This is a genomic window from Actinomadura litoris (assembly GCF_009733595.1).
Taxonomy (GTDB): domain Bacteria; phylum Actinomycetota; class Actinomycetes; order Streptosporangiales; family Streptosporangiaceae; genus Spirillospora; species Spirillospora litoris.
The window spans coordinates 394,890-451,122 of the sequence record NZ_WOFH01000002.1; the positions used below are offsets into that span (position 1 = coordinate 394,890).

Here is a 56,233-nt window from a genome sequence, read left to right on the forward strand (position 1 = left end):
CGTTTGTCGCGCTCTCGCGAGACTGGTGGTCTTCCATGACTCCCTCAGATCGGTGATGACGCCCGAGGCGGGATCATGCGTGTCCCCGTGCCATTGTGGACGCGCCCTCTAAAGCGGTTCTTGGGTGTTCGGAGTGGCGCTGCGGCCGGCGCGCCGCAGGGGTCCGCGGCCGCCATCAGGAGATCGGCGGCGCGTGCGGGGCGGGGTGGGCCGGATAGGGGGTATGCCCCTGACTTCGGGGAGGCGCGGATAAGGGTAAAAGTACGGGTACCAAACCGGTGCGGACCAACGCATTATCGAAGACGTTGCCGGGGAGGCCCGGAACGGTCCGATCTCAGATATTCGCTCGTCCCCATAGTTTGGTCGGCTCCCGAATTCGCGGCGTCCGCGCGACGCGGTCCACGACCACTTCATCCGGTTCACGAGCGTTCACATGGTGCACGAGCGCCGGTCCACCCGAGGGCGGGGTCCGGCGGGCAGCGGTAGGCGGGGGCGCCGGGACGGCTGTGCTCCCGCGACGGTCCACCAGGAGGGAGAACATCATGATGTACGAGGTCCTCGGCCCCTTGCGCGTGATCGACGGGGAGGACTCCTTCACCATCAGCGCCCGGAAGATCGAGACGGTGCTCGCCGCGCTGGTCGTCCGGTGCGACCGGGTGGTCGCCTCCGACCAGCTCATCACCGAGATCTGGGCCGACGCGCCGCCCAGGCGCGCGACGGCGGGGCTGCACGTGTACGTCTCCCAGGTGCGCAAGCTCCTCAACCGGCCGGGCCGGACGGCGAACCCGCTGCTCACCCGGATGTCGGGGTACGAGCTGAACACCGAGGACGACGAGATCGACTTCCGGCTGTTCCTGGAGGCGGTGGAGCGCGGCCGCGCCCTCATGCGGGAGCGGCGCGACGAGGAGGCCGTGGCCTGCCTGGAGGGCGCGCTGAACCTGTGGCGGGGGCCCGTCCTGGGCGACCTGCGCGGCGGCCCGATCATCGAGGGCTTCGTGACGTGGATGACCGAGCTGCGGCTGGAGTGCCTGGAGGCGCTCGCCGACACCTACCTGCGGCTCGGCCGGCACCGCGAGCTGATCGGGCGGCTGCACCTGCTGGTCAGCGAGAACCCCCTGCGCGAGGCGTACTACGCGCAGCTCATGCTGGCCCTCTACCGATCCGACCGGCAGGCGGAGGCGCTCTCGGTGTACCAGTCCGCGCGCAGCATGCTCATGGAGGAGCTGGGGCTGGAACCGTGCCAGGCACTCCAGGATCTGCAACGGGCGATCTTCACCGCCGACGCCGGACTCGATCTTCGCGCCGCGTCCTAGCGGCGCCGGGGCCGGGCCGAGGCGGCCGGTCCCGCGCCATAGGGAATCGGACGCGCCGTCAATTTGTTTTCCCGTGGAAGTGGGCGCCGCCGCGCGCCGTCCCGGGTAAATAAAGAATCACCGGCCGGCTATATCGCGGAGCCCGGTCGGGTGGTTCACCAGGTCGCGGGCGAGTTGATCACAGTCCGAAAGCATTTGCGGACAGGCCGCTCCTTGTCAGTGTGACGGTCAGGATGTCATTATTCGACGGGCGGTCGCTGCCGACTGTTTGGGGGATCGGTGTGGTTTTAGTGGAAAGGGAATGCGGGCTCGCGGCCATCGAAAATATGGTGAAGGGATCGCGCGGAACGGGCAGCCGGGGCCTGGTGATAACCGGCGGCATAGCCACCGGCAAGACCACCCTGCTGCGGGCCTACGTGGACCGCGCCAGGGAGGCCGGGGCCCTCTCCCTGTACGGGGTGGCCTCACGGGTCGAGCGCCACGTCCCGTTCGGCGTCCTGGAGCAGCTGTTCCACAGTCCGGACCTTCCCCCGGCCGGTGCGGCGGGCGCGGCGAACTGGCTGGACCAGGCCGCCGGCAGCCTCTCCGGAAGGGGGACGGCGCCCGCCGGGCAGGTCCCCGCGTCCGTCCTGCGCGGGCTCTGGCAGCTGCTGCGCGACCTGCTCGACCAGCGGCCCCTCGTGATCGCCGTGGGCGACATGCAGCACGCCGACGAGCCGTCGCTGCGGTGCCTGCTGTACCTGGTGCGCCGCCTGCGGTCCGAGCGCCTCCACGTCGTGTTCACCGAGGGCACCGGGCTGGACGCGGCGAACACCCTGCTGCGGAGCGAGTTCCTCCGCGAGCCGTCCTTCCGGCAGATCCGGCTCGCGCCGCTGTCCAAGGCGGGCGTCGTCCAGATGCTCGCCGCGCACCTGGACGAGCAGGCCGCGCACGACCTGGCCCCGGCCTTCCACGAGGCGAGCGCCGGGTACCCGATGCTGGTCCGGGCGCTCATCGACGACCTGTGCGGCGGCGGCCCGCAGGTGTTCCCCGAGGGGGGCGAGGCCGGGGAGTCGTTCCGCCGGGCGGTGCAGCGGCTGCTCCTCCAGTACGACCCGCCGGTCATCGAGTTCGCCCGCGCGATCGCCCTGCTGGGCAGGCCCGTGCCGCCCTCGGTGCTGGGCCGCCTGCTCGGCACGGACGTCGGGACGGCCCACCAGGCCGTCGCGGCGCTGACGCTGGCGGAGATCCTCGTCGACGGCCGGTTCCGGCACCGGATGTTCCAGAACGCCGTGCTCGGCGGGTCGCCCACGGCGCGCCGCGCCCTGCACCGGCGCATGGCCCAGCTGCTGCACAACGAGGGGGCGCCCGCCCGGGACGTGGCCGACCACATCGTGGCGGCCGAGCGCCTGGAGGAGCCCTGGGCCGTCCCGATCCTGCGCGAGGCCGCCGAGCACGCCCTGGCCCACGACGAGGTCGGCACCGGCATCGACTACCTGCGCGTCGCCTACGAGATCTGCGAGGAGCGGCAGCGCCCGCGGATCGTGTCCATGCTCGTGGACGCCGAATGGCGTGTCGACCCGGCCACCGTGCTGCGGCGGCTGCACGAGTTCGACACGTCCGGCGCGGGGGAGTCGTGCGGCGCCCGCCTCAACGCGGCCCTCAACACGACGACGCCCTACCTGCTCTGGCACGGGCGCCTGGAGGAGGCCGCCGACCTGACCGGCGGCCCGCCCGCGGGCGGCGAGACCGCCGAGAGCCTGGGCGGGCTCGCCACGTCACGGCTGTGGGCGGCCTACCTGTATCCGGGGGTGTTCCAGACCGGCCCGATGGAGTGCGGCGCGGTGGAGGGCGGTGCGGTAGGGGGCGGCGTGACAGGGGGCGGCGCGGTGGAGGGCGGCGCGTCCACGTGCCTCGAACCCGACTGCGTCCCCGTGCCGCTGAACCCGGACCTGCAGAGCGTAGGCCGCCTCGCGATGGAGCTGGCGCACGGGAACGAGCCGTCGGCGCTGGCCGACGCCGAGGGCATCCTGCAACGCTCCAGGCTCAACCCCCGGACGCTCGCCCCGCTCACGGCGGCGCTGGCCGTCCTCGTCTACAACGACCGGCTGGACACGGCGTCCTTCTGGTGCGACGCGCTGCTCGCCGAGGCGACGGAGCGGCGCAGCCCCACCTGGCACGCGCTGCTGTCGGCGCAGCGCGCCCTGATCTCGCTCAGGCAGGGGCGCCTGGCCGAGGCCGACGGGCACGCCGAGACCGCGCTGCGCCTGATCTCCGCGGAGGGCTGGGGCGTGGCGGTGGGGCTGCCGCTGGCCGTCCGGGTGCTGGCCGCGACCGCCATGGGCGATCCGGCGCGGGCGAGGGCCTCGCTCGACGTCCCCGTGCCCGAGGCGATGTTCCGGACCCGGATGGGCGTGCACTACCTGGCCGCGCGCGGCCGCTACCACCTGGCCACCGGCCGCTCCCACGCCGCGCTCTCCGACTTCTTCGCCTGCGGGAAGCTGATGCGGGACTGGGGGATCGACCTCCCGGCGGTGGAGCCGTGGCGCTCCGGGGCGGCCGAGGCGTACCGGTCGCTGGGCAAGCCCAGGAAGGCCAGGGCCCTGGCGGACGAGCAGGCGGCGCTGCTGCGGCCCGGGCACCGGCGGGCGCGGGCGCTGACGCTGCGCTCGCAGGCCGCGACGCGCGATCCGGAGACGCGCGCCGCGCGGCTCCGGGAGGCGGTGGACCTGTTCCAGGTCTGCGGCGACCGGCTCGGGCTGGCCTACGCCGTCATGGACCTGAGCCGTGCCGTGGAGGCGCTCGGCGACCCCGTGGAGGCCCGGTCGCTGGCCCGGCGCGCCACCGCGCTGGCCCGCGAGTGCCGGGCCCCCGTCCAGGCCGCCGACGCGTGGAGCGAGCGGCCGGCGGCGCGGCCCGCCTCCCAGGGGCTCCCGCCCGCCCGGATCATGGCCGCGCTCAGCGGCGCGGAGCGCAAGGTCGCCGCGCTGGCCGCCGCCGGGCACACCAACCGGGAGATCTCCGAGAAGCTCTCCATCACGATCAGCACGGTCGAGCAGCACCTGACCCGGATCTACCGCAAGCTCAAGGTCAAGCGCTTCGACCTCAAATCGGTTCTGCATCACACGGACCTCGAAGGGCTCTGGCTTGGTTAGAGCGTCGTACCCCGGGTGGGAGTCGAACCCACACTTGACGGATTTTAAGTCCGCTGCCTGGCTACCTGATTGGGCTACCGGGGCTCGGGTATCCCAATTTATTCGACGTCGGCGCAGTGCGGTATCCCCTAATTCGCGGCGCACCTTCCCCCTAGTTTCGTCGGGGTGGCGAAGTGGGGTTCCCCTGGGCGCCCCGAGGCCATTAGCGAGGCTTTAGGAATATCGGGAACAATCCAACGGGTGAAGGAGATTTTCGTTCCGCGAGCTTCGCTGGGCGGCTCAATTCCTCAGTCTCGCGCGGCGGCGCCGCCGCCGCGCCTCGCGGGCCGCCCGAAAGGAACGGAGATGACCGCTCAGATCGCGCTGACCCGGCCGCGGGACGACCAGGGTCTGCCCGCCCGGCTGGCCAGGTCGGCCGCCGCCCGGCACGGCGTGTCGGGGAGCCTGGAGGACTTCCACGCCTGGTTCGCCCGGCGCCGCGCCGCCACCCGCTTCGCGGTGGACCGCATCCCCTTCGGCGGCCTGGACGGCTGGTACTTCCGCGACGACACCGGCGACCTGGTGCACCGCAGCGGCCGGTTCTTCTCCGTCGGCGGCCTGCGGGTGGCGGTGGGCGACCCGCCCACCGCGACCTGGCACCAGCCGATCATCGGCCAGCCGGAGATCGGCATCCTCGGCATCATGGCCAAGGAGTTCGACGGCGTCCTGCACTTCCTGGTCCAGGCCAAGATGGAGCCCGGCAACCCGAACCTGTTACAGCTGTCCCCGAGCGTCCAGGCGACCCGCAGCAACTACACGGGGGTGCACCAGGGGGCGGCCGTCCGGTACCTGGAGTACTTCACCCAGGCGGAGGGCCACCGGGTGCTGTCGGACGTCCTCCAGTCCGAGCACGGGTCCTGGTTCTACCGCAAGCGCAACCGCAACATGGTCGTCGAGGTCTCCGGCGACGTCCCGCCGCACGAGGACTTCCGCTGGCTGACGCTCGGCCAGATCGCCGAGCTGCTGCGCTACGACAACCTCGTCAACATGGACTCGCGGTCCGTCCTCGCGAGCCTGCCCGCCGACGTGACGCCCCGCGCCCTGCACTCCGACACCGAGCTGCTGTCGTGGCTGGCCGCCATGCGGTCGGCGCACTTCGTGCGGACCGAGCGGATCCCGCTGCGGAGCGCCTCGGGCTGGACGCGCGGCGCGGCCTCGATCGACCACGAGCGCGGACGCTACTTCAGCGTCGTCGCGGTGGCGGTGCAGGCGGGCAACCGCGAGGTGGCGCAGTGGACGCAGCCGCTGTTCGAGCCGCGCGGCGAGGGGGTGGTGGCCTTCCTGACCCGCGAGATCGAGGGCGTGCCGCACATCCTCGTCCGGGCCCGCGCGGAGGCCGGGTTCCTGGACACGGTGGAGTTCGGCCCGACCGTCCAGACCATCCCGGAGAACCACGCGCACCTGCCCCCCGAGAAGCACCCGCCTTTCCTGGACGTCGTGTCCGGCGTCCGGCCGGACCGGGTCCGCTACTCGGTGCTCCAGTCGGAGGAGGGCGGCCGGTTCCTGAACGCGGTGAGCCGGTACATGGTGATCGACGCCGACGAGTCGATGGCGCCGCTCGCGCCGCCGTTCGGCTTCCGGTGGGTCTCGCACGGCCAGCTCGCCGAGATGGCGCGGCACGGCCACTACGTCAACGTCCACGCGCGCACGCTGCTCACGTGCCTGAACGCGCTGGCCGCGCGAGCCCGCTAGCGGCCGGCCCGCGCCGCCGCCCCGCGCCGCCTGAGCGGCTCCCACCAGTCGCGGTTGCGCCGGTACCACTCGACGGTCTCGGCCAGGCCGCGCTCCAGGCCGTGCCGGGGGCGGTACCCCAGCTCGGCGCGGGCCTTGTCGTCCCGGACGGCGTAGCGCAGGTCGTGGCCCTTGCGGTCCTCCACGTACCGGACGAGGTCCGCCGGGGCGCCGCAAGCGGCCAGCAGCAGGTCGGTGAGCCGCCGGTTCGTCAGCTCCGTCCCGCCGCCGAGGTTGTAGACCTCGCCCGGCCGCCCCTGCGCGCGCGCGAGGTCGACGCCGAGGCAGTGGTCCTCGACGTGCAGCCAGTCGCGCCGGTTCCGCCCGTCGCCGTACAGCGGGACCTCGCGGCCGTCGAGCAGGTTCGTGACGAACAGCGGGATGATCTTCTCGGGGAACTGCCGGGGCCCGTAGTTGTTGGTGCACCGGGTGACGCGGACGTCCAGGCCGTGGGTGCGGTGGTAGGCCAGGGCGACCAGGTCCGAGGACGCCTTGGAGGCGGCATAGGGGGAGCTGGGGGCGAGCGGGTCGGTCTCGGCGCGCGCGCCGGTCTCCACCGACCCGTACACCTCGTCGGTGGACACGTGCACGAAGCGGTCCACCCCGTGCCGCACCGCCGCGTCCAGCAGCGTCTGGGTGCCCAGCACGTTGGTGCGCACGAAGTCGGCCGCCGCCTCGATCGAGCGGTCCACGTGGGACTCGGCGGCGAAGTGCACGACCTGGTCGGCGCCGGCGGTCAGCGCGTCCACGAGGCCCGCGTCGCAGATGTCGCCGCGGACGAACCGCAGCCGCGCGTCGGCGAGGTCGAGGTTGTCCGGCGACCCGGCGTAGGTGAGCTTGTCCAGGACGGTGATCCGGGTGATCCCCGGGCCCGCGGCCGGGCCGTCGCCGAGCAGCATCCGCACGTAGGCGGAGCCGATGAAACCGGCCGCGCCGGTGACGAGGAGGTTCACGGCGTGCCCTCCCAGGGGGCCGGCGCGGGCGGCCCGCTGTAGGAACGGGCGCAGTCCATCAGGTACCGGCCGTACGGCGAGTTGGCCATCTCCTCCCCCATCCGGTGGCAGTGCTCGGCGTCGATGAAGCCCATGTACAGCGCGACCTCCTCGACGCACCCGATCCGGGTGTTCTGGCGCCGCTGCGCGTCGCGGACGAACAGCGCCGCCTCCAGCAGCGACTCGTGGGTCCCGGTGTCCAGCCAGGTGATCCCGCGGCCCAGCCGGACCAGGTCCGCGCGGCCCTCGGCCAGGTAGGCGCCGAGCACGTCGGTGATCTCCAGTTCGCTGCGCGCGGAGGGGACGAGCCGCTTGGCGACGTCCACGACCCCGCCGTCGAAGAAGTACAGGCCGGGGACGGCCAGGTTGGAGCGGGGGACCGCCGGCTTCTCCTCGATCGCGACGAGCCGCCCCCGCGCGTCCACCTCGGCGACCCCGAACTGCTCGGGATCGGCGACCCGGTGGCCGAACAGCACGCAGCCCCGCAGCCTCCGCGCGCTGTCGCGCAGGAGCGTCGGGAGGTTCGCGCCGTGGAAGAGGTTGTCGCCGAGGATGAGCGCGTTGTCCTCGCCGCCGATGTGGTCGGCGCCGATCCGGAAGGCGTCGGCGATCCCGCGCGGCTCGTCCTGGGCGGCGTACCCGATGGACATCCCGAGCCGCTCGCCGTCGCCGAACAGCCGGCGGAACAGCGGCACCTCGGCGGGCCGGGAAATGATCAGGACATCGGAGATCCCGGCCAGCATCAGCATGGACAGCGGATAGTAGACCATCGGTTTGTCGTAGACCGGGGCGAGCTGTTTCGACCCGACCAGCGACAGGGGGTGTAATCGCGTTCCGTTCCCGCCCGCGAGAATGATCCCCTTCATCATCCGGCACTCTCCTTGAGATCAACTGCTCCGATGATGGACGCTTTTCCCCGCTCGCGGCACCCGTACCCGCGCCCCTTATTTCCGGCGTGCCGCTAGGGGTGCCCGCGGATTTTAGTGGGGCTTTAGCGGAATCTGCGACCATGGGCGGCAGGCATACCGGGGCGGAGGCGAGTATGGACCACAAATTCCAGGCCAGCCGTCAGTGGGAACGGATTCAGGACCATTGGTTCACCGAGGACGTGGCCGTCGACCTGACGAATTTCAGGGCCGACCAGAGGAACTACAAGCTGTCCCTGTGGGATCCGGCGACGAACGGCGTCCGCTACCTGAAGGCCCTGATCTACCAGGTGGGCATGGGCCTGTCCCCGGAGGACTGGGCGCGGATCAGGCGTACGCCCAACCGGGAGCTCGGCGACCCGACCACGGTCCGCTGCGAGGGCGAGCCGCTGTGCATGGACTATCTGCAGGCGACGTTCGAGGTCGGCTTCATCGAGCGGGAGATCGACCTCGCCGGCGCCCGGATCATGGAGATCGGCGCGGGCTACGGGCGCACCTGCCACATGATCATGTCCAACCACGACGTCGCCGCCTACCGCGTGGTCGATCTGCGCAACACGCTCCGGCTGAGCCGCGCCTACCTGCGCAAGGTCCTGGACGACGAGCGGTTCGAGAAGATCGAGTTCGTCGAGGTCGACGAGTTGGACGGCCGGTGGCCCGAGCGCTTCGACCTGTGCCTCAACATCCACTCCATGACCGAGATGCGCCCGGAGACCGTGGGCGCCTACCTCGCGCTGATCGATGAGACCTGCGCGGCGTTCTACGTGAAGAACCCCGTGGGCAAGTACATCGACAAGTCCATGGACGGCTATGTGGCGGGGGAGGAGGCCGTCCGGATGGCGCTGGAGAACGGGCCGCTCAGGAATCTGCTGGACATCCACGACAGCGAGGCGGTGCGGGCGGCGGTGCCCGGCTTCATCGAGGGATACCGTCCCGGCGCCGACTGGGAATGCGTCGCCGACGGGCGCGCCCTGCCGTGGAGCTACCTCTGGGAGGCCGTTTACAAGAAGCGGGACCGCTGATTCTCAGGGGGCCCGGAGGAGGTCGGGCAGGAGCCGCTCGAAGAATTCGCGGTCGCCCTCGAAGACGGGCTCCATTCGCAGGAACTCATTCGGCGTGACCCAACGGACGTCGCTCACCTCGCCGGGATCCATGACCACATCCCCCGTCTCGGCGTCGGCGACCCACCAATGCAGCCGGAACCGCCCGTCGTCGGTCTCCGACTCCCACACCTTCGACAATGGCGTGACGCGGAGGCCCACCTCCTCGTGCACCTCGCGCGCCACCGCGTCCGCCTGGCTTTCCCCTGGCTCCATTTTGCCGCTGAGCGGAGCCCAGTACCCCGACCGCTGGGCCTCGGGCCCGCGCCGGATGACGAGCACCCGCCCGCCCCGCCGCAACACCGCCACGACCGCCTGCGCCTGCCCCACCGGCACCTCCTCTGAACACGCGTCCACCCCCAGTCGACCACAGCGGAGATCCGCAGGGTGCCGGGTGCGGTTTTCCGCAGGGAAGAAGGGCGGCCGACCCCATGGGCCGCGCCGGAAGGGCGTCCTAGCGTTCACCCATGATCAAATTCTTCCGCCGGACGGCGCTCGCGACCGCGGCCCTGGCGGCGTCCGCGGCGCTCACCCCACCCGCCGCGCACGCGGAACGAGCCCCGGCCGGCTACCAGGGGATGCTGGACGACCTGGTGAAGACCAAGGCGGCCACGGCCGTCCTGCTGCGCGTGCGGACCGCGAACGGCGAATGGTCGGGCGCCGCGGGCGTGTCCGACGTCCGCACGGGCCGCCCCGCCGACCCGTCCGGATACTTCCGGATCGGCAGCGTCACCAAGACCTTCGCCGCGACCGTCCTGCTCCAACTCGTCGACGAAGGACGACTCCGGCTGGACGACCCGGTAGCCGAGCACCTGCCCGGCGTCGTCCCCGGCGGCGAGCACATCACGGTGCGCCAGATCCTCCAGCACACCAGCCTGCTGCGCGACTTCATGAGCGACCCCGGCTGGTCCGCCAACCGCTGGCGCGGAGCGGAGCGCTTCCGCAGCTACAGGCCCGACCAACTCCTGGCCCAGGCATTCCGTATCCCCGCCGAGAACCCCCCGAACACCACCTGGAAGTACAGCAACACCAACTACATCGTCGTAGGCCGCCTGATAGAACGACTGACCGGCCGCACCTACGGGTCGGAGGTGCGGCGGCGCGTCCTGCGCCCCCTCCACCTGACCCAGACGAGCGTCCCCGGCAACGACCCCGGCCTCCCGCGCCCCCACGCCCACGGCTACGCCCGCCTGCCCGACGGCCGCACCGTGGACGCCACCTACATGAACCCCTCGATCGACTGGGCGGCAGGCGAGATGATCTCCACCACCCGGGACCTCGCCCGCTACTTCGACGCCCTTCTCACCGGCCGCCTGCTCTCTCCCGCGACCCTCACCGCGATGCGCACCGTCCACCCCACCGACGAAGGCTTCGCCTACGGCCTCGGGCTCCAGCGGTACACACTTCCCTGCGGCGCGACCATGACCGGCCACAGCGGCCAGCTCATCGGCTACACGACCTACGCCCTCCGCTCCGACGACGGCCGCCGGCTGACCCTCTCGATCAACCTGGGCACCGCACCCCCCACCATCGACAAGCTCCACACCCTGGCAACCAAGATCTTCTGCTGACACCGACATCACCCTGAAGAGGCGCCCGCTCCCCGCCCGGCCAAGCTCTCCAGCGCCCTACCTGCGCCGCAGCATCCAGCGGACGAAGGGCAACAGGACCAAGCTTCCGGTGACGGCGCCGGCGACAAGCGGCCAGTTCCGGTGCCGGGCGGAGGCCTCCGCCGGGTCGGGCGGGGGAACGGGAGCCTGCTGGAACTCCTCGTCCAGAATCTGGTGAAAGCGCCGCGCCCGTTTGTTCTCCGACGTGTTCGCGCGGACCTCGCGCGCCTCCCGCCAGAAGGCACGTCCGGGACGTCCGGTGAACATCTCACGAGATATTGCGCGCAGGCGCCTCTCGTTGAGCGCTCCGGTCTGGAACGAGGTCTGCCATTCGGAGACGATCATGTTGATGTACATGAGCTGCCGACGGGCCTTGCGGCTCTCACCCTCGGGCACCGGCCCCCAGGCTTCGTCGAGGTCCGGGTCGTCCATGGCCATCTTCAGCAGTTCGGCGATCGCGGCGCGGCGGGTCTCCTCGCGGGCGATCCTCGTATCGCGCGCCTGGAGGACGAGCGTCGCGACGATGCCGATCAGGGCGAGGACGGCCAGCAGCGCGGACGCGGCGCCGTAGGTCTGGCCGATGAAGCTCAGCCTCTCCCAGCTCGCGGCCGACCCGTCGAACGCGCGCAGTGCCCACGGCGACGCGCCGATCAGCCCGACGATGAGTAACACGCCGAACGAAACGCTGACCACCTTCGCCGTACGGCGCATCGGACGGGCTGAGGGCATTTACCGACGGTACGTCACACAGCGGGCGCCCGGAGGGGGGCGACCTCTCGCCTGAAGAAGTCGAGGAAAGGTTCGCCGCGTTCGTAAAGGGCCTTGATCTCGCCGGCCGCCGCGCTGATCACGTCCGCGTCGGTGATTCGGCGGGCCCCGCAGGGGGTCCAGTCGGGCTCGTACCGGACCTCGTAGAGGACCTCGCTCTCGAAGACGACGACCTCGGGCAGTTGGACGCTGGTTTCGAGGGGCGCGACCTGGTCGGCGGTGAGGACGGTCAGGCCGAAGCCCTCGTCCGCGAGGAGTTTCAGCGCGTGCAGCTCCCACTGGAGGTACGGGCCGATCGGGAGTTCGGCCACCCGGACGCGCCGGATCTCCAGGCCCTGGGCGGCGTTCTGCCGGGCCTCGGTTCTGACGGCCTCGCGGTCCTTCTCCAGCAGTTCCAGGGCGCCGTGCCAGTCACCCGCCATGAACGCCTGCCAACTGGTGTCGCGCGGCTCGCGAAAGACCTGGGAGCGTTCGAGCTTCCAGATCACACCTCGCAGGCCCTCGGCGTGTCGGGCGAAATCCCTGTGATAGGCGGCGCGGTCGAGTGTTTCGCCGTGCGAGGCCGGGATCCGATCAAGCATCGCGGATGTCCGGTTTCGCCGCCGAGAGCATGCGCCCGGAGATGATCACGAGTCGTTCGTCGGAGCCGATGCTCACGCCGGGCGGGAGCCGATCGCTGTAGGCGCCGGTGGCGTCGCGGCCGATAACGGCGATGTCCCCGTTGTCCAGTTCCCAGATCTCGGGGCAGTCCTGCGTGACGCGGCTGTCGCCGACCTCGGCGGCCGTCTTCCCTAATCTCCGATGAAAGCCAACCTCATGATCGGCGTCCCAAGGCCTGGTCACGGTGTCGCCCACTTTCGATCGCCATCCCTTGGAGAAATGCTCTCACTGGATACGCATGGCGACAAGCGTCGCCCCAAACGTCCATCATTGCGCTGGTTGTGGCTGTAAAGCATGAATTGGACGTCCGTAGACCGTACACAAGGGCTCCGTCTCGGCCGAGGGCTGGACGGAAGGGTCGTCGATGTCCGCTCCCATAATGGCACGTGCTAATTGATCTACCTCATTCCCGAGATGGGAGCCTCGCCTTGCATGCGAACATGGGGAGGCCCCGGCGCTGGGGGGCGCCGGGGCCGGGTGCGGGTCAGTGGCAGGAGTGGGTGGGGGAGTCCTCGTAGCGGTCGTGGTGGGCGAATTCGTTCACGTATTTCTGGCGGCCCAGGGGGGTGAAGTCCAGGAAGTGGTAGGTGCCCAGGAGGGCTTCGGGGCCCCGCCCGTAGGTGGAGTAGGTGTGGTAAACGGTCTCGCCGTCGCGGAGGAAGACGCTCAGGCCGTGCGCCTCGCCGCTGGCGAAGCCGGAGAGGCCCTCGTGCTCCAGGGTCTCGGCGTCCTTGTAGTTGTATTCGACCGGGGCGACGGACGCGTCGTTGGAGACGTGGAAGTCGTAGTTGAAGTCGCTCTTGTTGGAGGAGTACCAGGGGACCGTCCAGCCCATGCGCTCCTTGAACGCCTGGATCTTGTCCAGCGGCGCGCGGGAGACCAGGGCGAGGGAGGTGTTGGCGTTGTGCAGGTGCGCGAGGTGCCCGATGTTGTCGGTCACCAGGGAGCAGCTCTGGCAGCCCGCGTCCCAGCCGGGGTCGAACATGAAGTGGTAGACGATCAGCTGGCGGCGGCCCTCGAACAGGTCGGGCAGGCCGGACGGCCCGGTCGGGCCCTCCAGCTCGTACGCCTTGTCGAGCCGCACCATCGGCAGCTCGCGGCGCCGCGCGTGGACGGCGTCCTGCGCCCGGGTGGCCTCCTTCTCCTGCGCGAGCAGCTCCCTGCGCGCGGCCAGCCACTCCTCGCGCGACACGACCTGCGGTAGCGACATCAAGCCTCCCTCGTCGACCTGTCCTTGCCTATGTAGAGACCCCCCGGAGCGGGAAAACTCACCGGCGGAGGAGAGTCCCCGTCGCGGCCTCCGTGACCCCGTCCTCCTTGTAGTAGGTCACCTGGATACGTCCGTCCGTGCTCGGGGTGATGTGCACGTTGCCAACGTCGCAGAGGGACTGTTCATGGGGGAAGACGGTGCGCAGGGTCACCGCCTCCTGCGCATCGGCGACGATCGGTACGGCGGTTCCAGCGCATTCTCCGTGCACGTAGTGGACCTGGCCGTTGTGCTTCCCCTTGCGGAGGGTGAGTTCGATGTCCCAGGTCGAGTCGTCACCGAGGTGCTGGACTATGCCCGTCCAACTGCCCGCGAGCACGCCGGGGACGGGCGCCTCGGGCTCGGGCTCGTCCGAGTGGACGAGCCCCCTCAGGCCGCCGAGGACGACTCCGAAGCCCCAGAGGAAGAGCAGGACGCCGAAAAGGAGCACGCAGCCGAGTCCGAGCCTGGAACCCACCTGATGGCGTGGGGGCGGTCTGTATTGGGGCCACGGCGGCCGGATGTAAGGGGGCGGAACATGAAGGGGCGGGCGCGGCGGGATGTAGGTGGGGGGTGGCGGGGCTGCGCCCGGGGTGGCGTCGGCCCACGGGTCCTGCGGGGCTGAGGGGGGTGTGTCGAAATCCCAGGGGTCCGGTGGGGGCTCGTCTTCCCAGGGGTCGGGTGGGAGGTCGTCCCAGGGGTCGTCGAAGAGTTCCTCGTCCACGGCCGGGGCGTCGCGGAAGGCGTCGTAGGAGGCCCGCCGGTTCAGCAGGACGTCCCGTGCCAGGTTGATAAGGCGTAACTCCTGTTCCGCCTTGGTCCTGGCCGTGTTGTCGGTGAACCTGTCCGGGTGGTGGGTCCGCGCGAGTTTTCGCCAGGCCCTCTGGATCTCCTCGGACGAGGCGTCCGGGGAGACGTGGAGGAGTTCGTAGGCGTCGTGCCCGGAGAGGTCGCCGAACATGGCGCGCCTATCGGCCGATGCGGCGTGCCACCGACGCCCGGTAGCAGGTCAGCGACCAATGTGCCGTCGCGTCGGTGTGGCCGACCGGAATGGTCTTGGTCCCGGTCGCGACGGTCACGTCCTTGGCTCCGGCCAGGAAGAACATGAACATGTCGAGGTGATGGGCGTGGCCTTCGTAATGCCAGTCGTCGCGCAGGATCTTCTGGCCGTCGACGAAGGGCGTCTGGAGGAGTTCCTGGGCGCGCGGCGGAAGGTTGCCGAGAAGGCCCAGCGTGCTCCGTCCAAGGCCCAGGGTGGGGGCGTTCGCGGGGCCGCCGGCGGACGGGCCCGGCGCGTGCGGGTACGGCCTGTGATCCACCCTGACGTGCCGGAGGGAACCGGGCGCGAACTGGAACGAGGAGATCGCGTAGACCGGGCGGCGGTCGGTGCCGACGCGGGGTTCGGCGACGGACAGGCCCGCGTTCCCGAACGCCACGGCGTAAGGGCGCCGCTCGTCGGAGGAGTGGGTGGCCGCGTACCATTCGATGGCGGCTCCGGACAGTTCCGCGAGCCGCTGCCGGATGCGGACTCCGACCATTTCCCAGCATTCGTGGCGAAGGTTGCGGCCCGTGCTCAGGCCCATCTCGCCCGGCTGATGGACGCCCGGCGCGGGCGCGTATCCGACCAGCCCGCTTTCGCGTCGCGCCACTGGTCTACGGGAATGAGACGGAACCACCGGAAAGGATGAGTCCACGCGCAGCCCCCATGCCGTTTTCGAGTACCTGGCGGCCAGGTTAGTAAAAGAAATGCCGAAGGGCTCGGCCGCGCTATTTCGGCCCGCCCTCGCGCGGGTAAACGAACAAGGATGAAAATCGCCGGACTCAGGCGTCGATGGTCTCGGGGGCCAGGGCGCGGGTGAGGACCATCGCGGCGCAGCCGGTCAGGCCCGCGGACTCGCCGAGGCGGCTGGCCTCGATGCGCAGGCTGCGGGTGGCCCAGGACGTGGAGCGCTGGTAGACGACCTCGCGCAGGCCCGCGATGAGCGGGGCGTCGGCGGCGGCGAGGTCGCCGCCGAGGACGACGACGGCGGGGTTGAGGAGGTTGACGGCGGTGGCGACGACCTCGCCGATGCGGCGTCCGGCGGCGCGCAGGAGGGCGACGGTGGGGGCGTCGCCGGAGCGGGCGAGGGCGGCGAGGGCGGGCAGGTCGGCGGCGGGGGAGCGGGCGAGGAGGGCGGTGCCGCCCGCGACGGCCTCGACGCAGTCGAGGTTGCCGCAGCGGCAGGGGAGGCCGCCGCCGTCGGGGATGGGGACGTGCCCGATCTCGCCCGCCGCGCCGAGGGCGCCGCGCTGGATCGCGCCGCCGGCGATCACGCCGGCGCCGATGCCGGTGGAGACCTTGACGAACAGCAGGTCGTCGACGCCGGGGTGGGCGCGGTGCTCGCCGAGGGCGGCGGCGTTCACCTCGTTGTCGAGGTAGGCGGGGACGCCGAAGCGGGCGCGGACCGGGGGGCCGACGGCGACGCCGTCCCAGCGTCCGGCGGTGTGCTCGACGGCGTCGGGGACGCCGAGGCCCGCGCCGCGGACGGTGCCGGGGTCGATGCCCGCCGATTCCAGCAGGGCCGACCACCGGTCGAGCAGGCGGGGCAGCGTCTCGGCGGGGGAGGCGCCCGCCAGCGGGCCCTCGGCGCGGGCGAGGATCGCGCCGGCGAGGTCGCAGACGGCGATCTGGCCGCGCGACTGGCCGAGGTTGGCGACCAGGACGGTGCCTCCGGCGGCGTTGAACTCCAGCCGGGCCGGGGGGCGCCCGCCGGTGGACGGGCCGTCCGCGCGCTCGGTCACCAGGCCGCGGGCGATGAGGCCCGCGACGCGGGACGCGACGGCCGGACGCGAGAGGCCGGTGATGCGGCCCAGTTCGGCGCGGGTGGCGACGCCGTCCTCGCGGATGAGGCGGAGCATGTCCCCGGCCGTGGACGGACGGATGGCTCGCGGCATCCGCTCAGTCAAGCACGTGTCCGTTCTGTGCGTCTAGTTGGCACAATCGAGGGGGTTCTGTAATCCAAAATTCATAAGTCGGGTTGTCCGGGTGACGTATGTCTCGGTAACTTGTGGATCAGTGGTCCCCCTGCTCTGGAGCGTTCTCATGGCTGTGCACCCTGTGCTGGAACGAGTGACCCGACGTGTGGCCGAACGGAGCGCGGGACGGCGCGCCGCCTACCTCGCCCGGATCGAGGAGGCCCGCACCCGGGGCCCGGCCCGCGGCGGCATGGGCTGCGCGAACCTCGCGCACGGGTTCGCGGCCTGCGGCGTCCAGGACAAGCTGTGGCTGCGCGGGAACGTGACACCCAACATCGCGATCGTGTCGGCCTACAACGACATGCTGTCGGCGCACCAGCCGCTGAAGGACTACCCCGACCTGATCAAGGCGGCGATCCGCGCGGCGGGCGGCACCGCCCAGTTCGCCGGGGGCGTGCCCGCGATGTGCGACGGCATCACGCAGGGCCGCGCCGGCATGGAGCTGTCGCTGTTCAGCCGCGACGTGGTCGCGATGGCGACGGCGGTGGCGCTCTCGCACGACATGTTCGACGGCGCGCTGATGCTCGGGGTGTGCGACAAGATCGTCCCGGGGCTGGTGATCGGGGCGCTGTCGTTCGGGCACCTGCCGGTGATCCTCGTGCCCGCCGGGCCGATGGCCTCCGGGCTGCCGAACGCCGACAAGGCGCGGGTCCGCAAGCGGTACGCGGCCGGGGAGATCGGCCGCGACGAGCTGCTCGCGGCCGAGTCCGCGTCCTACCACTCGCCCGGCACCTGCACCTTCTACGGGACGGCGAACTCCAACCAGCTCCTCATGGAGGTCATGGGCCTGCACCTGCCGGGCGCGAGCTTCGTCCCGCCGGGCACCGGGCTGCGCGACGCGCTGACCGAGGCGGCGGCGCGCCGCGTGCTGAAGCTGACCGACCTCGCCGACGAGTACACCCCGATCGGGCAGCTGATGGACGAGCGGGCGCTGGTGAACGGCGTCGTCGCGCTGCTGGCCACCGGCGGGTCCACCAACCACACGCTGCACCTGGTCGCGATGGCCGCCGCCGCCGGGATCGAGTTGACCTGGGACGACTTCGACGAGCTGTCCAAGGTCACGCCGCTGCTGACCCGGCTGTACCCGAACGGCACGGCGGATGTGAACCACTTCCACGCGGCGGGCGGCACCGCGTTCCTCATCGGCGAGCTGATCGACGCCGGGCTCGTGCACGAGGACGCGCGGACGGTCGGCGGCGGCACCCTCGCCGCCTACCGCAGGACCCCGGAGCTGGGGGCGGACGGCAGGGCCGTGTGGCGGGACGCGGCGCCGGAGTCGGGCGACCTCGGCGTCCTGCGCCCGGTGGACGAGCCGTTCGACACCCACGGCGGCCTGCACACCGTGCGCGGGAACCTCGGCCGCGCGGTGGTGAAGGTGTCGGCGGTGCGTCCCGAGCACCGCACGATCGAGGCGCCCGCCCGCGTGTTCGAGACGCAGGAGGCGCTGCACGAGGCGTTCGGCGCGGGGGAGCTGGACCGGGACGTCGTCGCCGTCGTCCGCTACCAGGGCCCGCGCGCCAACGGCATGCCCGAGCTGCACCGGCTGACCCCGCCGCTCGCCGTCCTGCAGGACCGGGGGCACCGGGTCGCGCTGGTCACCGACGGGCGGATGTCGGGCGCGTCGGGCGCGGTCCCGGCCGCGATCCACGTGTCCCCGGAGGCGGCGGCGGGCGGCCCGCTGGCCCGCGTCCGCGACGGGGACGTCGTGCGCCTCGACGCCGACAAGGGCCTGCTGGAGATCCTCGTCCCCGACGAGGAGTTCGAGGCGCGCCCGCCCGAGGGGGCGCCGCCGGGCGACCGGTGGGGCACCGGCCGCGAGCTGTTCGAGTCGTTCCGCCGGGCCGTGGGCCCGGCCGAGCAGGGCGCGGGAGTGTTCGCGTGAGCGCCCCGAAGGGCGGGCCCTGGCTGGTCGCCGACGTGGGCGGCACCAACGCCCGCTTCGCCCTCGTGGACGGCCCGGACGGCGCCCCGGCCGGCGTCGAGTCGCTGCCCACGCGCGAGTTCGCCGGGCTCGCGGAGGCGGCGGCCGCCTACCTGGAGCGGTTCGCGCCGGGCGTGCGGCCGTCGGCGGCGTGCCTGGCGGTGGCCGGGCCGGTCGTCGCGGGCCCCACCGGCGGCGGGACCTACCGGCTGACCAACGCGGGCTGGCCCGCGGGCACCCCCGAGGACGTCCGGCGGCATCTCGGCATCCCGCATCTGGAGATCGTCAACGACTTCGAGGCGCTCGCGCTGGCGCTGCCCCGCCTCGGCCCGGCCGACCTGGTCCCGATCGGCGGGCCGGCGACGCGGCCGGGCGAGGCGGTCGCGCCGCCGCCCGCCGCCGAGGCGCCGATGGCGGTGATGGGCCCGGGGACCGGGCTCGGCGTCGCCGGGCTCATCCCGGTGCCGGGCGGCTGGGTGCAGCTCGCGAGCGAGGGCGGCCAGGTCGACATCCCCGCCGGGACCGACCGCGAGATCGAGGTCATGCGGCTGCTGCGCGCCGAGCGCGGCGCCGCCACCGCCGAGCTGCTGCTGTCGGGGGACGGCCTGTCCCGCATCCACCGCTACCTCGCCGAACTCGACGGCGAGGCGGCCGAGCCGCTGACCGCCGCGCAGATCTCGCGGAACGGCGACGACCCACGCTGCGCGGAGGCCCTCGGCATGTTCTGCGCGCTGCTCGGGTCGCTCGCCGGGAACGTGGCCCTCACGCTGGGCGCGCGCGGGGGGGTCTATCTTGGCGGGGGCATCCTGCCGCGCATCACCGCCGTGCTGACCGGCAGCGCGTTCCGGAGCCGTTTCGAGGCGAAGCCGCCGATGGAGGACTACCTGCGGCCGATCCCGACGGCGCTGATCGTCCACCCCGGCCCGGCGCTCGTCGGCGCCACCGTGCGGCTGGCGGCGAGCCTGCCCGCGACCGAGTACCTGGAGCCCGCATGACCGACACGACCCCCACCGACCTGACCAACGCCGACCTCCTCGGCCTCGCGCCCGTCATCCCCGTCGTGGTGCTGGAGGACGAGGACGCCGCCGTCCCGCTGGCGCGCGCCCTCGTGGAGGGCGGCCTGCCCGCGATCGAGGTGACGCTGCGGACCCCGGCGGCGCTTCCGGCGATCACGCGGATCGCCGCCGAGGTCCCGGACGCGATCGTCGGCGCGGGGACGGTCGTCCGGCCCGAGGACGCCGAGCGGTCGGCGGCGGCGGGCGCCCGGTTCCTGGTCAGCCCCGGCTGCACGCCCCGGCTCCAGGCGGCGATGGTCGCGACGGGCCTGCCGTTCCTGCCCGGCGTCGCCACCGCGTCCGAGGCCGTCGCGCTGCTGGAGGGCGGGATCACGGCGATGAAGTTCTTCCCCGCCGAGGCGGCGGGCGGCCGCGCCTACCTGAAGGCGCTCGGCGGCCCGCTGCCGGACGCCCGGTTCTGCCCGACCGGCGGCGTCACCCCCGGCAACGCCGCCGACTACCTCGCGCTGCCGAACGTCGGCTGCGTCGGCGGGTCGTGGCTGACGCCGGGCGACGCCGTCCGCGCGGGCGACTGGGACCGGATCCGCGCGCTCGCCGCCGACGCCGCCGCCCTCGGGAAGGGCTGACCCCTCCGCCGGCGGGCCCCTACTTCGGCGGGTGGCCGTGGGCGCAGGGGCCGGCGGTGAGCCGCGGGGCCGAGCCGTGCGGGACGAGGTCCATCCGCAGCCGCCCGCAGGCGCAGCGGCTCCAGATGACGGTTCCTTCGCTGGTCACATGGCGGGAGAGGGTGCTGTTCCGCTGGTTCATGCGACCAGTCTCCCGCCGCCGAACGTGCGCGTCTATTTCACGTTTTCGGATCTGATCGTGCAATATGATGACATGATTGATCTGCGGCGGCTGCACCTGCTCCGGCTCGTCCACCAGTACGGGACGGTCACGGCGGCGGCGGAGGCGATGCACCTCACGCCGTCGGCGGTCTCCCACCACCTGCGCGAGCTGGCGCGGGAGCTGGGGGTGGTGCTGCTGGAGCCGCAGGGCCGCCGGGTGCGGCTCACCCCGGCGGCGCACCTGCTGATCGGGCACGCGGACGCGCTGCACGCCCGCTGGGAGGAGGCCCTCTCCGACCTGGAGTCGCACCGCGCCGGGGCCGCCGGGCCGCTGCGCATGTGCGGGTTCACGACGGCGGTCAGCGGGCTGATCGCCCCGGCCGCCGGGAGGCTGACGGCCGCCGACCCCGATCTGGCGATCGAGATCCGCGAGTGCGACACCGACGTCGCGATGGGCCTGCTCGCCGCCGGGGAGACCGACCTCGCCGTGATCGAGCCCACCCCGGAGGCACCGCCGCCCGGCGACCCGCGCTTCGACCGGGAGCCGCTGCTGGAGGAGGCCCTCGACCTGATCGTCCCGGTCGGGCATCCGCTCGCGCGGCGCGGCACGGCCGTGCTGGAGGACGCGGCGTCCGAGGCGTGGATCAGCGTCGAGCCCGACGGCTGCGCCCACCACCAGCAGGTCATGACCTACTGCGCCGCCGCCGGGTTCACGCCCCGGATCGCCCACAACGCCACGACCTGGTCGGTGATCTGGGCGCTGGTCGCCAACGGCCTCGGCGTGTCGCTGGTGCCGAGGCTGGCCGACGGGCAGTCCGGCCAGACCGTCGTCCGGGTGCCGCTGACGGGCGACTCCGTCCCGAAGCGGCGGGTGCTGACGTGCGTCCGCCGGGGGAGCCGCACCCACCCGCTGATCGCCCGCGGCCTGGCCGCGCTGCACGAGGCCGTCCCCGCCCAATGCGATCTCCTCCCCGCCGCGACCCGGGCCGTTCCCGTCGCGAGCTGAGCCTCAGTCGGTCGCGATCGCCTGGAGGATGTCCAGGCGCGCGGCGCGGGCGGCGGGCCAGACGGCGGCGACCACGCCGATGGCCGCGGCGGCCGCGACGCACAGCGCGAGGCGCCCGTAGGGGACGGCGAGCACCTCCATGCCGTCCTCGCCGCCCGCGATCGCCTTCTGCAGGACGACGCCGAGCACGCTCCCGGTCCCGACGCCGAGCACCGCGCCGAACAGCGACACCACGACGGCCTCGTAGCGGATCATGCGGCGGAGCTGGCGGCGCTGCGTGCCGACCGCGCGCAGCAGCCCGATCTCCCGCGTCCGCTCGGTGACCGCGAGCGCGAGCGTGTTGACGATGCCGAGCGCGGCGACCAGCACCGACAGCACCAGCAGCCCGAGGACCAGCGTGAGGAACAGGTCGATCTCGCCCGCCGCGTCGTCCTTGACCTGCGCGCGGTCCTTCAGCTCCAGGTTCGGCCACGGCGCGAGCGCCGACTCCAGCGCCGCCCGCCGGGCACCCGCGACCGTGACCTCGATGCGCTCGATCGGCGCGTCCGGGTCGTGGGCGCGGTACCCGGCCCAGTCGATGATCACCGTGGGCGCGGACGGGGTGAGCGCCGGCCGGTCGGCGTAGATCCCGGCGATGCGGAACGTCCGCCTCGTCCCGTCCTGGTACTCGCCGGGGATCGTGCCGCCGATCCTCCAGCCGCGGTCGCGGGCGACGCTGCGGCCGACCAGCAGGTCCTCCCCGCGTACGGCCGCCGAGCCCTGCTGGAGCGGCAGCCGGAAGTGGGCCAGCAGCTCGCCCGGCGAACCGGCGGTCGCGGCCTGCACGGCGCCCTCCAGCCGGAACCGGGCCGTCCGGACCGGGATCGCCGCGCGGACGCCCGGGACGCGGCCCACCGCCGCCGCCGCGCCCGCCTCGACCGGCGTGACCTGGCTGCGCCCGGTGACCTGGTAGTCGGCGGTCAGCGCGGCCTCCAGCTGCCGGTCGACCGAGGCCGCCAACGACTGGACGATGATCGACACGGTCGCGATGAGCGCCAGCCCGATCGTCAGCGCCGACGCGGTCGCCGACGTCTGCCGGGGGTCGCGGACCGCGTTGCGGGCGCCCATCCGTCCGGCGCCGCCGCCGAACCGCGCGAACGGGCGGGCGAGGACGCGGGCGACCGGGCGGCTCAGCGCGGGCGAGACCACCACGACGCCCGCGAACAGCAGCGCCGCGCCGGTCCCGGCGAGCGTGAGGCCGGACGTCCCGTCCCCCGCGAGCCCGGCCGCGGCCAGGATCCCGCCGACCGCCAGCACCGCGCATCCGCCGAGGGCGCGGCGCCGCAGCGGGCGGGGCGGCGCCGCGTCCTCCCGCAGCGCCGCGACCGGCGGGATCCGCGCCGCGCGCCGCGCCGGGACGAACGCTGCGGCCAGCGCCACCGGCGTCCCCACCAGGTAGGCGGCGAGGACGGCGGACGCGGGCAGCGCGAGCGGCCCGAACGGCAGCTCCTCCCCGCCGGTGACCAGCGTCATCAGCCTGGCGAGCCCGAGCGCGACCACGGCCCCCGCCGCGAGGCCGAGCGTCGAGCCCGCCAGGCCGACCCCGGCCGCCTCGCCGAGGATCGAGCGCGTCACCTGCCCGCGCGAGGCCCCGACGGCGCGCAGCAGCGCCAGCTCCCGGACCCGCCCGCCGACCAGCATCGCGAAGGTGTTGAAGATGATGAACGACCCGACGAACACCGCGATCAGCGCGAAGACCAGCAGGAACGTGCGCATGATCTTGATGATGTCCTTGAGTGGGCCGGCCTGCTCGGCCGCCGCCTCCGCCCCGGTGACGGCCTCGACGCCCGGCGGGAGGACGGCGGCGACCGCGTCCCGCAGGCGCTCCTGGGTGACGCCGCCGTCCGCGTGCACGACGATGCGCTCGTAGGTGCCGGGACGCTGCCCGAGCAGGCGCGGCGCGGCGTCCGGCGCGAACGCGGTCATCGAGATCGAGGAGCCGAGCGCGGAGTCGCCGACCCGGAACAGGCCGGTCAGCCGGAACGTCCGCGTGCCGGACCGCAACGCGACCGTCACCCGGTCGCCGACCCGGTAGCGGGCGTCGCGGGCGGTGGTGGCGTCCATGGCGACCTCGTCCGGCGCGCGCGGCGGCGCCCCGGCGGTCAGGCGGGTCAGCGACAGGTCGCGGTCGCCGCTCCACGCCACCCCGGTCTGCGGCTCCGCCCCGGCGATCCTCCCCTGCCGGTCGACGGCGGCCGCGAACCCGGTGATGACGCCCTCCGCCTTCGCGACACCGGGCGCCCGCCGGACGGCCGCGAGCGCCGACGCGGGCACCGGACGCGGCGCCGCGCGCTCGCCCGGCCCCGTCCGGAACGACTGCCGCGCCCTGACGACCGTGTCCGTCCCGCGCCCGAGGTCGTCGAAGGCGCGGTCGAACGAGCGGCTCAGCGTGGCCGAGAAGATCAGCGTGCCGGAGACGAACGCGACGCCCGCGACGACCGCCACCACCGACAGCAGCAGGCGGGCGCGGTGCGCGGCCAGCCCACGGAATACGAGCTTCACCATCATGGCCACGATTCGACCGGTGCGGGGCGGGGCCGCGGCAGGGCGCATCGTCGCGTCCGCATCCGGGCGGCGCACGACGAACGGCAGGCCGGACCCGACTTTCGTAGGGGTCCCCGGCGGGGCAGGGGTGCGTACGGTGGGCCCGTGCGCCTCACACCGCCGCCCGCGCCCCCCGGACGCGACCTCGCCGCCGACGCCGTGGCCGTGGTGTGCGCGCTGGCGCTGAGCCTCCAGACGGCGGCGGGCCCCGACTCGGTCCTGCGCGGCCACCACGGCGCGACGGCCGCGGTGGTGGCGCTCCCCGCGCTCGCGCTGGCGGTCCGCCGCCGGTTCCCGATGACGGTCGCGTGGCTCACCGCGGCGGTCGCCGCGCTGCTGGACGCCGTCGAGCGCCTCGCGCCCGGCACGCTGCTGCGCGACGGCCCGCCCGGCGCGTTCGACCCGATCGTGTGGTGGCCGCCCGCGCTGCCGTTCGCCGTCTACGCCGCGATGGCCTTCCCCCGCGACGGGGACCGGCCCGTCTGGGCGCGGGCGCTGCCGGTCCTCGCGCTCGTCCCGCTGGTCGGCCTCACCCAGGACGTGATCCCCGACGAGTCGATCAGGCGCGTCTCGGGGCAGGAGACGTCCTCGGTCGAGACGATGGTCTTCCGGAGCATGGCGATGCTGGTCGCGGCGGCGCTGCTCGGCATGTACGTGGCGGCGCGGCGCCGCGTCCTGCAAGGGCTGACCGAGCGGGCCGAGCGCGCCGAGCGGGAGCGGCACCTGCTCGCCGAGCGGGCGCGGGCCGAGGAGCGCGCCCGGCTCGCCGCCGAGATGCACGACGTCGTCGCGCACCGGGTGACGCTGATGGTGCTGCGCGCGGGCGCGCTGCGGGTCAGGGCGCCCGACGAGGAGACCCGCGCCGCCGCCGAGGAGCTGCGCGACGACGGCTGCCACGCGCTGGAGGAGCTGCGCGACGTCATCGGCCTGCTGCGGCGCGGCGCCGGGGCGGCGGGCGCGGCCCCCGCCCCCGCGTCGGGGCCGCTACCCGACCTGTCGGAGCTGGTCGCCGAGTCCGCCGCCGTCGGCGTCCGGGTCGAGCTGGTGGAGCGCGGGGAGCCCGCGCCCGCCTCGCCCGCCGTCGGGCGCACCGCCTACCGGGTCGTCCAGGAGGCGCTGACCAACGCGCGCAAGCACGCGCCGGGCGCCGCCGTCCGGGTGGAGGTCGGCTACCGCTCCGACGGCGTCCGGCTGAGCGTGCTCTGCGCCGCCCCGGAACGGGACCCGGACGCGGCGCTCGCGGCCAGCGGCTCCGGGACGGGCCTCGCCGGGCTCCGCGAGCGCGTCGAGACCGTCGGCGGCACCTTCAGCGCGGGCCCGGCCGGGGACGGGTTCCGCGTCGAGGCGTCGCTGCCCGCCTACGTCCCCCTCCCGACGCCGCCCGCGCCCTGACGGTGCGCGTGGTGGCGGAGGTGCCGGTGCCCCAACGCCATCAGGAGGGCCCGCACCGCCCAGACCGCCAGCGCCACCTGGAGGACGACCAGGAACCCCGGGCCCGGCCCCATCGTGAACGCCAGCACCAGGAACAGCCCGAGCAGCAGCGGGAACGGCGGCCCGTGACGGTGGCGGCCATGGTGGTGGCGGCCGAGGTGGTGGTGGCCGAGGTGGTGCGGCCGGCCCCGGTGGTGACGCGCGGGCGCCGCCTCCGGCACCGCCAGGCCCTGCGGGTCGGGCAGGTCGAGGACGACCGCCCGCAGGTCGCCCCGCGTCCGGGCCGCCAGCGTCGTGCCGAGCCGCTCGTCGAGTTCCTCGCGGTCGAGCCGTCCGGCCGCGAAGTGGTCGTGCAGGGCGACCATGACCGCGTCGCGCTCGGCGTCGCCGACGCGGACGTCGCCGGAGCGGATCCCCTCGGGGGTCGTCACGCCGGCTCCTCACCCGGGCCTTGGGCGGTGGGGCCTTCGGCGGTGGGGCCCGCGTCGGCCCCGCCCGCGCGCGGCTCCTCGCCGGCGAGGACGCGGTACAGGGCGCGCCGGGTCTCGGAGAGGATCTCGGTGGCCCGCCTGACCTGGTCCGGCGTCCCGGAGTGGACGATCTGCATCACCGCCGCGCCCGTCTGCGCGACCTGCCGGAACAGCTCCGGCGCGCCCTCGCCGAAGTCGGGCGCCATCTGCGCCCACGGCTCCTCCAGCTCGTCGGCGTGCTCGGCGACGTAGGCGCCGCCCTCGGCCGTGAGCCGGTAGGTGCGGCGGCCGCCGCCCTCCTCGGCGGTGATCAGCCCCTCGTCCGCGAGCTGCTGGAGCGCCGGGTAGACCGCGCCGGGGCTCGGCTTCCACGCCTCGCCGCTGCGCTCGTTGATCTCCTGGATGATCTGGTAGCCGTTGCGCGGCTCCTCGGCGAGCAGGGCGAGGATCGCCGCGCGGACGTTGCCCTTGGGCGCCTTGCGCCCCCGTCCCCACGGGCCGCGCCCGCCGCCGCGCGCCCAGGGCGGGCGTCCCCCGCCGGGTCCGAAGCCGCCGGGCGGGCCCCACTGCCAGGGCCCGCCGTGCGCGTGCTCATGGCCGTGCCCGTGCCCGTGGCCCGGCCCGAAGCCGTGCTCATGCCCGTGCCCGTGCCGGGACGCCGCGTGCGCGGCCTTCGCGCCGATCGCCGCCGCCGCGAACGCCCAGCGCCAGTCGGGCCCGCTCCGATGCGTCGCTCCCATGGTCACCACCACCTTCTGAGATCTCTCTATGATCTCTCGCGATAGGACAACGATATATCGAAGACGTACGGTTCGGGAAGATGGTTCCCGCGAAAACCGCGCCTCCGGCGCGTCGCGCGGGTCCGCCGGATCCGGGCATGGTCGTCTGACCGGCGGAAATCCTGGGTAACCACCCCTGTGGGGGGACGATGGGGACGGACGAGGCGATGACCGCGCCGGACGCGGTCGTGACCGGGGGCGGCGCGGTCGCGCGCGGGCGCCTGCGGGGCGAGCTGCTGCTGGGCATGGCGGTCTTCGGCCTGTACGCGCTGGTCGTGATGCTGCCGCAGGACGCCAGGGAGCGGGCCGCGCGCGGGCACGGCCGCGCGCTCTACGACCTGGAGCGGGCGCTGCGGCTGGACGTCGAGCGGACGCTGAACGGCTGGCTCGCCGGGCAGCCGGTCTGGCGCGTGCTGGCCAACTACGAGTACGCGATCACCTACATCGCGAGCGCGGTCGCGCTGCTCGCCTGGCTGTACCTGCGGCACCCGGAGCGCTACCGGACGGCGCGCAACGCGTTCCTGCTGATCAACCTGGTCGGGATCGCCTGCTTCGCGCTGTACCCGGTGATGCCGCCGCGGCTGATGCCCGAGCTCGGGTTCGTCGACACGGTCCGGCTGGGCCGCACGTGGGGGTCGTGGGGCTCGCCGATGGTCGAGCACGCCGACCGGTTCGCGGCCGTCCCGTCCCTGCACATGGCCTGGACGCTGTGGGTCGGCGTCGAGCTGGCCCGGGTGTCGGCGCGGCGGTGGGTGCAGTCGGTGAACGCGGTCCACATCCTGCTGACCCTGTATGTGATCATGGCGACCGCCAACCACTACCTGCTGGACGCGCTGGCGGCCGTCCCGCTGGTGGGCTTCGCGGTGTACGCCGCCGAGCGCGCGACCCCGCGCGGCGCGGGCGAGCGGGTCCGCGGGCCCGACGCGTTCTTCCTGGCCGTGGAGACCCCGGAGGCGCCCCAGCACGCCGGGGGGCTGATCGTCCTGGACACCGCGCGGGCGCCGGTGACCCGCGACGACCTGGCCGCCCTGGTCGCCGCGCGGCTGGAGGACCACCCGCGGTTCCGGCAGCGGCTCGCCGACGGCGGCCGGTGGCGGCGGCCGCTCTGGCGCGACGACCCGGCGATCGACTGGGCGTGGCACGTCCAGGAGCGCCGCGTGGACGGCATGGCCGGACTGCGCGCCGTGGTCGCCGCGATCCAGTCCGAGCCGCTGCCCCGCGACCGGCCGCTGTGGCGGATGATCCTGGTGACCGGGGTCGCGCCGGGACGCGACGCGGTCGTGTTCCTCATGCACCACGTCGTCGCCGACGGCGTCGGGGTCGTCGCGCACGCGATGGCGCTCATGGAGCCCTACCCGCTCGACTACGGCGGGACGGGGCGCCGCCGCAGGCCCGTCCAGGAGGCGCTCGCGACGGCGACCGGGCTCGGCCAGCTCGCCGCGGACGCGGCGCGCCCCGCGCGGCTGCCCGCCGCCGGGACGTCCGAGCGCCGGTTCGGCACCCTGCTCGTCCCACTCGACCAGGCCAGGGACGTCGCGCGGCGGCACGGCGCGCGGGTCACCGACGTCGTGCTGTGCGCGGTGGCGGGCGGGCTGCACCGGGTGCTCCGCGAGACGCCGGGCGCCGGCGACTCCTGCCGGGTCGCGGTGCCGCTGATGATGCGCTCACCGGGCGACGGCGCGGAGGGCAACCACACCAGCGCCGTCATGATCGACCTGCCGATCGGCAAGATGCCCGAGGCCGACCGGCTCGCCGAGACCGCCCGGCGCGCCCGCGTGCTGCGGTCGGGGACGCGCCCGCTCGCCGCCTGGTTCGTGATGCGCCAGGCCGGGCGGGTCATGCCCGCCCCGCTGCACGCCCGCTTCGCCCGCTACGCCTACAGCGCCCGGTTCCTCCAGGGCATCGTGTCGAGCCTGCCGGGCCCCGACCGGCTGCTGCGGCTGGCGGGCGCCCCGCTGCTGGAGGTCTACCCGGTGATCCCGCTGGCGCCCGGCGCGCCGCTCGCGGCCGGGGCGCTCGGCGTCGACCGCGACCTGTGCTTCGGCGTCTGCGCCGACCCCGGCCTCGTGGACGACGCCGACCGGATGACGGCCGCCGTCGCGGAGGTCGTCCGCGAACTCCGCGAGGCCGACTAGCCCCGGAGGGTCAGCCGCTGCGGATCGCGCGCAGCGACTCGGTCAGCGACCCGATCGTGGCGAAGACGGCGGTCGGCTCGTAGCCGCAGTGCGCCATGCAGTTGGAGCAGCGGTCGTCGCGGCCCCGGCCGTAGGCGCCCCAGTTGGTCGTCCGCACGAGCTCCTCGTAGGTGTCGGCGTAGCCGTCGTCCATCAGGTAGCAGGGGCGCTGCCAGCCCTTCAGCGAGTAGGACGGGATCGCCCACGCCGTGCACGGGAAGTCGGCCCTGCCCTCCAGGAAGTCCAGGAACAGCGGCGAGTGGTTGAACCGCCAGCGGCGGCGCCGGCCGTCGGCGAACACCTTCCGGAACAGCTCCCGCGTCTCCTGCACGCCGAGGAAGTGCTCCTGGTCGGGCGCCTTCTCGTAGGCGTAGGCGGGGGAGATCATCATCTGGTCGACGCCCAGGTCGTCGTTGAGGTAGTCGAGGACGTCGATGACGGTCTGCGGGGTGTCGGTGTTGAACACGGTCGTGTTCGTCGTGACCCGGAAACCGCGCTCGCGGCACATCGCGATGGCCTCCACGACCTGGTCGAACACGCCGTCCTTGCAGACGGACGCGTCGTGCCGCTCGCGCAGCCCGTCCACGTGCACCGCCCACGCGAAGTACCGGGACGGCTCGAACAGGTCGATCTTCTTCGGGATCAGGGCGGCGTTCGTGCACAGGAACACGTACCGCTTCATCTTGACCAGCTCGGCGACCATCTCGCCGATCCCCGGGTGCATCAGCGGCTCGCCGCCCGCGATCGACACCATCGGCGCGCCGCTCTCGCGGACCGCCGCGACCGCCTGCTCGACCGGCATCCGCTGCTTCAGCAGGCTCGCCGGATGCTGGATCTTCCCGCACCCCGCGCAGGCGAGGTTGCACGCGTACAGCGGCTCCAGCTCGACCAGCAGCGGGAACTTCGCGCGGCGGGCGAGCCTGTTGCGCAGGATGTAGCCGCCGACCCGCAGGCTCTGGCGTAGTGGCATGCCCATTTACGACGCGTCCTCCCTCAGGTAGCGGCCGAGGGCGCTCACCGGGAACACCAGCCGGTACAGGTGGTAGTTGATGTAGAAGTAGCCGGGGAACCCGGTTCCGGTGAAGTGGTCCTCGTCCCAGGTCCCGTCGGGGCGCTGCCGCTCTGTGAGCCAGCCGACGCCGCGCTCGACCGCCGGTCCGCGCTCGCCGGCGGCCAGCAGCGCCAGCAGCGCCCACGCGGTCTGGGACGGGGTGGACGCGCCGCGTCCGATCCACGCCGGGTCGCGGTAGGAGCGCAGGTCCTCGCCCCAGCCGCCGTCGTCGCGCTGGTGCCGCTCCAGCCAGGCCACCGCCCGCCGGATCACCGGCTTGCCGGGCCGGACGCCCGCCGCGATCAGCGCGGGCACGACGGCGCCGGTCCCGTAGACGTGGTTGGCGCCCCACCGCCCGTACCAGGAGCCGTCCTGCTCCTGCGCCTTCAGCAGCCACACCACGGCGCGCTTGCACAGCTGCGAGTCGCCCATCCCCTGCGCGCACAGCGCCTCCACGACGTGCGCGGTGACGTCGGCGGACGGCGGGTCGATGACCTCGCCGAAGTCGCAGAACGGGAGCCTGCGGCACAGCTCGCGGGTGTTGTCGGCGTCGAACGCGCCGAACCCGTCGTCGCGCGAGACCATCCCGGCCATCCAGCGCAGGCCCCGCTCGACGGCGGGCGGCGCGTCCGGATGCGCGACGCGGCCGAGCGCCAGCACGACCTCGGCGGTGTCGTCGACGTCGGGGTAGTAGTCGTTGTCGAACTCGAACGACCAGCCGCCGGGCGGCAGGCCGGGGCGGCGCACCTGCCAGTCGCCGGGGCCCTTCACCTCCTCGCCGACCACCCACGCGGCGGCCTTCTCCAGCGCCGGGTGCCCGGCGGGCATGCCCGCGTCGGCGAGCGCGGTCATGGCGAGCGCGGTGTCCCAGACCGGGGACTGGCACGCCTCCAGGCGCCGCCCCTGCCCGTCCCGGATCGTGAAGCGCTCCAGGCCCTGGAGCCCGCGCCGCATGACCGGGTGGTCGACGTCGTGGCCGAGCAGGTTCAGCGCGATGAGCGAGTACACCCACGGCGGCTGGATGCCGCCCCACGACCCGTCCGGCTCCTGCCGCGCGATGATCCACTCGGCGGCGCGGCGCAGCGCGGCCCGCCGCACCGCCTTCACCGGGCGCCGCTGGTAGACGCGCAGCGCGCGGTCGAGCGCGTGGAACGCCTCGGCCCAGCCGGGCGGCCCCTGGCGCCTCCTCCGCACGTGCTGGCCGTGCAGCTCGGCGATGTCGAAGGGCAGCGGCCGGACGGGGCGCAGCGCCGCCGCCACCGTCAGCGGCACGATCGTCTGCCGCGCCCAGCACCCGAAGTCGTAGACGTTCAGCGGGAACCACGACGGCAGGTAGATCATCTCCGGCGGGACGACGGGCAGCGCGTCCCACGGCCAGCGCCCGAACAGCGCCAGCCAGTAGCGCGTGAACACGCGCGTCGCCGGGAGGCCGCCCGCCTCGCGCACGTACGCGGCGGCGCGGCGCATGTGGTCGGCGCCGGTCGGGTCCCCGGCGAGCCGCAGCGCGACGTAGGCCTCGACCGTCGTGGACAGGTCGGGCGGGCCGCCGAAGAAGTTCGCCCACGTCCCGTCCTCGCGCTGCTGGGAGCGGATCCAGCGGGCCGCCTCCCGCGTCTCCTCCTCGTCGCGGACGCCGAGGAACTCGCGGAGCAGCAGGTCCTCGGCGTCCATGGTCACGTTCGTCTGGAGCTCGCCCTTCCACCAGCCCTCGGGGGACTGGAGGCCGAGCAGGTGCTCCCGCGCCGCGTCGAGCGTCTTGCGCGCCGCCTCCCTGGTGGAGGGGGCGGCGGGTTCGGCTGTCGTGGTCATCAGTGGTCCCGGTGGGTGACGAAGTCGGCGACGCGCAGGAACTCGGTGCGGACGGGGGTGGGCACGCCCGCTCCGGCGAGGTGCTCCCCGGCGCTCTCCACCCGGCGCGCGGCCTCGGCCCGCGCCCACGCCCTGCCGCCCGCGAGGTCGACGAGCCGCGCCGCCTCGGCCAGCTCGTCCTCGCCCGGCGGCTCCGGCCGGGCGTACAGCTCGGCCAGCGCCGCGGACGCGGGCGTGCCGGAGTTCAGCGCCGCCACGACCGGCAGCGACATCTTGCGGGACCGCAGGTCCGACAGCGCGGGCTTGCCGGTCGCCGCCGGATCGCCCCAGATGCCGAGCAGGTCGTCGGTGAGCTGGAACGCGACGCCGAGGTCGGCGCCGAACCCCTCCAGCGCGGCCGCGAGGCCCTCGGGCGCCCCGTCCAGCACGGCGCCGATCGAGCACGAGCAGGCCAGCAGCGCGGCGGTCTTCCCGGCGGCCATCGACTGGCACTCCTCCAGCGTGATCTTGTGGCGGGTCTCGAAGCTCAGGTCGAGCGACTGGCCCGCGATGAGGTGCCGGGTCGCGACGGCCAGCGCGCGCGCCGCCCGCGCCGAGCCCTGGCCCGGCGCCTCCAGCAGCACCTCCCCGGCGAGGGCGAGCAGCGCGTCCCCGGCCAGGATCGCGGCGGGCTCGCCGTAGACGGCCCACGCCGCCGGGCGGTGCCGCCGCGTCCGGTCGCCGTCCATGATGTCGTCGTGCAGGAGCGAGAACGCGTGCGTCAGCTCGACCGCGACCGCGCCCGGCAGCGCGCTCTCCGGCGGCGCGCCCGCCGCGCGGGCCGACAGCAGGGCCAGCGCGGGGCGCAGCGCCTTCCCGGCGGGCTCCTTGCGCGGCCGCCCCTCCGCGTCGGCCCAGCCGAGGTGGTAGGCCGCCACCCGGTAGGTGTGCGGGTCGAGCCGCCCGACCGCGGCGCGCAGCGCCCCGTCGACCAGCTCGCGGACATCGGTCATCGAGACCGGAACGGTCGTCACCGGCCCCTCACCCCCTCAAGGTGGCGGCGGACCAGGCGTGCGGCGGTCAGACCGCTGCGCACTGCTCCCTCCATCGTGTCGGGCCAGCCCGTGTCGGTCCACGCGCCGGCGAGGAACAGGCCCGGCGCCCGCGTCGCCGCGCCGGGACGCGCCGCGCCGCTGCCGGGACGCTGGCGGAACGTCGCCCGCCGCTCCCGCGTGACGAAGAAGTCGGTGACGGACGCGTGCCGGGCGGCGGGCAGCAGCCGGCGCAGCTCGCGTGTGAACCGCTCGCGCAGCCGGGCCGTCGGGACGTCGATCCAGCGGTCGGCCGCCGACAGCGAGACGGCCAGGTACTGCCCGTCGCCGCGCAGCCCGCCGACCACCGTCCGGTCGAACGCCCACTGGACGGGCGAGCCGACCGCCGCCACGAACGGCAGCCCCAGCACCGGCCGGTCGTAGACGACGTGCACGTTGACGATCGGGCTCGCGCCCAGCTCCGGCCAGCGCAGCGGGTCGGGCAGCGCCTCGGCGGGCAGCAGCCGCGCCGCCGCCTCGTGCGGCACGGCCATGACCACCGCGTCGGCCGCGATCGGCGCCCCGTCCACGATCACCTTCGGGTCGGCGGTGACCGCCTCCACCTTCGCCTTGAGCAGGACGGTGCCGCCCGCCTCCTCGATCCGCGCCAGCGCGGGCCCGCCGTGCAGGTCCGCCAGCGGGACGGACGGGACGCCGATGTCGGCCGCGTCCGCGCGCCCGAACAGCGCCCGCCGGCACACCATCGCCGACAGGCCGAGCGCCGCGTCGTCCACCTCGGCGTTCAGCGCGGCCGTGACGAACAGCCCCCACAGCGCCTCGCGCGCCCAGGGGCGCTGGCCCCGCTCCGCCAGCCAGGTGCCCGCCGCCACCCCGTCCAGGACGGGGTCGGCCGGGTCGAGGGACCGGATCCTCGCCGCCGCCCACACCGCCCTCAGCCGCTCGGCCGCCGACAGCGGCGCGTAGCGGGCCAGGGCGGGCAGCAGGTGCAGCGGGCTCGGCAGCGGCGCCCGCCGCAGCCGCGCGGGCGCCCCGCCGGGCCGCAGCACCGTCACGTCGAACCTGCGCTGCACGTCCAGCAGGTGGTCGGTGCCCAGGCGCTGGAGCAGCCCCTGGTAGGCGGTGCAGCAGCGCAGCGCGACGTGCTGGCCGTTGTCGACGGTCAGGTCGCCGCGCCCGAACGAGTGGGTGGCGCCGCCCAGCCAGGGGCGCGCCTCCACCAGCGTGACGTCGGCCCCCGCCTCCTGGAGCGCCAACGCCGCGCTGATGCCCGCGAGGCCCCCGCCGACGACGACGACGCTCACCGCCCGCCCCCCGTCACCGCTCGACGCCCGTCAGGGCGCGGGCCGCCACGACGGCCTTCTGCCAGGTCGGCAGCGACACCCGCGAGGTCAGCGCGAGCGCCGGGCTCTCCGCGATGCGCTCCAGCAGCCGCCGGTAGATCCCCGCCATCGCCGCCGTGCACGCCGCCGAGCGCCGGTCGAGCAGCGGCAGCAGCCGCAGCCCCTCGGCGTACCAGGCCCGCGCCCGCTCCGCCTGGAACGCGACGAGGTCGTGCAGCCGCGACGCCGGGTCGACGAACTCGCCCGTCTCGTCCAGCTCCAGCGTGCACCCGAACCGGTCGAGGTCCTCGGCGGGCAGGTACACCCGGCCCGCGAGCCGGTCCTCCCTGACGTCCCGCAGGATGTTCGTGAGCTGGAACGCGACCCCGAGCGAGTCCGCGAGCCCCTCCGCGCGCTGCCGCCCGTCGTAGCCGAACACGCCCAGCGACAGGCGGCCCACCGTGCCCGCGACCTGCTGGCAGTACCGCAGCAGGTCGTCGAACGTCTCGTAGGCGGCGCCGCGCACGTCGCTCTCGCAGCCGTCGATCAGCTCCGCGAACGCGTCCAGCGGGATCGGGTAGCGGCCCGCCGCGTCCGCCAGCGCCGTCAGCACCGGGTGCCCCTCCAGCGCCCGCGAGTCGGCCCGCCGCCACAGCACCTCCTGGACCGTTTCGAGCCGCCCGCGCGCCCGGTCCAGCAGGTCCATCCGGACGCACGCGGGCTCCGGGCCGTCCCCGATGTCGTCCACGCCCCGCGCGAACGCGTAGATCGCGCTCATCGCGCGGCGCTTCGGGGCGGGCATCAGCCGGATCCCGTAGCCGAAGTTGCGGGCCTCCTCCCGGACCACCCGCTCGCAGTGCCGATACGCCTCCACGACCCACTCGGGCCGCTCGCACGTCTCCGAAACCGTCATCGCTCACCCTCTCCGAGAGCGCGGGTTCTGCCTCGTCCGTCCTGGAGCGGATGCGTCATCGCCGGCCCCCTCCGAGAGCGGAGGCCCAGTTGGCGAGGAGCACCGGCCCGCGCGGACGCGGCGTCCGCGCCAGCACGTCGTAGCGGCCGCGCACGAGCGCGGCCAGCGCCGCGCGCCCCCCGGCGACATAGCCCGCCACCGCGATCCGGGCCCACCCGCGCAGGCCCGCCATGAGCGGCGCGGCGCCCCGGTCGAGCAGGTCCCGCGCCCGGTTCGACTCCAGCGCCAGCACCCCGCGCAGCCGCGTCGGCGTCACCGCCCGGGACAGGTCGTCCTCGGCGCAGCCGAACCGCCGCAGGTCCTCGCCGGGCAGGTAGATCCGCCCGGCCCTGAAGTCCTCGGCCACGTCCTGGCAGTGCTCGATCACCTGCAGCGCGGTGCAGACCCGGTCGGACGCCTCCTCCAGCCCCCGCCCCTCCGCGCCGAACACGTGCAGCACGATCCGCCCGACCGGATTGGCCGACAGGACGCAGTACCCCAGCAGTTCGTCGAAGGAGGCGTAGCGGGTCACCTCCTGGTCCCGGCGGTTCGCCTGGACCAGCCGCCGGAAAGGCTCCTGCGGAATTCCCCTCGCGTGGACGGTCTCCGCCAGCCGCCTTAACTGCGGAAGAACCGGCGCCCGCCCTTTGTAGAGGAGGTCCAGGTCCGCGTCCACCGAATCGAGCAGCGCCACCCGGTGCGCGCCCGGCGCCTCGTCGCCGATGTCGTCGACGAGGCGCGCGAAACCGTAGACCGCGCGCAGGTGGGCGCGGTGCCGCCCCGGCAGCAGCCGGGCCGCGACCGGGAAGTTCTCCCGCCGCGCGAGCGCGTCCAGGCCCCGCTCGTGCTCCCGCGCGCTCCAGGGTGGTTCAGTGGTCACCACTAGGAGATTCGCCGGTGCGGCACCAGAAAAACTCTGATCAAGGTATGGAGTTATTGAACCGGCGCGCGTTTCCGCGACCGAAAGGACGCGACAGGAAAGTCGCCTTTTGTGGTAATTAGCTCGCTATCGGGCGCGGCCGGTCACGGCAGCCGGCCGACCAGGCTGAGCGCGACGTCCAGCGCGCGGCTGCCGGGCGTCCCGTCGCCCTGCGCCGTCCACACCTCCGACAGGACGGCCATCACGAACCCCCACGCGACGACCCGCTCCACCGGCATCGCGAGCCCGTCGGCCACCTGCTCGATCCGCGCGGGCACCAGGTCGACCAGCCTGCCGTCCCGGTCGTCGGGGCCCGGGTTGTAGAACAGGACGCCCGCCTCGTACCCGGGGTCGCCCACCACGCCGTGCGGGTCGATCGCCAGCCACGGCTCGCGCTCCGCGCTCAGGATGTTGTCGTGGTGCAGGTCCCCGTGCAGGACGAGCCGCTCGGGCGCGCTCGCGCACAACTCGTCGAACAGCCGTCCGGCGCGCTCGACGAGGTGGCGGGGGAGCGGGCCGTCGCCCGGGAAGCGGCGCAGGTGGCCGGAGAACGACGCGCTCTCCTTCTCCAGGCCCGGGAGGGCGCATCCGGGAGGCGGCACGTGCCGGAGCCGCCGCGCCACGTCGAGGAACACGGCGGTGGCCTCCTCGTCCTTGTCCGGGACGAGTTCGCTCAGCACCCTCCCCGGCTCGGCACGCTCCAACAGCAGCGCGCCCCGGCCCGGGTCGTGCTCCAGCAGCCGCACCGCGCCCTCGCCGCCGTAGATCTCCAGGGCCGCCGCCTCGATGCCGAGGTGTCCGGGTTCGGGCGGGCCGAGCTTCAGGACCGCCTTCGTCCCGTCCTCCCTCCGGACGGGCGCGACCCAGTGGTAGCTGAGGCCGTACCGGGCGGCCTCGATCTCCAGCCGCCACTCGCGGGCGATCTCGGCGAGCAGGCCGGGCAGCCGCTTCAGCCAGCGGCGGCCGTCGTCCCCCCAGACCTCGACGGCGTTCTCGACAAGGACGGACGGGAGCGGACCAGGAAGAATCGGCGGCATCCGCCCAACCCTGCCACAGGGCGTGAACGCGTAGGAACGCCGAATCGTCCTAGGAATGTGACGACCCCACTGGTTCCCGGCGATCCCCGCGAGCTCGGCGACTACTGGCTGGCCCGCCGCCTCGGCGCGGGCGGGCAGGGGGTGGTCTACGAGGCGTACGGCGCGGACGGCGCGCGCGTCGCGGTCAAGGCGCTGCACGGGGTGTTCGCGGGGGAGCGCGCCGGCGGGCCCCGGGACGTGCTCGCCCGCGAGATCGACGCCGTGACCCGGGTGTCGCCGTTCTGCACCGCCCGCGTGCTGGCGTTCGACCTGGACGCCGAGCCCCCGTACGTGGTCAGCGAGTACGTCCCCGGGCCCGACCTGGAGCGCGCCGTCGCCTCCGGCGGCCCGTTCGGGTCCGGCGAGCTGGGACGGCTCGCGATCGGCGTCGCGACCGCGCTCGTCGCGATCCACCGGGGCGGGGTCGTCCACCGCGACCTCAAGCCCGGGAACGTCCTGCTCGGCCCCGACGGGCCCCGCGTCATCGACTTCGGGCTCGCCCGCGCCGAGGACATGACCCGCAGCGCGACCGGCGCCAAGGGCACGCCCCGCTACATGTCCCCGGAGGTCTTCGCGGGCGAGCCCGCGAGCGCCGCGTCGGATGTGTGGGCGTGGGGGGCGGTGGTGCTGTTCGGCGCGCTCGGGCGGCCGCCGTTCGCGGGCGAGAACCTGATGCAGCTCTCCCACACCGTCCAGCACGTGGAGCCGGAGCTGCACGTGCTGGACGAGCCGCTCCGGTCGGTGGTGGCTGCGGCGCTGGCGAAGCGGCCGCGGGACCGCCCGTCGGCGCGCGAGGTGCTGCTGGACCTCCTCGGCGGCTCCTTCGACGAGGGGGCGATGCTCTCGGAGGGGAGCCGGGTCGCCGCCGCGGCCGCGGCGGGTGCCGCGCCGCCCTCGCTCGCGGACGTCGCCGAGGCCGCCTACCGGCGGCTCGACCCGCTCGCGCGGGAGGCCGTCCCCGCGATCCTGCTGCGCATGGTGCTGCCGGGCGAGGGCGCCGCCGACACCCTCCGCCGGGCCGCGGTCGACGAGTTCGGCGACGGTGCCGAGCGGGCGGTCGAGGAGTTCACGCGCGCCGGGCTGCTGGTCCGCGAGGGCGACCGGGTGGCGATCTGCGGCGCGGCGCTGCTCCGCGCCTGGCCGCGGCTGCGCGGGTGGGTCGATGACGAGCGCGCCGGGCTGGCCGTGCACCGCTCGCTCGCGGACGCCGCGCGGGTCTGGGACCGGCACGGCCGCCGGGCCGGTGACCTGCTCCAGGGGAGCGTGCTGGCCCGCGCCGTCCAGTGGGCCGCGACCGGACGCCGCCACCTGACGCTGAACGCCGTCGAGCGCGCGTTCCTGGACGCCTCGGCGGCCCTCGGCCGCCGCCGCGCCCGCAGCCGGGGCGCGCTGACGGCCGCCCTCGCCGTCCTGCTGGTCGTGGCCGTGGGCGGGGCCGTCGTCGCGGTGAACCAGCGCGCGGTCCTCTCCCGCCAGCGCGACCGGGCCATCGCCGACCGGCTCGCCGCGCTCGCCGCGTCCCTCCAACGCGACGACCCGCGCACCAGCCGCCGCCTCGCCCTCGCCGCCGCGCGCGTCGGCGACGACGACCAGACCCGGAAAGCCCTCATCAACGCCATGTACCAGTGGGAGGGCGATACGTTCAACCCCGCCTCCAATGCCCAGGTGGTCCTCACCCCCGACGGCCGCACCGCCACGTTCGACGATCGCGTCCAGGTGACACGCTGGGATCTGAAGACGCACCAGCGCGTTCCGATGCCGCCGGGGGCCGAGCCGAAAAGCGCGGCCGTGTTCAGTCCGGACGGACGCCATATGGCGCAGCTCTTATCCACCGGGGGAGATCTGAGCCGGCGCGGTGTGGTCCAGGTCTACGACGCGGCCACCGGAAAGCCGCAGGGCAGGCCGATGGGCGATCCGCGTCAATCCTTCTGGAACCTGCGGTACAGCGTGAGCGGCAACCTTTTGATGATGGACAACGGGCCTGGAGGCTCCGGCGATCCCCGAACAACCGCTCCCGAAATGGCTTTATGGGACGCGCGCAGCGGTCGCCTCGCCATGAGCTGGAAGGAGCGCCCCTACGCCTGGGCCGTGAGCGCCGACGACGCCCTTGTCGCGATGGTCCTGCCGAGCGGCTTCCAACTGTGGGACGTCGCGGCCCGCAAACGGATTCCCACGCCGTGGCTGGGTGCGGCGCTGGCTTCCGAGAGCGCGTCCCAGCGGATACGCCAGGTCGGGTTCGGGCCCGCCGGAGCCAGGCTCGCCCTGGTCGCCGGCAGCGGGGTGACCGTGCTTGATCTGAACAACCTGGCGCGCACCGAGCCCGTCGCCTCGCGGTCTCGGGTCCCCTGGCACGAGCGGAGTGCGCGCGGCGTGGACGAACCGGTGTTCAGCCCCGACGGCCGCCTCCTGGCCGTCGGGTTCACTCTATGGAATCTGGACGGCTCCGCCGAGGCGCCCCTGATGGCCCGCGGGCTCGACGACGAGACGCCGACCGACTGCCGCTTCTCCGCCGCCGGTGACCTGCTGCGCTGTGCGACGACCCTCGACCGCGTCGTCACCACGAACATCTCGGGCTACGCCGACCGGATCTCCGTCGGACGCGACGCCGGACACGGGGTGCTCAGCCCGTCCGGCGACCTCCTCGCCTCCATGGGCGCGGACAGCGTCTCCATCACCGGTAATCCGGCGGGGTGGACGTCCCCTTTCTCCGTGCCTTCCTTGAGAAGCGTTTGGCGAGGGATGGTCTTCAGCCCCGACGGCGGTCTGGTGGCCATTCCCGACCGGAACCCGGACGACGGCTTCGGCGTGTGGGACGCGCGCACGCTCCAGAAGGTCGCGGAGCTCGACTGGCCCGACGGCGCGCTCGGCAAAGGCGTCGCGTTCTCCCCGGACGGCCGGTCCCTCGTCGGCGGCCTGAACGCGGAGGTCATCGACCCGCGGCACCCCTACAAGTCGTGGTTGCAGGAGTGGGACGCCCGCTCGGGCCGGCGCACCCGCGTCATCCCGTTGGAGTCCTCCGGATCGGGGGAGCTGTTCTACCGATCCGACGGTCGTACGGTGACCTTGAAGAGCGCCGTCGTCGACATGGATTCAGGACAGGTCCACAAGCGGTTCGACTTCTTCAGCGTCGTCGACGTGCTGGCCGTGTCTCCCGACGGTTCCGTCGCCCTGGTCATCATCAACCCCGACAACTTGTACCTGTGGGACCTCCGAGGCGACAAGCGAAGAGGAACGCCCCTGGCCGCCGTGCCCGACGTGGAAGACCTGCCCGCCGCGTTCTCCCCCGACGGCCGCCTGGTCGCCACCAGCGACGCGCGCGGCGGCGTCCACCTGTACGAGGTGGCCACTGGACGGCCCTACGGCCCCACCCTCCCCGGCCACGCCGGTGGTGTCGACACCTTCGCGTTCTCCCGAGACGGCACCGTGCTCTACACCTACGGAGGCGACCGCACGATTCAGGCCACCACCCTTGATCCCGCCCGCCTCACCGACCGGCTATGCGCCCAGGTCGGCGGCCTGAGCGAAGCCGAGTGGAACCAGTACGTCCCCGACCTCTCCTATAGACCCGTTTGTGGCTAAAGATCTTTACATGTAGGCCATCATGTCGGGCCGGGATGGCTCCAGCCATTTCGGCGAAATGCGCCACAGCGGCCTCGGCTGAGCCTTGCAGGTCAGCGCCCTGGCGTCCCAATCGATCTTGCGGAGAAAACTTTGAAAGTATGGCCGGGAATGGTGTTTTCGGGTCGTCCGGCTTGTCCCCGCATGGGGAGATCGGTGATCTTGGAGCGACCGGGACGGGTCGGTCAATTCGCCACAAACGGACCGTTCGGCGCACCGATCGACCGTTCGGCCGACAGGCCCTGACCGCCCTCCTGACAAGCCGTCGTGATCATGCGATGCTCCGCCCGACGACGTCGAACAGTCGACGGGCGGCCCGGCCGCCCCGGCCAGGAAGGGGTCACGGCGATGCGCGCGAGACGACGGACGACCTGGGCGAACAGAAGAAGTCGCAGCTGGCGGCTGTCCCTTGTGGCGGCGGCCGTGGTGCTGCTGGCCGGCGTCGCCGCGCCCGGTGCGCCGGCCGACGCGGCCCCGAAGGCGGAGGTGTGCGAATTCAGCGTCCAGAAGGACGTCCCTGCCACTATGCGGGACGGGACGGTGTTGCGCAGCAACGTGTTCACGCCGAAAGGGGACGGCAAGTTCCCCGTCATCCTGATGCGGCTGCCCTACAACAAGGAGGGCGCCCTGAGCTTCGTCTACGGCGCCCCGGACCGTTACGCCAAGGCCTGCTACCTCGTCGTGGTGCAGGACGTCCGCGGCGAGTACAAGTCGGATGGCGCCTTCTACCCGTACCGGACCGAGGCTGAGGACGGCTACGACACCATCGAGTGGTCCGCCGCTCTGCCGCACTCCAACGGCAAGGTCGGCATGTACGGGTTCTCCTATCCGGGGCTCACGCAGTGGCTGCCCGCCACTCTCACGCCTCCGCACCTGGTCACGATCGCCCCGGCGTTCACGTCCTCCGACATCTACGACGGATGGACCTACGAGGGCGGCGCGCTGTACCAGGCGTTCATCCAGGACTGGCTGCTGAGCTTCCTCAACGGGGGCGTCATCAGCAAGCTCCCGGACGCCGCGAAGCTGCGGGCGGAGATGACCCAGGCGTCGCGGGACCTGCACACCAAGTGGTACCGGCACCAGCCGCTGAACAACTTCCCGCCGCTGTACCCGGGGGACAACCGCATCGCGCCGTACTACTTCGACTGGATCGACCACCCGAGCGACGACGACTACTGGAAGCGCTGGAGCATCCGCACGAAGTATCCGCGGGTCAACGTGCCGTCGCTGAACTTCGGCGGCTGGTCCGACATCTTCCTCAACGGGACGGTGGAGAACTTCGCCGGGATGCGCGCCCAGGGCGGGTCCGAGGTCGCCCGGCAGGGGTCGCAGCTCCTCGTCGGGCCGTGGACGCACGGCGGCTCGGGCCGCACGGTGGGCGCCGTCGACTTCGGTCCGGAGGCGGTCGTCGCGGTGGGCGATCTGCACCTCCGCTGGTTCGACCACTGGCTGAAGGGGATCGCCAACGGCGTGGACGCGGATCCGCCGGTGAAGGTCTTCGTGATGGGCGCCAACAAGTGGCGCACGGCTGACTCCTGGCCGATCCCCGGCACCGCCAACACCACGTACTACCTGCACAGCAAGGGCGACGCGAACACCGCGAACGGCGGCGGCACGCTCGACAACACCGCGCCCGCGACGGGCGAGAAGGCCGACCAGTACCAGTACGACCCGGCGAACCCGGTGCCGAGCGTCGGCGGCCGTTTCCAGAGCTCGGTGCCCGGCGGCCCGCAGGACCAGCGGTCCGTCGAGCAGCGGCGGGACGTGCTGGTCTACAGCACCCCGCGGCTCACCAAGGACACCGAGGTCACCGGCCCGATCTCGGTCACGCTGTACGCCAGGTCCTCGGCGAAGGACACCGACTGGACGGCGAAGCTCACCGACGTCCAGCCGGACGGCACCTCGATGCTGGTCCGGGACGGCATCCAGCGCGCCCGGTACCGGGTCTCGCTGGAGAAGCCGGAGCTGATCACCCCCGGGGAGGTCTACAAGTACACGATCAAGCTGTGGCCGACCAGCAACGTGTTCAAGGCGGGCCACCGCATCCGGTTGGAGATCTCCAGCAGCAACTTCCCGATGTACGACCGGAACCCGAACACGGGCGGGAAGTTCGGCGCCGACACGACCACGCAGCCCGCGTCGCAGACCGTCCTGCACGACCCGGAGCACCCGTCGTCGATCACGCTGCCGATCATTCCGGTGCCCGTCCGCTGATCCGGCGCAACGGCTGGCCCGCGCCCCCGCCGCGGGTCAGCCGGAGGCCGGGTAGGGGCCGGCCGCCGCGGTCGAACCGCGGCCGGTACCTCCGCTCGGCGAGCCGCAGCCGCCCAGCGGGGGCGGCGTCAGATGCGGCCGGTCTCGTGGGCCCACATGGCGACCTCGACGCGGTTCCGGGCGCCGAGCTTTCGCATGAGGCTGGCGACGTGGGCCTTGACGGTGCTCGGGGTGATATGCAGCTCGCCGGCGATCTCATTGTTGGTGCGGCCTTGGGCTACAGGCACGAGGACTTCCTCCTCGCGGGCGGTGAGCGGTTCTATCGGCTGCCTCCGTGGTGGGGTCTGTGCGTGGGCGAAGGCCGCGAGCAGCCGGACGGTCACGCTGGGCGCGATCAGGGCGTCCCCGTCGGCGGCGGCGTGGATGGCCTGGGTCAGCAGGGCGGGTCCGGCGTCCTTGAGCAGGAACCCGCGGGCGCCGGCCTTGAGCGCCCCGTAGACGTACTCGTCGAGGTCGAAGGTGGTGATGACCACGATCGGCAGTGGATCGGTGACGTCGGGGCCGGCGAGGCGCCGGGTGGCCTCGATGCCGTCCATCAGCGGCATCCGGATGTCGAACAGGCCGACGTCGGGGCGCAGCCGGAGCGCCAGGCGGACCGCCTCGCGCCCGTCGGCGGCCGCGCCGACCACCTCGATGCCGGGTTGGGCGTCGAGCAGCATGGTCAGCCCGGTGCGCACGATGGGCTGGTCGTCGGCGACGAGGACCCTGACGCTCATCATGGCGTCCCGGTTCGGGGCAGGACCGCCTCCACCCGCCAGCCCCGCCCGGCGGCGGGGCCCGCGTGGAAGGTGCCGCCGAGCAGCGAGGCGCGCTCCCGCATGCCCACCAGGCCGTAGCCCGCCGGGGCGCGGCCGCCGGCGGCGGAGCCGTCGTCGTCGACGGTCAGCCGCACCTGGTCGGCGTCGCCTGTGACGGCGACGGTGACCTTCGACGCGTGCCGGGCGTGCCGCCGGGCGTTGGTGACGGACTCCTGGGCCAGGCGGTAGATCGCGGTCCCGACCGCCGGGCTGAGGTCGTCGAACTCGCCGGACAGCGTCACCTTGACGCAGGGGCGCGTCCGGCCATCGGTGGCGAGCTGCTCGACCTCGGCCACACCGGGCTGCGGCGCGAACCCGGCGTCCTGCGTGGCGCGGAGCACGCCGACGATGGCGCGCAGCTCGGTGAGGGTGCGGCTCGCCGCGTCCTCGATGACGGCCAGGGCCTCGACGGCACGCTCGGGGTGGGAGGCCGCGACGGCACGTCCTGCCTGGGCCTGGATGGCGATGCCCGTGACGCGGTGGGCGACGGTGTCGTGGAGGTCACGGGCGAGCTGTTCGCGTTCGCGGGCCTTGGCGTGGTCGATGTCGCGGATGCGGATCTTCGTGCGATAGCGGATCGCGGTGCCGAGCGCGGCGGCGAACAGGAAGAACGCGTATCCCGCGACCACCTCCGCCAGGGTGGTGGGGTCGGCGCCGAGGGCGGTGATGAGGGCCGGCCAGAGCAGGATGACGCCGAGGCCGCTCGCGGCTTCCCGGCCGGAGCCCCACCGGAACAAGGCGTAGGCCAGGATCAGCACCGCGATGCCGCTGTTCAGCAGGGCGCCCTGCGTCCCGGTGAGGACTCTGACGACGTCGATGATCGTCAACGTGCCGCAGGAGACCACGACCGCGACGAGCGGGTGCGTGCGTCGCCACAGCAGTGGGCCGAGGACCGCGAGCACCGCGAGTAGCAGCAGCGGGCGTGGCGCCAGGTCCTGACGAAGCACCGCTTCCGCCACGGACCAGCAGATCAGTACCGCGACCAAGGCCCAGTCCCGCGGCCCCAGGGCCGGGGCTTTCGCGGGTCGAGGTTCGGCCCACAGCGAGCGGAGTGCGTTGGTGGCCATCTGATGAGCCTAGGCAGCCCGCGGGCTCAATGTATCCGCCGAAAGTACAAGAGCCCGGCTGTGCCAAAGGCCAGGTCAAACCAGGTTCCGCGGCCGATGTGCCCGCCGCCGGCATCCGTGAGGGTGGAAGCACCCACCCGATCACAGGGAGTCCGTGATGAGAACGCCCCAATCCCAAGCCGCACCAGAGAATCCGTCGCCCCAGAGCACGCTGGAGGACCTGCGCCTACCCGTGCAGGCCAAGCTCGCAGCGGCATGGACCAGCTTCATGTTCCTCTACATCTACGTCGACTACCTCGCCCTGTACAAGCCCGGCTTCCTCGACGACCTCCTGGGCGGCACCGTCCACGAGTTCGACACCGGCCCGACCTTCGTCGCCGTCGCGCTCTCGCTCATGGCCGTCCCGATCCTCATGATCCTGCTCTCCGCGACACTGCCCGCCCGCGTCAACCGCACCATCAACGTCGTCGTCGCAGCGCTCTACATCCCCGTCTCGGTGTTCAACGCGGCAGGGGAGCCGTTGTCCTACTCCTACTTCTACGGCCTCTCCATCGGACTTGAGTTGCTGCTCCTGGCCTTCATCCTGCGCTCCGCCTGGTCCTGGCCACGCCGCATCACATCACCTGCGACCCTGGCCACCACCCTCGACAGCGAGCCGCAGCAGGCGTGACCACCCCCCGCGCCTGACCATCCCTCGCCCGCGCCACCCGCGAGCACGGATGGTCATGCCGGCAATGCCCCAGCGCTCGCCCAGAGCGGCAGAACACCGGCCCCTCTCCCCTTCGCGTACCTCCAGCTTTTCGCCCTGAGCACCCGGAACCGCGGCACGGTCATCGCGTCCTCGTCGCCTCTGCGAGAGCTTGGTCGCGATCGACGTGGACGAGACGCCGCTACCTAGTCGAGGACGCCGCGTCCGGGGCCTGAATGGGGGACTGCGGGGTTAACCGGTCGCCTGAACGAAGACGCCGACCGAGGCACCAGAACATGATCGCCCCAGCGGCACCCACCCCCTGCCGGTCCCTAGGCCGAAGCCACCGCATGAACGCAGCAGGTGAGGGGCTTCGACCCGCGAGGAGACCAAGCCATGCCATCAACGGCATCCGCGGGGAATTATCCTGGCGGGGTAGACGCCCTTCCTCTGGTCGCGGGGTGCTGCAATGAGCGCTCGGCCCGGTCCACTCGTACGGTCCGCACGCCTCGCCCTCGGCTGGTCCCAGACCGACCTGGCCGCCCGTCTCCACTGCTCACGTTCCACCGTTTCCCGCCTGGAGACGGGCGCCCGGCCGCTGGAGGATGTGGCCACGCTACGGCGCCTCGCCGAGATCTTAGAGATACCCCCGGGCACGTTCGGCGTGACCGCTACGGTGACAGGCGAGCCATTCGGGGAGGGTGATGTGCGGCGCCGCGAGCTGCTGACCAACCTCGCCGTCACCGCGGGCGCTGCCGTCACCGGCCCCGCCGCCCGTTCCGCCGCTCCGCCCAGGACGGACGCGTGCGACGCCGCCCTGGTCGCGCGGGTCCGTGACGCTCTGCTCGGTACCGGTGATCGCGCCGCTCCGGTCGCGGCGCCGAGGCTGGCGGTCGCGCTGAACGCGGCATGCCGCGACTACGACGCCTGTCAGTACGGTCGCCTCGCCGAAGGTCTACCCGGCCTGCTGGCCGGCGGTCACGCCGCCGCCGGAAAGCCGGGCAGCGCCGCGATCCTCGCCCACACCTACAACCTGGTCACGCGGCTGATGGTCAAGCTGGACGAACCCCTAGGTTGGCTGGCCGTCGACCGCGCTCGCACACACGCCGACATGAGCGGTGATGTGCTCGCCTCCGCCGAGGCGGCCCGGCAGTTGGCGGTGCTCACCCGCCGCAACGGCTGGCACGACCAGGCCACGGAGATCGCCATGGCGGCGGCCGACGCCGACGAGATGCGAGAAGACCGGCCCGCCCACATCGCGGCGCGCGGGCAGTTGGTGATGTCGGCGGCCTACACCGCAGCCCACGCCGGAGACCGCGCCGGGATGCGGGAGCTGACCGGCCAGGCGATGGCGCTCGCCGCTCGGCTCGGCGGCGGCCTGCTGCTGCGTCGCAACGGCGGCGGGTTCGGGATCACCGCTGTCCGGTTGCATCTGATCTCGGCCGAGTACACCGCCGGAGACCCGGCCAGCGCGGTACGGGCAGCCGGCGCGGTGCAACCTCAGGCGCTACCGACCCCCGAACGCCAGGCCCGCTACTTCACCGATCTGGCGCGGGCGTACGGAATGTGGGGACGCCGGGAGGAGGCGCTGCGGGCGCTACTGGCCGCCGAACGAGCCGCGCCGCAGGAGACGCGGACCCGGCCCGTGGTGCGCGAGCTGGTGAGCGGGCTCTTGGTCTCGGGCCGGACCTCGCCCACGCTGCGCGATCTGGCCGCCCGTTGCCACCTCCAGTAGGCCCCGACCTCTCACCGTAGGCACGCAGTCGGCTGCCGCGCCACTTCGTGTGCAGATTCGGCACACGGTGTGCGTGGCCTGCACGCGCGTCTGGCTGTGCCCGGCGTCGGGGCGCACGGTGAAGGCACGACATCAGCGGCACCAGTCAGGTGCCACCGAGCGGGTCCATCAGGGAGGCACGTATGTCCACCGCCGTCCAGCCGCCCACCAGCCAACCGCCGACCACCTGCCCGCGCCGAAACCCGCGCTCGTTCGTCACCCCGCATGTGTGGGATCGGCAGGTCGCTTTGCTCGTCCGCGATCACCCCTTCGACACCGTGATGGCCGATCGCCTCTTCGGCCAGGCCGTCGCCTACCTCATCACCGCCATGGACAAGTGGGGCCAGCAGTTGGAGATCGGCTGCGGCCCGCTGGTCGACATCGCCGTCCACGGGTTCATTCTCGATACCCGCCACTACCGCGAATTCTGCGACCAGCACTTCGGCGGGTTCCTCGACCACGTCCCCGCGATCGAGTTCAAGAACGACGGCTCGGTCGAGCGGACCGCCCACGTCATCCACGACAACGGGTTCGCCATCGACTGGCCGCTGTGGGAGGCCGACTTCGCCAAGTGCACCCCGTGCTACCCGGGAAGCAACTGCCACTGACCGCCCAGCCGATGGACAGCTGATCCACGCGAGCGGGGCCGGAGCCCACGAGCTCCGGCCCCGCTTCTGCGCTCGTCACCGAACCACCGACGCCACTGCCGGAACGGCGCTACCGTGACGCGGGTCCTCCCACACCCGACCCCGGGGGCCCGTTCATGCCGACCAGCATCAGCGACCGCACCGGCTACTGGGACCGCTACGCCGAGAGGGACGATGACCGCTCCACCCCCGAGGAGGCGCTGAAGAACGCCTTCGGCTGGACGCAGTATCCCGGCCACGGCCCCGGCGACGAACTCCTCGGCGATCCTGCGACGAGTCTGGAGCTCGGCTTCGGCCGTGGAGACGCCGTCGCCGCGCTGGCCACCAAGGGGATCACCGCGACCGGCCTGGACCTCTCGCCCGTCCAGTGCGCCCAGGCCCGCGCGCACTGGGGCCACCTGCCCGGCGCGCGCTTCGAGCACGGCGACGCCGTGGATTACCTCGCCCGCACCGACAGCCAGTGGGACGCGGTCTATTCCATCTGGGGAGCGGTCTGGTTCACCGATCCCAACGAACTCCTACCCCGCATCCATGACCGCCTGGCCGTCGGCGGCAGACTGGTCTTCTCCCATGCCCCGGCCGTTCCAGGCGCCTATGGAGTCCAGGGAATGTACGGCGACGGAATTACCGGCCGACAGGTCTGGATACACCGGTGGGCCTACGAACCCGACACCTGGGCGGACATCCTGGCCGACCACGGCTTCACCGATATCAACGCCCAGATCCAGCCCGCCCCTGAACCCGGCCAGGTCGGAACCCTCATCGTCCACGGCCGCAAGCCGTGACGCACTACCTGACCCCGGCTTCCGGTCGGGGTATGTGACCTTCGAGCTCGTGTGGACGCTGCCCGTGCCGGGGTGCTCCGGCCAGGCCCTTCGATAGGTCAGGCGGTACGGTGCTCGCCGCCGAACCACGGGCCAGAGCCTCGTTCTCGCCGGGGCGAGCGTCGAGCGCCGGTGAAATACCGCTCGTAGTCGGGGTCCCCGGGGCGAATGCGTCGGGCGGCAACCCGCGCGCCGACATCGGGGAGAGGTCTCCCGTCGACTGTCTGATCACGATGGCCATTTCACCTCCCGAGCGTCCTCGTCGCCCCTGCGAGGGTTCGCAACTGTTCGGCATAGGCTTCGTCCTGCCTGTACGCGGCCGGTCCTCATCGCCCTGAGGGGTCGAAACGCGTGGCTTCGTCGTCGGAGGGCGCCCGCGCCAGCGGACCTAGTCGCCCTTACTTGGGTTGGTCACGTCCCAGGTGCCAGAGCCACCCGGCGGTGCCGAGCATCACGGCCGCCAGGAGCAGCGGGGCGTCCACGGCGAGCTGCGCGACGCCGCCCACCACGACGAATGCCGCCAGGCCGCTGCCCACGGCCCGCGTCCACTGCTTCCGTGTGCGGGCTGCTTCTATCTGGTGCCCGGTCGGTGTCAGCTCGACCGGGTGATCAGGGTCGGGTGGCGCGGACGACGCCTGTTCCACCAGGTCATCGACCACCTCTTTGGTCAACTCGGCCTCAGTGACGTTCGCGGTGGTAACCCAAGCGCGATATTTCTCCCACGCCACCATGCCGCCTCGGCGAAGGCGGTGGGCTGCACTCCTGCCGTCCACGTCAGGGCTCCGTTCTCGTCTGCCGAACGCGAGTGGCGCTTCCTCCTACATCTTGGGACGGGGTTCGGGTTGTGTGCCGTACTGCATTCGGCACAGCACTGTCTCCGCGACGTCCAATGAGCTGACCACCGACCGCGCCAACAGGAACACGCGACTACCCCCGACGCCGACTGGCTGTTCTAGGCGGACCGCACTGGGCAACCGCTCACCCCCGGTGCTTTCATGAGTAGCACGGGCCGGTGCCGGTCGGGCTGCTCACTCAGTCCTTGGGGCGGCGCGGGGGTGGGCGACATTCTTCAGCGACACGCCAGGCTCGACAGCACGACCAGCGGCTCGCTGAAAAATCTGTTTGAGGCGGCCTCCACTTCCCTTCGGGCACCTGCAGCTTTACCGTGGGGTCCTCATCGCCCCTGCGAGGGTTCGCAACAACGTGAGGACGATACGATCCTCCGGCCGGACGTCCCGTGCTCATCGCCCCTGGAGGGTTCGCAACCGGATCGAAGTCGCGGACCGCATGGGGTGGTCCTACGTCCTCATCGCCTCTGGGAGGGGGCGCAATTCGCCGAAGTGCACGTGTCATTTGGTGTGGGTTCTTCGGCACCCTGCTGGATACGCGGCTGTGACGCGGAGGGCATTTATGCGGGGTGGCTGGGGTTGTTGGTCTTGGTGCCCCAGTTCCACATGGCGTGCATTACCGGTTCCAGGGCTCGGCCGTGGGGGGTGAGGGTGTAGCGGACGCGTGGGGGCCAGCCGGGGGTGCGGTGGCGTTCGACCACGCCCGCGTTGGTCAGCTGGGCCAGGCGGTCGGAGAGGACCTTGTCCGAGAGGGCGGGGAGGGCGGCGGACAGCTCTGAGTACGTTGCCTCGTCGCGGCGCAGGAACTCGCGGAGGATCAGGGGCGTCCAGCGGCCGGCCACGGCGGCGAGGGTGATGTCTATGGGGCAGTGCGGGTCGCGGTCCGGGGGGACGAGGGCGGTGTCGGGGCAGTCCGCGAGCGGGCCGCGTTCGTGTCCAACCGTTTGGTGAGTCACGGCAGCCCTTTCTAAGGTTTTCGGTGAACAGTCCGCCCGCTTCTTTTCCGGGGGCCTCATGCGTATTCACCATCTGAACTTTGCTGCTCTTCGTAAGATACCCCCGGTCGGCGGGGGTGAGGAGCTGGCCGCCGTGTGCCACTGCCTGCTCGTCGAGACGGATTCGGACGGGCTGGTTCTCGTCGACACCGGGCTTGGTACCGCCGACCTGCGCAGCCCGGAGGAGAGGCTGGGGGCGGACTGGGTGGCCTTCGCCGAGCCCGCGCGGGACGTGGCGGTGAGCGCGTTGCAGCAGGTCATCCGCCTCGGGTACGCGCCGCAGGACGTGCGGCACATCGTGCTCACCCATCTGCACCGCGACCACACCGGAGGGCTGCCGGACTTCCCTCACGCGAAGGTTCATGTGGGGGAGACCGAGTACAGGGCCGTGACCGATTCGGCGGCGCCGCATCATCGGGTGAGTCTTGAGCGGTTCATGGCGGCCCATCGGGCCCATGGTCCGCAGCTGATGCCCGTCGTCGCCGACGAGGGCGCGGACTGGTTCGGTTTCCAAGGGGCTGCGCGTCCACAGGGAATGGAATGCGAGTTGTTGCTCGTGCCGCTGCCGGGGCATTCGGCGGGCCATTCCGGCGTCGCCGTGCGTGAGGGGGAGGGGCAGTGGTTGCTGCACGCGGGCGACGCGTATATGTACCACGGCGAGATCGAGCAGACTCCGCCTTCGTCGCACCCTGCCCTCGACCTGATCCAGGAAGGGGCGCAGACCGATGTTGGGGCGCGCGCGGACACCCGGGATCGGCTTCGCGCCCTTCGGCGTGAACATGGGAATCAGGTCACTGTTTTCAGTGCGCACGATCCCTGGGAGTTCGCGCGCTTCAGTAAGTGACCGCGGCGGGTCAGTCGGTGGGGAGCGGAATGATCTGGGTGGGGCAGCCCATGGTGGTCTTGACCACCGGGCCGATCTCGGACTTCGTCTGGGCGGCGTCGAAGAGGTCGTTGGAGTTCGGGTGGATGGTGCCGAGGAGCTTGTTCGCCTTGTCCACGGTGTTGTTCGCCGCTTTGCTGCCCGCGTCGAGTTCCGCGGCCAGGCGCGGGCCCGTGGTGTTCAGGGACTGGCGTAGTTGATTCGTGAGCCGGTCGGCGTCGGACACGCCGGTCGGGCCGATCTGCGCGACGGTCTTCGTGGCCGTGTCGAGTGCGTCGCGGGACGAGCGGAAGAGCTTCCGCAGTTTCGCCTTGTCGGCCGCGTCGGGGTCGATGGGCGGGTCGATGATGTAGACGTTGCCGAGCGTGCGGACGGCCAGGCAGAACTTGATGGCCCAGACGTTCAGGTCGGTGGCGGCCGGTTTCGTCTTTCCCGGCGCGGACGCCGTCGGTGGCGTCGGTGACGCCGTCCCGTCCGAATCCGAGCATCCGCAGGTCAGCGCGGTGAGCGCGAGGCAGCAGGCGCCGATCAGGATTCGCCGTGCCATACCGCCCACCTCGCTGACGGATCACGGCTCACCACGCCGAGAACACACTGACGCCCACGGCGGGCAGGGTCGGTAGTTCCTGTTCGCGTCCGACCGTGCCGAGGTACTTGCCCGAGCATTCCTCGCCCGAGTACACGGCCAGGACGACGTCGATGGCGCTCCTGTGGGTGTTGGCGACCGACCGGAGCGGGATCGGCGACTCCTGGCATCCGCCGCCTCCGCGGAAGGTCACCATCTGCCCCTGGAAATTCGGCTCCGACCAGCCGCACAACCGGGTCAGCGGACAATCGCCGATCCCGGCGGACGGCGAGGCCGAGGCGAACGACGTCGGCAGCACGGCCACCGACGCCGCCGACACGGCCAGTGAGACACGGCCCAGCACACGCACCGTGGAGGTGCTTCCTCTCTGGAATCTCATGTCCCACACAGTCACGGCGGGGTCCGACACCGTCCATAACTTGGACGGAGGTTGCCGAAACCGGACACCGCACCCAACCTTTAACGCTTCAGTTCAGCCATCGGAGCGGCGAATCTGTCGCGCTCGACCTCCCGCTTCGGTCCGTCCGGATCCTGGGTCATGCGTTCTGCTTGAGTTCGGCCACCAGTGCTGCGAAGGCATCCCGGCTGACCAGCAGTTTGGGCCCTTCAGGGTCCTTGCTGTCCCGGAAGGCGACTGTCCGGGGGAAGCGGCGGACTTCTACGCACTCGCTTCCGGACTGAGTCCCGCTGTGACTGCTCTTACGCCACGTCGTCGCCACTGAACGCCTCCATAGCCTTCGTGATCAGGGCTCTGGATCGGTGTTCGGGGAGGGCCTTCGCACCGATCCGCGCGAACAGGATCGCGTACTCCGCGACCTCCGTGGGAGACGATATAAGCCGCCCGCCGCCGAGCGACTCGGTATAAGCCACCTCTCCGAAATCGTCGCCGGTGACGAGCTTGACGCCACCGTCCAGGCCGGGATACGCGCCGGTGTCGAAGGTCTGCGGGACGATGTGGACGACGATGTTCGGACGCTCCGCCACTTGGAGGATGTGCGCGAGTTGCTCTCGCATGATGCGCGGGCTTCCGACCGGCCAGCGCAATGTGGCCTCGCTCAGTAGCACCATGACGAACGCTCGGTCGAGGACACTCTGCCGTTCTATTCGCTCGGCGACGTCCGGCTCCGGATCGGACACGCCGCCGCCGGTCAGCAGGGCCCGCGCGTAGTCCTCGGTCTGGAGGAGACCGGTGATCAGGAGCGGCTCGAAGATCCGGATGATGCGTGCGCGCTGCTCGAACGTCTTGTACTGGGCGAGCCACTGCGGATCGTGTCCGATGCTGGCGTACCAGACCAGCAGGGAGAACACCCCGCCCGTCTCCCACGCCCGGTCCAGGGTGGCGGCGCGTTTGGCGTCCAGGCGCTCGATGCCGTTCTCGATGCGGGAGACCGTGGCCTTGCTCGCGTTGATGACGCGGCCTACGGCCTCGCCGGACAGCCCTCGCTGGGTGCGGCAGAAACGCAAGTAGTAGGCGATGAACGCCCACATGCCGTCCTTGGGGTCGGGGGATGGGTTCGTTGCCATGGGCGGGGGCCCTCGCTTCTCGTGTTGTTCCGAGTGCGCTGCGTACTCACGTCAAGGTAGCCCTACTCGGTGACTCTGTGTGTTGATTCACTCACATTCCCTCTCACCCGAGGTCGTGTCATGGCCGCATCGTTCGCTCCGGAGATTCCGACGCTTGTTCTTGAGCCGACCGAACGGGCGCCCGGGATCGCGCGGCGGTTCGTCGGGGCGCGGTTCGCGGGGTGGGGGATCGCGGACGACCACGTGGGGCGGCTGGTGGTGTCCGAGCTGGTGACCAACGGCCTGCTGCACGGGGCGGGGCCCATCGTCGTCCGGGTGTACCGGGACGAGCGGAAGGGCCATCCGGTGATCGAGGTGTGGGACGGCGGTGAGGGGCGCCCGGCCGTCCGGTCCGAGGACCGCGGAGCGGAGGCGGGGCGCGGGTTGGTGCTGCTGGCGGCGACGGTGCGGGCGTGGGGCGTCCGGCCGCTGAACGAGGGAGGCAAGATCATATGGGCCGCGCTCTACTGATGCGGGCACGGTGGAGGCACTGGACGTCGCGGGTGCGCCGGGCCTGGCTGAGGTGGCGTACCGACGGGCAGCGCGAGACCGCGATCCGGTATCTGGACATGCTCGCGGACGCGCTGGAGGCGCGCGGGTGGAGGTGCGCGCGGACGTACCGTCCGGTGGTGATCGTCGTCCGGACGCCGCTGCTGCGGGTGTACGACGACGACGGGGTACCGACGATGCTGTCGGTCCTGGCCGTGCCGGGCGGGCGGTGGGGCGTGTGCGAGGCGCCGCGCGGGCGCGGTGGGTTCCTCTGCCACTGCGGCGGCGACGGCGGGGAGATGGCACGGATGGTCGAGTGGTTCCTGCGGGAGCGGATGGCGCTCCGGCGGGCCGAGGCGCGGCGGTGACCGGACAGGTAGTTTGATGTCGAGATAAATTGGAGGTACCTTGACGTCAAGAGAAATCCTGTCGAAGTTAGGGGGACCTGATTCTCGGCCCGGCGCCTGATTAGGGCAGGATCAGGAGAGATGAGCATCCGTCTCGCCGCCGAGTGAGCGCGCGGGGACGGCCATGAGAATCGAGTTGAGCAGCGCCGCGCAGCCATGTTTCGGACCGAGCGCGCGGCGAAGACGGAGGAGGAGTCCGTGTCCGCGAACAGCTTCGGCAGCCTGAACAAGCTGCAGGTGGGCGGCAAGTCGTACGACATCTACCGGCTGGACGCGGTCGAGGGTTCGGCCCGCCTCCCGTACAGCCTCAAGGTCCTCTTGGAGAACCTGCTGCGCACCGAGGACGGCGCGAACGTCACCGCCGACCACATCCGCGCGCTGGCCGGGTGGGACTCCAAGGCGCAGCCGAGCAAGGAGATCCAGTTCACGCCCGCCCGCGTGATCATGCAGGACTTCACCGGTGTGCCGTGCGTGGTCGACCTCGCGACGATGCGCGAGGCCGTCCGGGACCTCGGCGGTGACGCGACGCGGATCAACCCGCTGGCGCCCGCCGAGATGGTCATCGACCACTCGGTCATCGTCGACTACTTCGGCTCCCCGGACGCGTTCGAGCGCAACGTCCAGGTCGAGTACGAGCGCAACCGCGAGCGCTACCAGTTCCTGCGCTGGGGGCAGACGGCGTTCGACGAGTTCAAGGTCGTCCCGCCGGGGACGGGCATCGTGCACCAGGTGAACATCGAGCACCTGGCGCGCGTGGTGTTCGACCGCGACGGCGTCGCCTATCCCGACACCTGCGTCGGCACCGACTCGCACACGACGATGGAGAACGGCATCGGCGTGCTCGGCTGGGGCGTCGGCGGCATCGAGGCCGAGGCCGCGATGCTCGGCCAGCCGATCTCGATGCTCATCCCGCGCGTCGTCGGCTTCAAGCTGACCGGCGAGCTCCCGGCGGGCACGACGGCGACCGACCTGGTGCTGACGATCACCGAGATGCTGCGCAAGCACGGCGTGGTCGGCAAGTTCGTCGAGTTCTACGGCGAGGGCGTGCAGGCGCTGCCGCTGGCCAACCGCGCGACGATCGGCAACATGAGCCCCGAGTTCGGCTCCACCTGCGCGATCTTCCCGATCGACGACGAGACGCTGAAGTACCTGCGCCTCACCGGCCGCTCGGACGAGCAGATCGCGCTGGTCGAGGCGTACGCCAAGGAGCAGGGCATGTGGCTCGACCCCTCGGTCGAGCCCGAGTTCTCCGAGTACCTGGAGCTGGACCTCGGGACCGTCGTCCCGTCGCTGGCGGGCCCGAAGCGCCCGCAGGACCGCATCTCGCTGTCGGCCGCCAAGGACACCTGGCGCCGGGACGTGCAGAACTACGTCACCAGCGTGCGCGGCCCGGCGGACGAGGCGTCCGACGAGAGCTTCCCCGCGTCCGACTCCCCGGCGATCAGCCACAGCGGCAACGGCGACAAGCCGCGCGAGGTCGACCCGGACGGTTCGAGCCGCCCGCACCGGCGCGTGCCGGTCACGCTGGAGGACGGGACGCGGTTCGAGCTGGACCACGGGCACGTCGCGGTCGCGGCGATCACGTCCTGCACCAACACCTCCAACCCGTACGTGATGATCGGCGCGGCGCTGCTGGCCAAGAACGCCGTCGAGAAGGGCCTGACCCGCAAGCCGTGGGTGAAGACCTCGCTCGCGCCGGGCTCGCAGGTCGTCACCGACTACTACGAGCGCGCCGGGCTCACCCCCTACCTCGACAAGATCGGCTTCAACCTGGTCGGGTACGGGTGCACCACCTGCATCGGCAACACCGGCCCGCTCCAGCCGGAGATCTCCAAGGCCGTCAACGACAACGACCTGGCGGTCACCGCCGTCCTG

At 72.6% G+C, this 56,233-nt stretch carries 51 protein-coding genes, 1 tRNA gene and 1 pseudogene (2 of these 53 only partly in view); 22 read left to right on the forward strand and 31 right to left on the reverse strand.

Features of this window, described 5'->3' with window-relative positions; all coding sequences use genetic code 11:
• On the reverse strand, positions 1–37 hold the 5' portion of the coding sequence (gene ispH, locus GNZ18_RS06285) for a 4-hydroxy-3-methylbut-2-enyl diphosphate reductase (protein ID WP_156215214.1). It extends 989 nt beyond the left edge of the window; only the first 37 of its 1,026 coding nucleotides appear in the window; its start codon is at positions 35–37; the stop codon falls past the left edge of the window.
• Positions 38–542: 505 nt separating this feature from the next.
• On the opposite strand from ispH, the gene GNZ18_RS06290 reads away from it, so the two are divergent.
• Both GNZ18_RS06290 and GNZ18_RS43020 read left to right on the forward strand, forming a co-directional pair.
• Positions 543–1,313 (forward strand): AfsR/SARP family transcriptional regulator, encoded by a 771-nt coding sequence (locus GNZ18_RS06290; RefSeq protein WP_156215216.1) that lies wholly within the window; start codon positions 543–545, stop codon positions 1,311–1,313.
• Between the two features lie 233 nt (positions 1,314–1,546).
• Complete coding sequence (locus GNZ18_RS43020; RefSeq protein WP_281377896.1) at positions 1,547–4,447, forward strand: helix-turn-helix transcriptional regulator; 2,901 nt, start codon at positions 1,547–1,549, stop codon at positions 4,445–4,447.
• A gap of 7 nt (positions 4,448–4,454) precedes the next feature.
• On the opposite strand, the gene GNZ18_RS06300 is transcribed toward GNZ18_RS43020, so the two are convergent.
• Positions 4,455–4,531: transfer RNA gene (locus GNZ18_RS06300), tRNA-Leu, on the reverse strand.
• Positions 4,532–4,792: 261 nt separating this feature from the next.
• Here GNZ18_RS06300 and GNZ18_RS06305 point away from each other — a divergent pair.
• Positions 4,793–6,178 carry an NDP-hexose 2,3-dehydratase family protein gene (locus GNZ18_RS06305; protein ID WP_156215220.1) on the forward strand — a complete coding sequence of 462 codons (1,386 nt, stop codon included), beginning with the start codon at positions 4,793–4,795 and terminating at the stop codon, positions 6,176–6,178.
• On the opposite strand, the gene rfbB is transcribed toward GNZ18_RS06305, so the two are convergent.
• Positions 6,175–7,170, reverse strand: coding sequence for a dTDP-glucose 4,6-dehydratase (gene rfbB, locus GNZ18_RS06310; protein WP_312874327.1), 996 nt, complete (start codon positions 7,168–7,170; stop codon positions 6,175–6,177). The genes GNZ18_RS06305 and rfbB overlap by 4 nt on opposite strands.
• Positions 7,167–8,075 carry a glucose-1-phosphate thymidylyltransferase RfbA gene (gene rfbA, locus GNZ18_RS06315; RefSeq protein ID WP_156215619.1) on the reverse strand — a complete coding sequence of 303 codons (909 nt, stop codon included), beginning with the start codon at positions 8,073–8,075 and terminating at the stop codon, positions 7,167–7,169. The genes rfbB and rfbA overlap by 4 nt, the downstream gene beginning before the upstream one ends.
• A 176-nt stretch (positions 8,076–8,251) precedes the next feature.
• Between rfbA and GNZ18_RS06320 the strand changes: the two genes are divergently transcribed.
• Positions 8,252–9,157, forward strand: a complete 906-nt coding sequence (locus GNZ18_RS06320) for a putative sugar O-methyltransferase (protein WP_156215221.1) — start codon at positions 8,252–8,254, stop codon at positions 9,155–9,157.
• Between the two features lie 3 nt (positions 9,158–9,160).
• On the opposite strand, the gene GNZ18_RS06325 is transcribed toward GNZ18_RS06320, so the two are convergent.
• Positions 9,161–9,565 carry an NUDIX hydrolase gene (locus GNZ18_RS06325; protein WP_214618860.1) on the reverse strand — a complete coding sequence of 135 codons (405 nt, stop codon included), beginning with the start codon at positions 9,563–9,565 and terminating at the stop codon, positions 9,161–9,163.
• A 137-nt stretch (positions 9,566–9,702) separates the two neighbouring features.
• On the opposite strand from GNZ18_RS06325, the gene GNZ18_RS06330 reads away from it, so the two are divergent.
• Positions 9,703–10,806, forward strand: coding sequence for a serine hydrolase domain-containing protein (locus GNZ18_RS06330; protein ID WP_246249456.1), 1,104 nt, complete (start codon positions 9,703–9,705; stop codon positions 10,804–10,806).
• 57 nt (positions 10,807–10,863) lie between these two features.
• Here the strand turns inward: GNZ18_RS06330 and GNZ18_RS06335 are convergent, their stop codons facing one another.
• The 7 genes from GNZ18_RS06335 to GNZ18_RS06365 all read right to left on the reverse strand — a co-directional run bounded on the left by GNZ18_RS06335 (position 10,864) and on the right by GNZ18_RS06365 (position 16,453).
• Positions 10,864–11,574 (reverse strand): DUF6082 family protein, encoded by a 711-nt coding sequence (locus tag GNZ18_RS06335; RefSeq protein WP_246249457.1) that lies wholly within the window; start codon positions 11,572–11,574, stop codon positions 10,864–10,866.
• A gap of 14 nt (positions 11,575–11,588) precedes the next feature.
• Positions 11,589–12,194 carry a DUF6879 family protein gene (locus GNZ18_RS06340; protein WP_156215223.1) on the reverse strand — a complete coding sequence of 202 codons (606 nt, stop codon included), beginning with the start codon at positions 12,192–12,194 and terminating at the stop codon, positions 11,589–11,591.
• Positions 12,187–12,456 (reverse strand): hypothetical protein, encoded by a 270-nt coding sequence (locus tag GNZ18_RS06345; RefSeq protein WP_312874372.1) that lies wholly within the window; start codon positions 12,454–12,456, stop codon positions 12,187–12,189. Before GNZ18_RS06345 ends, GNZ18_RS06340 begins: the two co-directional genes overlap by 8 nt.
• A 301-nt stretch (positions 12,457–12,757) precedes the next feature.
• The gene (locus tag GNZ18_RS06350) at positions 12,758–13,483 is read right to left on the reverse strand and encodes a DUF899 domain-containing protein (protein ID WP_156215225.1); all 726 of its coding nucleotides are present in this window, start codon (positions 13,481–13,483) and stop codon (positions 12,758–12,760) included.
• Positions 13,484–13,541: 58 nt separating this feature from the next.
• Positions 13,542–14,480 (reverse strand): J domain-containing protein, encoded by a 939-nt coding sequence (locus tag GNZ18_RS06355; RefSeq protein WP_156215227.1) that lies wholly within the window; start codon positions 14,478–14,480, stop codon positions 13,542–13,544.
• Positions 14,481–14,487: 7 nt separating this feature from the next.
• Positions 14,488–15,168: a hypothetical protein gene (locus GNZ18_RS06360; RefSeq protein WP_156215229.1), complete on the reverse strand. Its 681-nt coding sequence runs from the start codon at positions 15,166–15,168 to the stop codon at positions 14,488–14,490.
• A gap of 172 nt (positions 15,169–15,340) precedes the next feature.
• Positions 15,341–16,453 (reverse strand): ROK family transcriptional regulator, encoded by a 1,113-nt coding sequence (locus tag GNZ18_RS06365; RefSeq protein WP_156215231.1) that lies wholly within the window; start codon positions 16,451–16,453, stop codon positions 15,341–15,343.
• A gap of 148 nt (positions 16,454–16,601) precedes the next feature.
• Between GNZ18_RS06365 and edd the strand changes: the two genes are divergently transcribed.
• Genes edd through eda form a run of 3 tightly spaced genes read left to right on the forward strand, consistent with a single transcriptional unit; the run spans position 16,602 to position 20,097 of the window.
• Positions 16,602–18,416 (forward strand): phosphogluconate dehydratase, encoded by a 1,815-nt coding sequence (gene edd, locus GNZ18_RS06370; RefSeq protein ID WP_156215233.1) that lies wholly within the window; start codon positions 16,602–16,604, stop codon positions 18,414–18,416.
• A complete protein-coding gene (gene glk, locus GNZ18_RS06375) occupies positions 18,413–19,450 on the forward strand; it encodes a glucokinase (RefSeq protein WP_312874328.1) in 1,038 nt (345 codons plus the stop codon). The genes edd and glk overlap by 4 nt, the downstream gene beginning before the upstream one ends.
• Positions 19,447–20,097, forward strand: a complete 651-nt coding sequence (eda, locus tag GNZ18_RS06380) for a bifunctional 4-hydroxy-2-oxoglutarate aldolase/2-dehydro-3-deoxy-phosphogluconate aldolase (RefSeq protein ID WP_156215234.1) — start codon at positions 19,447–19,449, stop codon at positions 20,095–20,097. Before glk ends, eda begins: the two co-directional genes overlap by 4 nt.
• Positions 20,098–20,116: 19 nt before the next feature.
• On the opposite strand, the gene GNZ18_RS40740 is transcribed toward eda, so the two are convergent.
• Positions 20,117–20,278, reverse strand: coding sequence for a hypothetical protein (locus GNZ18_RS40740; RefSeq protein ID WP_173390667.1), 162 nt, complete (start codon positions 20,276–20,278; stop codon positions 20,117–20,119).
• Positions 20,279–20,350: 72 nt separating this feature from the next.
• Between GNZ18_RS40740 and GNZ18_RS06385 the strand changes: the two genes are divergently transcribed.
• Positions 20,351–21,304 (forward strand): LysR family transcriptional regulator, encoded by a 954-nt coding sequence (locus GNZ18_RS06385; protein WP_214618868.1) that lies wholly within the window; start codon positions 20,351–20,353, stop codon positions 21,302–21,304.
• A 3-nt stretch (positions 21,305–21,307) separates the two neighbouring features.
• On the opposite strand, the gene GNZ18_RS06390 is transcribed toward GNZ18_RS06385, so the two are convergent.
• Positions 21,308–23,848: an ABC transporter permease gene (locus GNZ18_RS06390; protein ID WP_173390668.1), complete on the reverse strand. Its 2,541-nt coding sequence runs from the start codon at positions 23,846–23,848 to the stop codon at positions 21,308–21,310.
• A 144-nt stretch (positions 23,849–23,992) separates the two neighbouring features.
• Between GNZ18_RS06390 and GNZ18_RS43555 the strand changes: the two genes are divergently transcribed.
• Entirely contained in the window at positions 23,993–25,279 is a 1,287-nt protein-coding gene (locus tag GNZ18_RS43555; RefSeq protein WP_216651179.1) for a sensor histidine kinase, read from the forward strand.
• Here GNZ18_RS43555 and GNZ18_RS06400 read toward each other — a convergent pair.
• Entirely contained in the window at positions 25,246–25,749 is a 504-nt protein-coding gene (locus tag GNZ18_RS06400) for a DUF1707 SHOCT-like domain-containing protein (RefSeq protein ID WP_156215239.1), read from the reverse strand. The genes GNZ18_RS43555 and GNZ18_RS06400 overlap by 34 nt on opposite strands.
• On the reverse strand, positions 25,746–26,528 hold the full coding sequence (locus GNZ18_RS06405; protein WP_156215240.1) for a PadR family transcriptional regulator: 783 nt from the start codon (positions 26,526–26,528) through the stop codon (positions 25,746–25,748). The genes GNZ18_RS06400 and GNZ18_RS06405 overlap by 4 nt, the downstream gene beginning before the upstream one ends.
• Positions 26,529–26,716: 188 nt before the next feature.
• Here GNZ18_RS06405 and GNZ18_RS06410 point away from each other — a divergent pair, with 188 nt between their 5' ends.
• Entirely contained in the window at positions 26,717–28,702 is a 1,986-nt protein-coding gene (locus GNZ18_RS06410) for a bifunctional phosphatase PAP2/O-acyltransferase family protein (protein ID WP_156215242.1), read from the forward strand.
• A 10-nt stretch (positions 28,703–28,712) separates the two neighbouring features.
• Here the strand turns inward: GNZ18_RS06410 and hpnH are convergent, their stop codons facing one another.
• The 7 genes from hpnH to GNZ18_RS06445 form a co-directional block, all read right to left on the reverse strand.
• Positions 28,713–29,717, reverse strand: coding sequence for an adenosyl-hopene transferase HpnH (gene hpnH / locus GNZ18_RS06415; protein WP_156215244.1), 1,005 nt, complete (start codon positions 29,715–29,717; stop codon positions 28,713–28,715).
• Complete coding sequence (gene shc, locus GNZ18_RS06420; RefSeq protein WP_156215246.1) at positions 29,718–31,601, reverse strand: squalene--hopene cyclase; 1,884 nt, start codon at positions 31,599–31,601, stop codon at positions 29,718–29,720.
• The gene (locus GNZ18_RS06425) at positions 31,601–32,614 is read right to left on the reverse strand and encodes a polyprenyl synthetase family protein (RefSeq protein WP_312874329.1); all 1,014 of its coding nucleotides are present in this window, start codon (positions 32,612–32,614) and stop codon (positions 31,601–31,603) included. The genes shc and GNZ18_RS06425 overlap by 1 nt, the downstream gene beginning before the upstream one ends.
• On the reverse strand, positions 32,611–33,933 hold the full coding sequence (hpnE, locus tag GNZ18_RS06430; RefSeq protein WP_312874330.1) for a hydroxysqualene dehydroxylase HpnE: 1,323 nt from the start codon (positions 33,931–33,933) through the stop codon (positions 32,611–32,613). Before hpnE ends, GNZ18_RS06425 begins: the two co-directional genes overlap by 4 nt.
• Positions 33,934–33,946: 13 nt before the next feature.
• Positions 33,947–34,864, reverse strand: coding sequence for a presqualene diphosphate synthase HpnD (gene hpnD / locus GNZ18_RS06435; RefSeq protein ID WP_156215248.1), 918 nt, complete (start codon positions 34,862–34,864; stop codon positions 33,947–33,949).
• Positions 34,865–34,919: 55 nt separating this feature from the next.
• Positions 34,920–35,783: a squalene synthase HpnC gene (gene hpnC / locus GNZ18_RS06440; RefSeq protein ID WP_312874331.1), complete on the reverse strand. Its 864-nt coding sequence runs from the start codon at positions 35,781–35,783 to the stop codon at positions 34,920–34,922.
• A gap of 143 nt (positions 35,784–35,926) precedes the next feature.
• Positions 35,927–36,859, reverse strand: a complete 933-nt coding sequence (locus GNZ18_RS06445) for an aminoglycoside phosphotransferase family protein (protein ID WP_156215250.1) — start codon at positions 36,857–36,859, stop codon at positions 35,927–35,929.
• Between the two features lie 57 nt (positions 36,860–36,916).
• On the opposite strand from GNZ18_RS06445, the gene GNZ18_RS06450 reads away from it, so the two are divergent.
• Positions 36,917–40,477, forward strand: a complete 3,561-nt coding sequence (locus GNZ18_RS06450; protein ID WP_156215251.1) for a WD40 repeat domain-containing serine/threonine protein kinase — start codon at positions 36,917–36,919, stop codon at positions 40,475–40,477.
• 387 nt (positions 40,478–40,864) lie between these two features.
• On the forward strand, positions 40,865–42,730 hold the full coding sequence (locus GNZ18_RS06455; protein WP_156215253.1) for a CocE/NonD family hydrolase: 1,866 nt from the start codon (positions 40,865–40,867) through the stop codon (positions 42,728–42,730).
• A 128-nt stretch (positions 42,731–42,858) separates the two neighbouring features.
• Here the strand turns inward: GNZ18_RS06455 and GNZ18_RS06460 are convergent, their stop codons facing one another.
• Together GNZ18_RS06460 and GNZ18_RS06465 are read right to left on the reverse strand one after the other, a co-directional pair.
• Entirely contained in the window at positions 42,859–43,506 is a 648-nt protein-coding gene (locus tag GNZ18_RS06460) for a response regulator (RefSeq protein WP_156215255.1), read from the reverse strand.
• Complete coding sequence (locus GNZ18_RS06465; RefSeq protein WP_156215257.1) at positions 43,506–44,654, reverse strand: sensor histidine kinase; 1,149 nt, start codon at positions 44,652–44,654, stop codon at positions 43,506–43,508. Before GNZ18_RS06465 ends, GNZ18_RS06460 begins: the two co-directional genes overlap by 1 nt.
• Positions 44,655–44,811: 157 nt before the next feature.
• On the opposite strand from GNZ18_RS06465, the gene GNZ18_RS06470 reads away from it, so the two are divergent.
• The 5 genes and pseudogenes from GNZ18_RS06470 to GNZ18_RS06485 all read left to right on the forward strand — a co-directional run bounded on the left by GNZ18_RS06470 (position 44,812) and on the right by GNZ18_RS06485 (position 48,548).
• Positions 44,812–45,324, forward strand: coding sequence for a DUF6326 family protein (locus tag GNZ18_RS06470; protein ID WP_156215259.1), 513 nt, complete (start codon positions 44,812–44,814; stop codon positions 45,322–45,324).
• 487 nt (positions 45,325–45,811) lie between these two features.
• Positions 45,812–45,985 (forward strand): annotated as a pseudogene (locus tag GNZ18_RS44005) (helix-turn-helix transcriptional regulator); the annotation flags it as partial.
• A gap of 63 nt (positions 45,986–46,048) precedes the next feature.
• Positions 46,049–47,077 carry a hypothetical protein gene (locus GNZ18_RS06475; protein ID WP_246249458.1) on the forward strand — a complete coding sequence of 343 codons (1,029 nt, stop codon included), beginning with the start codon at positions 46,049–46,051 and terminating at the stop codon, positions 47,075–47,077.
• A 182-nt stretch (positions 47,078–47,259) separates the two neighbouring features.
• Complete coding sequence (locus GNZ18_RS06480; RefSeq protein ID WP_156215262.1) at positions 47,260–47,724, forward strand: glycine-rich domain-containing protein; 465 nt, start codon at positions 47,260–47,262, stop codon at positions 47,722–47,724.
• Between the two features lie 155 nt (positions 47,725–47,879).
• Positions 47,880–48,548: a class I SAM-dependent methyltransferase gene (locus GNZ18_RS06485; protein ID WP_156215263.1), complete on the forward strand. Its 669-nt coding sequence runs from the start codon at positions 47,880–47,882 to the stop codon at positions 48,546–48,548.
• A 437-nt stretch (positions 48,549–48,985) separates the two neighbouring features.
• Here the strand turns inward: GNZ18_RS06485 and GNZ18_RS06490 are convergent, their stop codons facing one another.
• Together GNZ18_RS06490 and GNZ18_RS06495 are read right to left on the reverse strand one after the other, a co-directional pair.
• The gene (locus GNZ18_RS06490; RefSeq protein ID WP_156215265.1) at positions 48,986–49,258 is read right to left on the reverse strand and encodes a hypothetical protein; all 273 of its coding nucleotides are present in this window, start codon (positions 49,256–49,258) and stop codon (positions 48,986–48,988) included.
• A gap of 737 nt (positions 49,259–49,995) precedes the next feature.
• Positions 49,996–50,391 (reverse strand): winged helix-turn-helix transcriptional regulator, encoded by a 396-nt coding sequence (locus GNZ18_RS06495; RefSeq protein WP_312874332.1) that lies wholly within the window; start codon positions 50,389–50,391, stop codon positions 49,996–49,998.
• Positions 50,392–50,449: 58 nt separating this feature from the next.
• Between GNZ18_RS06495 and GNZ18_RS06500 the strand changes: the two genes are divergently transcribed.
• Positions 50,450–51,274 (forward strand): MBL fold metallo-hydrolase, encoded by an 825-nt coding sequence (locus GNZ18_RS06500; RefSeq protein WP_156215271.1) that lies wholly within the window; start codon positions 50,450–50,452, stop codon positions 51,272–51,274.
• Positions 51,275–51,284: 10 nt separating this feature from the next.
• Here the strand turns inward: GNZ18_RS06500 and GNZ18_RS06505 are convergent, their stop codons facing one another.
• From GNZ18_RS06505 to GNZ18_RS06520, 4 genes are all read right to left on the reverse strand, one after another.
• A complete protein-coding gene (locus GNZ18_RS06505; RefSeq protein WP_156215273.1) occupies positions 51,285–51,860 on the reverse strand; it encodes a hypothetical protein in 576 nt (191 codons plus the stop codon).
• Between the two features lie 28 nt (positions 51,861–51,888).
• Entirely contained in the window at positions 51,889–52,278 is a 390-nt protein-coding gene (locus GNZ18_RS06510; protein WP_156215274.1) for a peptidase inhibitor family I36 protein, read from the reverse strand.
• Positions 52,279–52,435: 157 nt separating this feature from the next.
• Positions 52,436–52,618, reverse strand: a complete 183-nt coding sequence (locus GNZ18_RS06515; RefSeq protein WP_214618889.1) for a DUF397 domain-containing protein — start codon at positions 52,616–52,618, stop codon at positions 52,436–52,438.
• On the reverse strand, positions 52,599–53,423 hold the full coding sequence (locus GNZ18_RS06520; protein WP_156215276.1) for a helix-turn-helix domain-containing protein: 825 nt from the start codon (positions 53,421–53,423) through the stop codon (positions 52,599–52,601). The genes GNZ18_RS06515 and GNZ18_RS06520 overlap by 20 nt, the downstream gene beginning before the upstream one ends.
• 120 nt (positions 53,424–53,543) lie before the next feature.
• Between GNZ18_RS06520 and GNZ18_RS06525 the strand changes: the two genes are divergently transcribed.
• The 3 genes from GNZ18_RS06525 to GNZ18_RS06535 form a co-directional block, all read left to right on the forward strand.
• Positions 53,544–53,933 (forward strand): ATP-binding protein, encoded by a 390-nt coding sequence (locus GNZ18_RS06525; RefSeq protein ID WP_156215278.1) that lies wholly within the window; start codon positions 53,544–53,546, stop codon positions 53,931–53,933.
• On the forward strand, positions 53,933–54,319 hold the full coding sequence (locus GNZ18_RS06530; RefSeq protein WP_156215280.1) for a hypothetical protein: 387 nt from the start codon (positions 53,933–53,935) through the stop codon (positions 54,317–54,319). Before GNZ18_RS06525 ends, GNZ18_RS06530 begins: the two co-directional genes overlap by 1 nt.
• 237 nt (positions 54,320–54,556) lie before the next feature.
• On the forward strand, positions 54,557–56,233 hold the 5' portion of the coding sequence (locus GNZ18_RS06535) for an aconitate hydratase (RefSeq protein WP_312874333.1). It continues 1,089 nt past the right edge of the window; 1,677 of the gene's 2,766 nt are visible here — the first part of the coding sequence; its start codon is at positions 54,557–54,559; its stop codon lies off the right edge, out of view.

Excerpts from the sequence above, each read along its gene's own strand:
- GNZ18_RS06410 (WP_156215242.1), top strand. The coding sequence starts at position 26,717 with ATGGGGACGGACGAGGCGATGACCGCGCCGGACGCGGTCGTGACCGGG.
- GNZ18_RS06320 (WP_156215221.1), top strand. The coding sequence starts at position 8,252 with ATGGACCACAAATTCCAGGCCAGCCGTCAGTGGGAACGGATTCAGGAC.
- GNZ18_RS06455 (WP_156215253.1), top strand. The coding sequence starts at position 40,865 with ATGCGCGCGAGACGACGGACGACCTGGGCGAACAGAAGAAGTCGCAGC.
- GNZ18_RS40740 (WP_173390667.1), bottom strand. The coding sequence starts at position 20,278 with ATGAACCAGCGGAACAGCACCCTCTCCCGCCATGTGACCAGCGAAGGA.
- GNZ18_RS06480 (WP_156215262.1), top strand. The coding sequence starts at position 47,260 with ATGTCCACCGCCGTCCAGCCGCCCACCAGCCAACCGCCGACCACCTGC.
- GNZ18_RS06355 (WP_156215227.1), bottom strand. The coding sequence starts at position 14,480 with ATGTTCGGCGACCTCTCCGGGCACGACGCCTACGAACTCCTCCACGTC.
- eda (WP_156215234.1), top strand. The coding sequence starts at position 19,447 with ATGACCGACACGACCCCCACCGACCTGACCAACGCCGACCTCCTCGGC.
- GNZ18_RS06470 (WP_156215259.1), top strand. The coding sequence starts at position 44,812 with ATGAGAACGCCCCAATCCCAAGCCGCACCAGAGAATCCGTCGCCCCAG.
- GNZ18_RS06290 (WP_156215216.1), top strand. The coding sequence starts at position 543 with ATGATGTACGAGGTCCTCGGCCCCTTGCGCGTGATCGACGGGGAGGAC.
- GNZ18_RS06330 (WP_246249456.1), top strand. The coding sequence starts at position 9,703 with ATGATCAAATTCTTCCGCCGGACGGCGCTCGCGACCGCGGCCCTGGCG.
- GNZ18_RS06385 (WP_214618868.1), top strand. The coding sequence starts at position 20,351 with ATGATTGATCTGCGGCGGCTGCACCTGCTCCGGCTCGTCCACCAGTAC.
- GNZ18_RS06485 (WP_156215263.1), top strand. The coding sequence starts at position 47,880 with ATGCCGACCAGCATCAGCGACCGCACCGGCTACTGGGACCGCTACGCC.
- GNZ18_RS06465 (WP_156215257.1), bottom strand. The coding sequence starts at position 44,654 with ATGGCCACCAACGCACTCCGCTCGCTGTGGGCCGAACCTCGACCCGCG.
- GNZ18_RS06350 (WP_156215225.1), bottom strand. The coding sequence starts at position 13,483 with ATGTCGCTACCGCAGGTCGTGTCGCGCGAGGAGTGGCTGGCCGCGCGC.
- GNZ18_RS06390 (WP_173390668.1), bottom strand. The coding sequence starts at position 23,848 with ATGGTGAAGCTCGTATTCCGTGGGCTGGCCGCGCACCGCGCCCGCCTG.
- GNZ18_RS43020 (WP_281377896.1), top strand. The coding sequence starts at position 1,547 with ATGTCATTATTCGACGGGCGGTCGCTGCCGACTGTTTGGGGGATCGGT.
- GNZ18_RS06335 (WP_246249457.1), bottom strand. The coding sequence starts at position 11,574 with ATGCCCTCAGCCCGTCCGATGCGCCGTACGGCGAAGGTGGTCAGCGTT.
- GNZ18_RS06460 (WP_156215255.1), bottom strand. The coding sequence starts at position 43,506 with ATGAGCGTCAGGGTCCTCGTCGCCGACGACCAGCCCATCGTGCGCACC.
- rfbA (WP_156215619.1), bottom strand. The coding sequence starts at position 8,075 with ATGAAGGGGATCATTCTCGCGGGCGGGAACGGAACGCGATTACACCCC.
- GNZ18_RS06510 (WP_156215274.1), bottom strand. The coding sequence starts at position 52,278 with ATGAGATTCCAGAGAGGAAGCACCTCCACGGTGCGTGTGCTGGGCCGT.
- GNZ18_RS06305 (WP_156215220.1), top strand. The coding sequence starts at position 4,793 with ATGACCGCTCAGATCGCGCTGACCCGGCCGCGGGACGACCAGGGTCTG.
- GNZ18_RS06500 (WP_156215271.1), top strand. The coding sequence starts at position 50,450 with ATGCGTATTCACCATCTGAACTTTGCTGCTCTTCGTAAGATACCCCCG.
- GNZ18_RS06445 (WP_156215250.1), bottom strand. The coding sequence starts at position 36,859 with ATGCCGCCGATTCTTCCTGGTCCGCTCCCGTCCGTCCTTGTCGAGAAC.
- GNZ18_RS06520 (WP_156215276.1), bottom strand. The coding sequence starts at position 53,423 with ATGGCAACGAACCCATCCCCCGACCCCAAGGACGGCATGTGGGCGTTC.
- hpnH (WP_156215244.1), bottom strand. The coding sequence starts at position 29,717 with ATGGGCATGCCACTACGCCAGAGCCTGCGGGTCGGCGGCTACATCCTG.
- shc (WP_156215246.1), bottom strand. The coding sequence starts at position 31,601 with ATGACCACGACAGCCGAACCCGCCGCCCCCTCCACCAGGGAGGCGGCG.
- GNZ18_RS06505 (WP_156215273.1), bottom strand. The coding sequence starts at position 51,860 with ATGGCACGGCGAATCCTGATCGGCGCCTGCTGCCTCGCGCTCACCGCG.
- GNZ18_RS06530 (WP_156215280.1), top strand. The coding sequence starts at position 53,933 with ATGCGGGCACGGTGGAGGCACTGGACGTCGCGGGTGCGCCGGGCCTGG.
- GNZ18_RS06405 (WP_156215240.1), bottom strand. The coding sequence starts at position 26,528 with ATGGGAGCGACGCATCGGAGCGGGCCCGACTGGCGCTGGGCGTTCGCG.
- edd (WP_156215233.1), top strand. The coding sequence starts at position 16,602 with ATGGCTGTGCACCCTGTGCTGGAACGAGTGACCCGACGTGTGGCCGAA.
- GNZ18_RS06365 (WP_156215231.1), bottom strand. The coding sequence starts at position 16,453 with ATGCCGCGAGCCATCCGTCCGTCCACGGCCGGGGACATGCTCCGCCTC.
- hpnD (WP_156215248.1), bottom strand. The coding sequence starts at position 34,864 with ATGACGGTTTCGGAGACGTGCGAGCGGCCCGAGTGGGTCGTGGAGGCG.
- GNZ18_RS06525 (WP_156215278.1), top strand. The coding sequence starts at position 53,544 with ATGGCCGCATCGTTCGCTCCGGAGATTCCGACGCTTGTTCTTGAGCCG.
- GNZ18_RS06340 (WP_156215223.1), bottom strand. The coding sequence starts at position 12,194 with ATGCTTGATCGGATCCCGGCCTCGCACGGCGAAACACTCGACCGCGCC.